Raw genomic sequence first — 54,084 nt, 5'->3', positions numbered from 1 at the left:
TGGGAACGCAGGTCGTGCGCGCCATCGGCAGCTCACCCGAGGAGGCCTACAGCCTGATCTACGCCACGCTGCTGTCGGCCATCGGCAGTGCCGAGACCAGCGTGCGCATCACCAACGCCTACTTCGCGCCCGACCCGCAATTGCTGGCAGCCTTGGTGGCCGCCGCGGCGCGAGGGGTCGAGGTGACGCTGATCCTGCCCGCCCGCACCGATTCGTGGCTGGTCTTCCACGCCGGGCGCAGCCACTACACCCGCCTGCTGCGCGCCGGCGTGAAGATCCACGAACGCCGCGGCGTCGTGCTGCATTCGAAGACGGCACTGGTGGACGGCGTGTGGGCCACGGTGGGATCGACCAACCTGGACTGGCGCAGCTTCCTGCACAACCACGAACTCAACGCTGTCATGCTGGGCACCGACTTCGGACAGCAGGTGCAGACCATGTTCGAGCGCGACCTGGCGGCGTCGGATGCCATCGATCTCGCGGCGTGGGAGCGCCGCAGCCCGGCATTGCACGTGCAGGAATGGTTCGGGCGGCTGTGGGAGTACTGGCTCTGACCCGCAGAGGGATCAGGTCACTCGATCAGGGCGAGGCCATTCGGTGTGGTGCCGACGGCGGCTCACTTCGTGCGGGGCGACTTGACCTGCTTGTCCGGTTGACTCAGTTGCCCGGCGCGCAGCGACTTCACCGCCTGAACCACCGACCGGGCGACATTGCCTGCTTCTTCCTGCACCGCCTTGTCCTTGTCGAGCGCGTCATGGCTGTTGTAGTAAGGCCCGTAGTAGCCGATGTAGCGGTCGAGCTTGGCCGCTGCGCCAGCGTCGATCAGCCCCATCCACTCCAGCCAGTCGGTCAGGTTGCGCCGGTGCACCTCGACGCCGGCCACGTCGCCATGCACCACGACACCATAGGCCCGGCCGGCCAGGTGTTTCGGATAGTCCCAGCCCTGCTGTTCGATGGCCTTCGCCTCGGCCACGTGCTTGCCGTGGGTCGTCGTCGGGTCAGGGTTGCCGCCATCGGCACAGACCATGCGGTCGATCATCAGCTTCAGCGGACTCGGCGACTGGTACCAGTAGGTCGGCGCCAGGATGATCACGGCGTGGGCCGCCACCCAGCGCTCGTAGATCTCGGCCATCCAGTCGTCGGCCTGGTTCAGCGCGTGGTTCGGGTAGCAACTGCAGGGCCAGTGGCACAGCGGCATGGCACTGGACACGCAGCCCTTGCACGGGTGGATGTTGCGGCCGTACTCCGACGTGACGAGGCTCAGATCCAGCACATCGGCCTGCATGCCAGCGCGCTCGACGACGCGCTGGGCCATCTCGGTCAGGCGCCAGGTCTTGGACACCTCGCCCGGACAGGTGCCGTCGTTGCGTGCGCTGCCGCAGACCAGCAGCACGCGTGACGGCGCCGTGCTGTCGCCCCAGAGCGTCTGAGCCGCTTTCAGGCGCTTTCGGGTGTCCAGCCACTGCACCGACAGTGCATGGCCGGGGTCGGCAAAGCCGCGGCCGGCCGGCCGCGTGATCGGCGCCTTGCGACCGTCTTGCACGGCGTCCCATGCAATGGCTTCGAGCCGAGCAATGGCTGCGCGTTCGCCGTCGAAAGCCGGGTCGTAGAAACGCAGGTTGAAGCGATCGTGGAACTGCGCGCGCGTCAACGGGGCCGGCGCTTGTCCAGTGCGGATCTTGGTCATGAGCGGACGGAAGGCATCGCATCTCCAAGTCGCAGGTTCTGGCCCACTGCCGGCACCTTGCCTCGGATGGTCCGGCCTGGCCGCCGGATCGTCCGTGCGCTGCCGCACATCCGCAGCGTCAAGGCAACCACTCTGCAGCGGACTGGGTTGTAATGGGCCGCGCTCCACTCCGTGCCGGCGCACCGACCCGATCCCCTGCCCATGTCCCTGCCTCTCTCCAGCGCACCCCGTTCCAACGAACCAGGCCGCACGCGCATCGTCGGACTCGGTGCGTCCGCAGGCGGACTGGAGGTCCTGGCGCAGTTCCTGGCCCACGTCCCAGTGGCCAGCGGGCTGGCGTATATCGTCGTGCAGCACCTCGATCCGACGCACAAGGCCATGCTCGCCGAGCTGCTGCAGCGCGGCTGCGCCATGCCGGTGCGCGAGGCCACCGAGGCGATGCGGGTCGAGCCCGACGTGGTCTACGTGATTCCGCCGAACACCGAACTCACCGTGGCCGGCGACCTGCTGCACCTCGCCCACCCCGCCCAGCCACGCGGCCTGCGGCTGCCGATCGACGTGCTGTTCGGCTCGCTGGCCCGCGACCAGGGCGAGCGGGCGGTCGGCGTGGTGCTGTCGGGCATGGGCTCGGACGGCACCCTCGGCCTGCAGGCGATCCGCACCCGCGGCGGCCTGACCCTGGCGCAGTCACCCGAGTCGGCACCCTTCGACTCCATGCCCCGCAGCGCCATCGCCGCCGGCGTAGTCGACATCGTGGCGCTGCCGGCCGAGATGCCCGCGCGCATCCTGCGCATCACCACCAGTCAACCGCCTGCACCGCCGCCCTCCGCAGGATCCCCAGCGAACGACAGCCCCGCCCCCCATCCGCTGACCACCATCCTCGCCCTGCTGCGCGAACGCAGCAAACATGACCTCTCCCTCTACAAGCCCAGCACCCTGACGCGCCGCATCGAGCGGCGCGTGGCCGTGCATGGGCTGGCGTCGGTGGCGGACTACGAGGAGTTCCTGCACCGCAATCCGCAGGAGCTGGACCTGCTGTTCAAGGAAATGCTGATCGGCGTCACCAGCTTCTTCCGCGATCCGCCCGTGTGGCAGGCGCTGAAGGACACCGTGCTACCCGCGCTGCTCGCCCGCACCGCGCCGGGCACACGGCTGCGCGCCTGGGTGGTCGGCTGCTCGACCGGGGAAGAAGCGTATTCGCTGGCCGTCGTCTTCCGGGAGGCGATGGACGCCCAGCCTGATCCCGAAGCGTTCACGCTGCAGATCTTCGCCACCGACCTCAGCACGGACGCCATCGCGCTGGCCCGCAAGGGGCACTACCCCAAGAAGATCGCCAGCGACATCGCCCCCGAGCGCCTGGCCCGCTTCTTCAGCGCCCAGGGTGACGGCTACAGCGTGGACAAGTCGCTGCGCGCGGCCGTGCTGTTCGCGCAGCACGACGTGATCCTCGACCCGCCCTTCACGCGGCTCGACCTGCTGTCCTGCCGCAACGTGCTGATCTACTTCAACGCGGCGCTGCAGCGCCGGCTGGTGCCGCTGTTCCACTACAGCCTGCGCCCGCAAGGGGTGCTGCTGCTGGGTGGCTCGGAAACCGTCGGGCGCTCGCTGGCGCTGTTCGCCCCGCTCGATCCCGGCACGCGGCTCTACCAGCGCAGCGACCAGGCCCTCCGCATCAGCACGCTGGATTTCCCGGTGCACCGCCATTTCCCGCCGCGCAACCTTGCGCAGGAGCCGAACGTGTCCCCTTCCTCCCCCCCGCCCCACCTCGCCAACCTCCAGACGCTGGCCGAACAGGTACTGCTGCAGCAGTTCTCGCCCCCGGCGGTGCTGGTCAATGACAGCGGCGACATCGTCTACATCAGCGGGCGCACCGGCCAGTACCTCGAACCCGCGGCGGGCAAGGCAAACTGGAACATCCACGTCATGGCGCGCCCGGGCCTGCGCACGCAGATCGCCGCCGCACTGCACCAGACGCTGCAGGACAAGCGGCCCGTCGCGCTGCACGGGCTGCGGCTGGAGCACGACGCGCGCCGCACGGTGGACGTGACGGTGCAGTGTGTCGACGAGCCGAAGCCGCTCGCCGGCATGGTGATGATCGTGTTCCGCGAGATGGCCGATGCGCCGTCCGGCGGGGTGCGGCGGCGGCGGGCGGCACGGGCGGTTGATCCGTCTGCCAGCGACGAACTCGTGCGCCTGCAGGAAGAGATCCGCGTGCTGCGCCAGGAGATGCGCTCCTCGGAGGAAGAGCTGCAGGCCGCCAACGAAGAGCTGCAGTCCACCAACGAGGAACTGCAGTCGGCCAACGAGGAACTGACCACCTCGAAGGAAGAGGCCCAGTCGATGAACGAGGAGCTGCAGACCATCAACAACGAGCTGAACTCCAAGCTCGACGACCTCGCGCTGGCACAGAGCGACATGCAGAACCTGCTCAACAGCACCGACATCGCCACGCTCTTCCTCGACAGCGCGCTGAACGTGCGCCGCTACACCGAGCGGGTCACGCGCATCATCCACCTGCGCGAAGGCGACATCGGCCGCCCGCTCAGCGACCTCGCCAGCGCCCTGGTCTACCCGGAACTGCACGCCGATGCCCGAGAAACGCTGCGCACGCTGGCGGTCTCCGAAAAGCAGATCACCACGACAGACGGGCGCTGGTTCAGCGTGCGGATCATGCCGTACCGGACGGTGGCCAACGTGATCCAGGGCGTGGTGATCACCCTGGTCGACATCACGGTCGCGAAAGAACTCGAATCCCGGCTGCGTGCGGCGTAGAGTGGTCGCCATGCCCCACCACACCACCGAACTTGACCGGCAACACGCCCTGCGCACGCAGGCCCTGTCCCGCCTGACCGGACACCACAGCCCGGCAGGCACACGGTCCAACGCGTCGACGGCACTCGGCGTGCTGCACCAGCTCGCCTCGTCGCCCTCGACGGCCGCCGACGCACTGGCCCTGCTGCACGAGCTGCAGGTCCACCAGGTGGAGGTCGAGCTGCAGGACGAGGAGCTGCACCGCAGCCGCACCGAGCTGGAAGCCGATCTGCTACGCCTGACCCAGCGTCACGACCATGCGCCGGTCGGCTGTTTCACCATCGACCGCGGCACGGTGCTGTGCGAGGTCAACCTGACCGGCGCGCGCCTGCTCGGTGTCGAGCGCGAGGCGCTGACGGGGTGCACGCTGGACGCCTTTCTGGCCCCGCACAGCGCCGACGCGCTGCAGGCCGTGCTGGCGCAGGTCGATGCCGGCCTCGGCGGTGGCCACAACGGCGAAGACCACGCCACCTGCACGCTGGAGCTGCTCACCCGCGACGGCCGGCGCCGCCACGTCGACGCCTCGGCCGTGGCGGATCCGGCCGGCGGAGGCTACCTGCTGGCCCTGTCCAGCAGCCGCGACCACTCCCGGCGCACCACGCCGTAACACTCGCAGGCGCGGGACTCCAGCCCCGCGCGGTCCAGCACCGCGATGTGCCCGCGGCGGTAGCGGATGCAGCCGGCGTGCTGCAGCTTGCCGGCCGCTTCGGTGATGCTCTCGCGGCGCACACCCAGCAGGCCGGCGATCAGCTCCTGCGTCACGACCAGCTCCCGCTCCGGCACCCGGTCGGCGCTCAGCAGCAGCCAGCGACTGAGCTGCTGGTCAACCGAGTGGTGGCGGTTGCACACCGCCGTCTGGCAGACCTGGGTCATCAGCGCCTGGGTGTAGCGCAGCAGCGGGTCGCGCACCTGCGCCACCTGTTCGAACGCCGCCTTCAGCACGCTGCGCTCCAGCCGGTAAGCGTGCCCGGCGGTCTGCACCATGGCCGAGCTGGGCGTCGTGTCGCCCCCCATGAACAGCGCCAGGCCGACCACCCCTTCGTTGCCCACCCCCGCAGTTTCCGCCGAGGCGCCGGACTGCGTCACATAGTGCAGCGACACGATGGCCGTGGTGGGGAAATACGCGTGTTCCAAGGGCCGGCCCGGCCCGTACAACAACTGCCCGAGCGGCATCGCCACCAGCTCCAGATGTGACACCAGCGGCGCGAACACCGCGGCAGGCAGCCCGGCGAGCAGGTGATTCTGCTCAGGATGGTGGGCCGGGGCGGACGGCGTGACCATGGCGAACCCGCTCAAGCGGTGATCTCAACGCCGATGCCGCGGTAGCCGATGAAACGACAGGCCTCCCCGAACATCGGCTCTCCGCTGACGCGGAAGCGCTGGGTCGAGCCGTCGGGGCGGACGCGGCTGAAGGTGAAGTCCAGGAAGGGCTGGCGCGCGGCGATGGTGGCCTTCAGGGTCTGGCGCTCCAGCGCATTCCATCCATCCATCGGCTTCGGCTCGGCCTCGCCCGCCAGCGGATCGACACACAGCCCGAGCATCTCCAGCACCGGGCCGGACACCCGCGTGAAGTGGCCGTGTTCGTCCTGCTCCCAGTACCAGTCCGAGGCCAGCTCCGCCAGACTGCGGAAGCGGGCCTCGCTCTCGCGCAGTTCGGCGGTGCGCTCCGCGACGGCCGCCTCCAGCACTGCGTTGGCGTGGGCAAGATGGCGGTAAAGCAGCCGCACTTCGAGCATGTTGCGAATGCGGGTGCGGACTTCGAGCAGGTCGAAGGGCTTGCTGATGAAGTCCTTGGCCCCGGCCTGCAGCGCGCGCAGCTTGTGCCCCGGTTGTGCGGTCAGCACGATCACCGGCAGATAGTCGTCCTGCAGACCCGCCTTCAAGCCCTCCATCACCTGGAAGCCGTCCATCTCCGGCATCTGCAGGTCCAGCAGGATCAGGTCGAAGGACTGGTGCCGGTGCAGCGCACAGACCTCGGTCGGTTGCCGGGTCGCGCTGACGCGGGTGTAGCCGCTGTCGGCCAGCAGGCGCTGCAGCAGCAGCACATTAGCCTCCTGGTCATCGACGATGAGGATGCTGGCGGCACGGATTTCATGCTCGGTGACCATCAGGTGCTTTCTGGCGTGAGAACGTGGGGAGTGGCGCGCACCTGCAGGGCCGCGTCCACCGCCGCCATGAAGACATCGACCTTGATCGGCTTGGTGAGGTAGCCGAAGAAGCCCACCTCCAGCCCCTTCTCGATGTCCCGCGGCATGGCATTGGCGCTGAGCGCGATCACCGGAATGCCGGCCGTGGCGGGCTCGCAGGCCAGGATCTTCAGCGCCTGGATGCCATTGATGCCGGGCAGGTTGATGTCCATCAGGATCACGTCCGGCAGCGCCATGCGGGCGATTTCCACGCCACTCTGGCCGTCGCGCGCGCTCAGCAGGCGGAGATCGGGCCGGCGCGCCACGAGCTGCTCGATCAGCATCAGGTTGGCCGGATTGTCCTCGACACACAGCAGCGTGCGGGTGGGCAGACCGTGGGGTACAGGGATGTGCGCAACCGGCGGGGGTGCAATAACGCAGCCCGCCAACTCCGGTGCGGCCGTCGTGTTCAGCTCGACCCAGAACACGCTGCCCACGCCGACCGTGCTTTGCGCGCCGATCTCGCCGCCCATCAGCTCCACCAGCCGCTTGCTCACCACCAAGCCGATGCCGGTGCCTTCGGTCGCGCTGCCCTCCTGCCCGAGGCGGTTGAAGGGCTGGAACAGCTGGGCGAGCTTGTCCGGCGAGAGGCCGGCGCCGGTGTCGCGAAAACTGATGCGCGTGCGCGCGCCGGCACTGCTGCACGACACCTCCACCCCGCCGCCGACGCGGTTGTACTTGATGGCATTGGACAGCAGGTTGATGAACACCTGCTTCACCCGCGTACGGTCGGCCTTGACAAAACAGGGGCAGTCGAACACCGGGAACTGCAGGTGGATGTGTCCCCCCTGCGCCTGCGGCTCGATCATGGCCTCGCAGTCGGCCAGCACCTCGGTCAGCGACATCGCCTCCTGGGACAGCGAGAGCTTGCCGGACTCGATGAGCGCCAGATCAAGGATCTCGTTGATCAGCTCCAGCAGGTACCAGCCGGCCTGCAGGATCTGGTCGATGCTGGCCTTCTGGACGGGCGTGGGCTTGGGTGCGCCGGACTCCATGAGCTGCGCGAAGCCGAGGATCGCGTTCAGCGGCGAGCGCAACTCGTGGCTCATGCTGGACAGGAAGTCGGACTTGGCCAGGTTCGCCTGTTCGGCCGCGAACTTGGCGCTCTCCAGCTCGACGTTGGTTTCCTGCAGGGCCTGGTCGAGGAACTTGCGCTCGGTGACATCGCGCGCCGCGGCGAACACGCCCTGCAGCATCCGGTCGCGGTCATAGAAGGTGGTGGCGTTCAACGAGACCACGGTTTCCTTGCCGTCGCGGGCGCGGGCGATCAGTTCGTAGTTGGTGACCTTGTTCTTGTTGAGCACCAGCTTGATGGCCGCCGCGGCCCGCCCCGGGTCGGTGAAGTAGTTCTTGAACGGCGCGCCGATCAGCTCGTCGCGGGTACAGCCGGTGAGCGCCTCGGTCTGCTTGTTGACGTCGGAGAGGATGCCCGAGGGGTCGGTCGTCATCAGCGCGTCCACGTTCGACTCGATCAGCGAGCGGGTGTAGAACTGCTGGTCGCGCAAGCGCTGGTCCAGCTTCTTCTGTTCGGCCTCGACCTGCTTGCGGGCGCTGTTGTCGGTGCCGATCAGCAGGTAGCCGATGATGAGGTTGCCGGCGTCGCGCAGCGCGGTGACCGACACCACGGCCGGAAACCGGCTGCCGTCCTTGCGGATGTAGCTCAGCTCGTAGATGTCCTCGATGCCACGCGAAGCCTTGAACACCAGCGCCTCGAAGCCAGGGGTGATCGGCGTCGACAGCTCCGCGCTCAGCTCCCGCGCCCGGGCGATCACCTCCAGCGGGTCCGAGATGTCGGCCGGCGTGATCTTGTTCACCACATCGACCGCGGCATAGCCCAGCATGCGCTCGGCGCCCACGTTGAAAATCTGGATCACGCCTCTGGCGTCGGTGGCAATGCTGGAAAAATTCGCGCTGTTGAAGATCGCGTCCTGCAAGGCACCGGTCTTCAGCAAGGACGCTTGGCGCTGCACTTCAGCCAGGGTGAGGCCAATTTCGGTGTCGGACATGCAGATTTCCCATGCAAAGCGTGTGACGATTCGGCGCGAATCGTCCCGGTCACACGGGCGCACGTCTGTGCGCTGCCAGACAGAGCGGGCGATTTAATTCACGAAAAGGGTGCAACTGTGGCGAATGGACTGAAGCGACTGGGGTGGGCCGTGCTGGCGGTGCTGGGGCTGTTGGCGCTGGCCTGGGTCGGCGTGCCACCGCTGCTGAAGTCGCAGGTCGAGCAGCGTGCCAGCGCCGCCATCGGCCGCCCGGTGACGGTCGGCCGGATCGACTTCAAGCCCTGGACGCTGGAGCTGACGGCCGAACAATTCGCCATCGGCGCTGCGCCGGGTGGTGCATCCGCCGAGCCGCTGCTGAAGATCGCCCGGCTCTACGCCAACGCCGATCTGCGCTCGGTGCTGAACCTCGCGCCCGTGCTCACCGCGCTGGAGATCGACCAACCCGAACTCCGCCTGACGCGCACCGCCGAAGGCCACTACGACATCGACGACCTGATCGCCCGCTTCAGCCAGCCCGCGACCACGCCTCCGCCGGAGGAACCGGCCCGCTTCGCGCTGCACAACGTGCAGTTGCGCGGCGGCGCGGTGCAGTTCACCGACCAGCCGCTGCAGCGCGAACACCGGCTCACCCGCCTGACGCTGGCCGTGCCCTTCCTGTCCAACCTGCCCGCGGCGATCGACACCGAGGTGACGCCGCGGCTGGCCTTCCAGCTCGACGGCACCGCCTTCGACTCCGAAGCCAAGGCCCGCCCATTCGCCGTCCAGCGGCCCACCCAGGCGCAATTCAAGCTCAATGGCTTCGATCTGGCGCCGTGGCTCGGGTACTGGCCCGATGCGCTGCCGGTGAAGTTGCAGCGCGGACGGGTGTCGAGCGAGCTGGCGCTGCACTTCGAGGCGCCGCCGAAGCAGCCGCCCGTCGTGCGCCTGAGCGGCCAACTGCATGCGGAAGACCTCGCATTGACCGACCGCGCCGGCGCCGCGCTGCTGTCGTGGGGCGCACTGGACGTGGCGCTGCGCGATGTGCAGCCGCTGGCGCGCCAGAGCACGCTCGGTGCCGTCACGCTCGATGGCCTGACGCTGGACGTGTCGCGCGATGCACAAGGCCGGTTGAGCCTGCAGCAGCTCGCGGGCCCGGCCGACTCCACACCGACACCCGCGGCCGCACCCGCCCCCGCGTGGCAGGTCCAGGTCGACTCCATCGCGCTGCGGAACACCCGTGTCCACTGGCGCGACGCCACCACGCAACCTGCCGCCGCCTTGACGCTGCAGGGGCTGGATCTGGAGACCGGCACCGTGCAATGGCCGCTGGCTGCACCGATCCCGCTCAAGCTGAGCGCCACGCTGCACGGCCCCGGCGCCGACAGCCCCGCCCAAGGCAAGCTGACCGCGCAAGGCGAAGCCAGCGACCGCGGCGCACAGGTGGACCTGCAGATCGAACGCCTGGCCCTGTCCGCCCTGCAGCCTTACCTCAACGCCACCCTCAAACCCCAGCTCGGCGGCGCGCTGTCGGCCAGCGGGCAGCTGCGCTGGGCGGCGGCGGACACGCAGAAACCGGCGCAACTCCAGCTCGACCTGAAGCAGGCCACCGTCGAGGCGCTCCAGCTCGACGACCGCAGCACCACGCTGGCCGCGCTGGGCAAGCTGCAACTCGACGATGCCACCATCGACCTGAACGCCCACACCGTGGCGCTCGCCCGCGTGCAGATCGGTCGCCCCGACACCCGCCTGGCGCGGGACGCCAAGGGCCAGTGGAATGTGCTGCAGTGGCTGGTCCCGCAGCCGCCCAGCCCGCCCGCCTCGCCACCGTGGCAGGTCACGCTGAACGACCTGCAGCTCCAGGACGGCCACCTCCAGTTCACCGATGCGCAGACCGCATCGCCAGTTCAGCTCGACATTGCCCAGCTCAGTGTCGGATTGCAGAACCTCGCGCTCCGCGGTGACCAGCTCGTCACGCCACTGCGCTGGCAGATCGGCGCCACCGTGGCCCCTGCTGCGACGACCACCGCAAAGGGCAAAGGCCCCGTGGTCCGCACGCTCGATGGCCGTGGCGAGCTGGGCCTCGCGCCGCTGCGGGTGCAGAGCAAGCTCAAGGTGCAGAACTTCCCGGTCCACGCGCTGGAGCCGTATTTCGGCGAAGCGCTCGGACTGAGCCTGCTGCGGGCGAACCTGGGCTACGAAGGCGATCTAGCGCTGCAGGACGGCCCGGCCGGGCTGAACGTCACGCTCAAGGGCGACGGCCGCGTCGGCGACGTGCAGCTCCACACCCGCCGCACCGCGCAGCGCACCAGCGACGAGCTGCTGCGCTGGCAGGCGCTGACGCTGCAGGGGCTGGAGGTCGTGCTCAAGCCGCCGCAGAAACCCAAGGTAGGAATCGGCGCGCTCGGCTTGAACGACTTCTACTCGAAGCTCGTCATCACCGAGGATGGCCGCTTCAATCTGCAGGATGTCGGCCCTGCGCCAGCGACCGCCCCCGACGCAGCAGCCAGCGCCCCGGCCACACCCGCCAGCGCGCCCGCCAAGGCCTCCGAGCTGCCGATCGACCTGACCATCACCGCCACCCGCCTGCGCAATGGCCGCGTCGATTTCACCGACCGCTTCATCCGCCCCAGCTACAGCGCCGACCTGAGCGAGCTGCAAGGCACCCTTGGCACGCTGCGTGCCGGCAGCCGCGAGATGGCCGAGATCACGCTGCGCGGCAAGGTCGCGCGCACCGGCACGCTCGACCTCGGCGGCCAGATCAACCCGACCGCGAACCCGCCCGTGATGGACCTGCGCGCCCGCGCCTCCGACCTGGAGCTGACCCCGCTGTCGCCCTACGCCGGCAAGTACGCGGGCTACGGCATCGAGCGCGGCAAGCTGACGATGGAAGTCGCCTACCGCATCACGCCCGAGGGCCAGCTCACCGCCACCAACAAGCTCGTGCTGAACCAGCTCACCTTCGGCGAGCGGGTCGAGAGCCCGACCGCGACGCAGTTGCCGGTGCTGCTGGCCGTGGCGCTGCTGAAAGACCGCAACGGCGTGATCGACCTGGACCTGCCGATCGGTGGCTCGCTCAACGACCCGCAGTTCAGCGTCTTCGGGCTGGTGCTGAAGGTGATCGGCAACGTGCTGACCAAGGCCATCACGGCGCCGTTTTCCTTCCTCTCGGGCGGCGGGAGCGACGACCTCAGCGTGGTCACCTTCGAGCCGGGAACGGCCACGCTGACCTCCGAGGGGCGCGACACGACCGACAAGGTGGCGAAAGCACTGGCGGACCGCCCCACGCTGACGCTGACCCTGCATGGCCAAGCCGACGGCCCCGCCGAACAGGCCGCCTACCGGGCCGCGGCGCTGGAACAACGCCTGCTCGCCACGGCACGCCGGGAGCGCACCGAGGCCGGCACAGCGCCCGACGCCCTCGACGCACCGCTGTCACCGGACGAGCGGACGCGCCTGCTCAAGGCGCTGGTCCGACAACTGCCGAAGGCGGTGCCTGCCAAGCCCGGTGCGTCTGCGTCCGCAGCACCCGCCAAGGTGTCAGCAGAGCCGACCGACGCCGAGATGACCGCGACCCTGGCCGCCGCCATCCCCGTGTCCGCCGACGTCTGGCGCGAACTCGCCGCCCGGCGTGGCGAAGCGGTGCGCGACGCACTGCTGGCGCGGCAGTTGTCGAACGAGCGCATCTTCCTCGGCGCCCCCAAGGCAAGCCGCAGCGACGGCGACGCGGCGGCGTGGAAGCCGTCCGCCGCGATGACGCTGTCCGCGAAGTAAGGCCGGAAGGCGTCCGTGGTTCAGCGCACGGCGCGGCGCTGCGCGCGCCACTGCAGGAACAGCACCGTGGCTACGCAGACACCGCCCACCAGCGCGCTGTCGAGCAGGAAGTACACGGGGCTGACCAGGTACTCGCCGCTGCAGAACGTGGCGAAGCTGCCCAGCGCCACACTGGCCCCAGCCCAGACCGGCCAGCGGGCACGCAGCCCGCCCAGGCGGTGGCTGGTCAGGCCCAGCAGCAGGCCGAACACGAAGGGGAACGATTCGACAAGGACTTCCATGGCGCTTCTCCTGAAAGGTCAGTCAGGCGGGCAGGACGGCAGGGCCGGCAGAGATCGCCTGCCCGGCATCGGCGCTGTCGGGGGAAACAGCACTGGTGTCGGACAGAGCGATCGCTGCAGCGGAGCCGGGGCGGGAAGGCGCCGCACCGGCATTGATTGGGGTCGCGGCGGCGGCCGCGCCGGGCGACTGGCCCGTGTCGCTGGCGGGCGCGGCGTCGCTGGTGGCACGCACCTGCTGGGCGTCGGTGCCGGCTTGGTCGATCTCGATGACGATGCGCATGGCTGGCTCCATCAGCTCAGTTGAGGACGGCAAACCGCCCCTCGAAATTGACGGTCTGGGCGGTCAGGTTGCGGACCGTGATCCAGTAGGTGGTGTGCGTGGCGTCGCCGCGGGCGACCGTCACGGACCACTCGATCTGCGCGCCGCCGCCATAGGGCGAGGTCGGCACCGCGTACCAGACCACGTGCCAGTCCGAAGGCCAGTTGAACGTGAACCAGCTGTTGGTCGCGCTGGGGGCGAGGCTGCCGGTGAATTGGGTTCCAGTCCACATGATCCGTGCTCCTTGGTCAGTGCAGTGCAGTTCGGGTGCCGATCTCAGTACTTGCTCAGGATGGCGTAGCGTCCTTCGAACTGGACGGCCGCCGCGGTGAGGTTGGTGACGTTGATCCAGTAGGTCACGTACTCGGACGAGCCGCGTTCGACCTGCACGGTCCAGCGCAATTGCGGTGTGCCCGAGGTCGGGCTGACAGGCATCACGGTCCAGACGACGTGCCAGGTCGCGGGCCAGTTGAAGGTGAACCAGCGTCCGCTCTGGTTGCCGGCGATCGTGCCGGTGAACTGCGTGCCGCAGATCGGCGCCGTCAGCCAGCCATCGACCGGTACTTCCCAGACGCCACGGTTGCGCGTGCCGGCCCGCAGCACACGGGCGTGCGGGTGAAAGACCAGATCGGCCACCATCACGTTCGGCAACCCGGTGCCCAGCGCCGCCCAGGCCGCGCCGCTGCTGAGCGACTCGTACACGCCGATGTCCGCCGCCACCCAGACCCGCCCGGCGTTGCCCGGGTCGGTGCAGACTGCGTTGATCGGCAGCACAGGCAAGCCGGCGCTGCGGTCGGTCCACGAGGTACCGCCGTTGGTCGAGGCATAGACCCGCCCGCCGCTGGAGGCCCGGTAGGTCACCCAGACGTTGTTGGGCGTGCCGGCTTCGACATGGAGGTCGCTCACCTGGGCGCCACTGCGCGGGACGGTCAGTTCGGTGCGCACCCAGGACGCGCCGTTCCAGTCCAGCCGGAAGACCCGGCCCACGCTGACGCCGACATAGAGCCGGTCCGCGGTCGAGGCGTGCATCGCCGTTGTCAGCAGGCCGGCCGGCAGCGCCACCTCGGTGAACGCCGTGCCGCGGTTGCGCGAGACAAACACGCTCTGCCCGGCCTGCGCCACGGTGTCGCCATTGACCTCGACCGGTGGGTAGAACAGCGCGCTGTACCCGGCGGGCACGGCCGGCCCGATCCAGCCCCAGCTGCCCCAGCCGCCGCCGGTGGTGGAGCGCTCCATGCCCATGCCGTAGAAGGTGTGGAAGCAGACGTTCGGGCTGGGCCGGTTCAGGCCGCAGTCGCCGCCGTCGCCGTCCTGGGCGTGTTCCCAGACGGCCGAACCGGTGTAGCGGATCGTGCCGTTGTCCTGCGTGCCGGCCAACAGCAGGCGGGTGCTGCCCCAGTCCTGCGCGAGGTACTCGATCTCGGTGATCGCCAGCCCGTTGTTCAGCGAGGTCCAGTTCACGCCGCGGTTGGGCGAGCGGTAGAGCCCGCCGTCGCTGCCGGCGAACAGCACGTTCGGATCGGTCGGGTGCAGCGCGAAGGCGTGCTGGTCCGGGTGGATCGAGTCGCCGCTGGTCTTGGCGGACATCGCCATCCAGGTCCAGGTCGCGCCGGACAGCGTGCCTCGGAAGTTGTCGATCGCCCCGACATAGACCTGGTTGACCGTGTCGGGCGCGGCCATCAGGCACCAGTCGTACCAGTCCTGCCCCACCGTCACGCCCGCGGGCAGCGCCACCGCGCTCCAGACGCCGGCCACGTCGCGCCGGTAGAGCCGGGCCGCGCCGCCGGACGAGCCGAACGCGTAAGCGACCCGCGGATCGCCGCGCACCATCGACACCGCCAGCCGGTTCCAGCTCGCCGGGGCGCCGGGCAGCGCCACCGCCGCCCAGGTCGTCCCGCCATTGGTCGAGCGGAACACGCCGTCGCTGCAGGCGGCCAGCACCTCGGCCGCCGCGCCGCCGCTGGTCTGGTAGGCCAGCGACCAGGTGCGCCGGGCGCGCCGCAGCGTCCAGGCCACGCCGCCGTTGGTCGATTCGTACAGCCCGCCGGTGGTGCCCGCCAGCACGTGGTTCACATTGACCGGATCGACGACGAGTTCGTAGAAGCCTTGTCCGACAAACGGTGCGCCCGCGACCAGCGACCAGGTCGTGCCGCCATTGGCCGACTTGAGCACCCCGGCGCCGAGGCCGGCGTAGAAGTTGCCCTCGCCGGTGCCGCAATAGACGGTGGCGGGCGCGGACTTGGCATAGGCGAGTGCGCCCACGGTCAGCGTGGGGGCCGAGTCGGTGCGCGGCCACCAGGTGGTGCCGTTGTCGAACGATTCCCAGACACCGCCCGCGGCCGAGCCGCAGAGCAGGTGGTTGCCGTTCGAGGGATCGACGGCGATGCTGGACACGCGGCCCGAGACGATGGTGCGCCCCGGGTTGCTGCCGTAGGTCTGGCCATTGGGCATGTAGACCGGGCCGAGCGAGCGCCAGGCCGGTGGCACGGCACGCGGGGCGGGCGCCGGGGGGCCGTCGCGCTCGGCCGGGCCGCCGGCCGCGTCGGTTTGCGGTGCGTAGTCAGGGGCGGCGCCAACGGCTTCGGCAGCGCCCAGGGCCACCGCCGCATCGGCGTAGCGCTGGGCGAGTTCCGCCGCCTGGTCCGACGCCGTGGTGGCGGCCTTGCCGACGCCTCGCCGCGCCTTGGTGCCGGCGGTCGGCTCATCGGGCACGGGGTCAGGGTCCATTGCCGCATCGGCGATGACCTGCAGACCACGGGGGTCGCTGAACTCGCGCAACCGGGCCAGCGCCTTGCCGCCTGCGGGCTTGGGCTGGAGCGCACGGGTGCCGGGCGCCGCTGCGGCGGGGCCGGTGTCACTCTCGAGCGGGGTCTTCATGTGTTCTCCTTGGGGGATGAACGTGGCGGTCGAACGGGGTGCGGGGCGGTGGGCGCCGGAGGCTTGGGCGCCTCTGGCGGTGGTGGCAAGGTCGGCGGGAGATCACGGCCCCGCTCGAACTCGTCCAGCCGCTCGCGCGCCGGTCCACCGGGCACGGGGCCGCGCGGATTCAGCGGTACACCGGGAGGAGGTTTGGGCACGGCGAGCCTTTCGATACAGCAAGCCTTCACAGTATTCACATTACGGGGTACTGAACAGCCCCCTTCTGTCGGCACTTCATCAGGGTTGATGACGCCGGCCGAAGCCTGCCGCGCTGTGCCAGACTGACCGCCATGCACCCTGTCGTCGAACTGCTCACCCGCCCGCTGCGCTGGCTGTTCCAGTGGCTGATCGCGCTGATCGTCCTGTTCGAGGAATGGGGCTGGGAGCCGCTGGCCCGGTGGATGGCGCAACTGGCGCAGTTGCCGCTGATCGGCTGGCTGGAGCGCCGCGTGGCCCGGCTGCCGCCCGCGCTGGCGCTGGTGGTGTTCCTGGCGCCGGGGCTGATGCTGCTGCCGATCAAGCTCGCCGCGCTGGCGCTGGTGTCACATGGCCACGTCTTCACGGGCATCTCCGTGATCGTGCTGGCCAAACTGCTCGGCACCGCGCTGGTGGCCCGCATCTTTCAGCTCACGCAACCGGCGCTGATGCAACTGGCATGGTTTGCGCGGGTTCACGGGTGGTGGATCGTGTGGAAAGAAACCGCGGTGGCGCAGGTACGGGCGTCGCGGGCTTGGCGGATTGGACGGTGGATTCGGCGGGGGGTGGTGCGGCGGGTTCGGGGGTGGCGGGCGTAGACCGGGAATGGTGATTTCGCTATGCTGGGGCACCGCGTGGCGGCGTCACGAATCGCTCGTCAAGCGGGTTTATGAACAGACGGGACGTGACAACCGAGGAACCTCAAATGACCGAACGAACCGGCCACTGCCTCTGCGGCGCCGTCCGCTTCCGCCTCTCGGCCGATCCAGTCGCGGCCCGCGTCTGCTGGTGCCGCGACTGCCAGCACCTGTCCGCCAACGGCACGGTCAACATGCTCGTGCCGACAGCGGCGCTCGACGTTGACGGGCAGACGAGCGAGTACACCAGCACCGCCGACAGCGGCAACACCATGCGCCGGCGTTTCTGCCCGACCTGCGGGGCGCATCTGTTTGCCAACTCGTCCGGGCGCCCGCAATTCACCGTCGTCCGCGTGGGCGCGCTGGACGATCCTTCTTCGGTGCAGCCGACGATGAACATCTGGACCAGCCGCGCGCCGACGTGGGCCTGCCTCGATGCAGCGCTGGAGCAGGTCGAGAAGCAGCCGGTGCCGCCGCCAAGCGCCAAGCCAGCCTGACGCTGACGGGCTGGCCGAAGGGGGTCACCCGCCCCGGAACTTGCTGCCCAGCCCCTTCAGCAACGCGATCGGCCCGAGCCGCGATTGCAGGTTCCACACAGACAGCCGCTGCGTCCGGCTGCGCCCGTCGTACCAGTCGAGCACCGAGGCGGTGGCGCCGTCCGGCTCGCGCACGCTGACCAGCGTGGATTCGTCGGCGGTGGTGTCGACGCTGTGCTGCAGCGCCTCGACGGTGAGCAGCAGGCTGGGGGTGATGTCGGCGTGGGCGGGGTCGTAGCAGGCGTGGCGCTCGATCCAGGTGTCGCCGCAGCGCAGGCGGATCAGGCCGGCGATCTCGCCGCCGTCGCCGCCGAGCAGCCACACCGCCGCGTCGCCGCGGGCCGCCAGCCGGGGCAGCCAGTCGCGGTAGAACGCGACGAGGCGCAGGTTGCTGCCGATGGTGACGCCGCTGCCGGCCTGCACCAGCGCCTTTTCCAGCAGGAGGTAGCGCTCCAGCGCCGCGCTGATCTCCTCGGGTGTCTCGGCGACCACGACGCAGGTGCCCGGTTGTTCGGCCTGCAGCCGCTGCTGCATCCGCAGGCGCTGGGCCTGCACGGACGCGCGCCGGGTGGCGACATGCAGCGCCCAGTCGGTGTCGAGCCGCTGGAACGGGGCGTCGATGTCGGGCTGCGTCTCGCTGGAAAATCCCTTGCCGGGGCGCTGCAGCATGCGCAGCGGCCAGCTGCCGGAGACCAGTTCGCGCAGGTCGAGCACCTGCCACTCCGAGCGCCGCGCGACCAGCGCCTCCCAGAGCACGGCCCAGACCCGGTCGGCGTCTTCCAGCGCCAGCAGGCCGGGCCGGTCGCCCTCCCAGATGCCGATGTGGCGCAGCACCTGCAGCGCCATGCCGTAGTGCCGCTCGGTGACCCGCACCAGTGGCAGCACGCCATACAGCCGATCCTGGTCATCACGCACCACCAGCACCCAGAGCTGGTCACCCGCCGCCGCCAGGTGCTGCCAGGCGAGACGCACGTAGCCCCAGGTGACGTACAGCCCGTACACCTCGGCCTGGTCCTCCAGCGATTCCCACGCCGTCCGCAGCGTCACCAGCGCAGACTCGTTGCGCACGACGGTGACGGAGAGTGCAGGCAGGCGGGGCGCAGGCAGGTTCATGGCATCGACGGGCTGGGGACAGGGTCGGGGTTTGGTCCGCCAGTGTGCAACAAGGCGCCGACCGCCGATTGCAGCCGCTCGGGCGTGACCTGCGCCGCGGGCAGCGCGGGGCCGGCGACCACCTCGACCCGGCTGAACAGCCCGCGCCGCAGCGGCCTGGCCATCGCCCGCCCGCCCTCGATGCGCGAAAACGTCGAGCCCCACAGATTGACCAGCGCCACCGGAACGACCGGCGCCGGCTGGCGCTCCAGGATCTTCATGATCCCGCCCTTGAACGGCTGCAGCGTGCCGTCGCGGGTGATGCCGCCTTCCGGGAAGATGCCGAGCAGGTCACCCTCTGCGAGCACCTGGGCGGCCTCGGCGAAGGCACGTTCGTAGACCACCGGGTCTTCCTTCTGCGGAGCGACCGGGATCGCCTTGACGAGCCGGAACAGCGCGCCCAGCACCGGCGTGGCGAAGATGCGGTGGTCCATCATGAAACGGATCGGCCGCGGGCTGGCGGCGGCCAGCACCAGCGCGTCCACGTAGCTGACATGGTTGGCGGCGACGATGGCGGCGCCCTCGGTCGGGATGTGCTGATCGCCGGTCAGTTTCAGGCGGTAGACGAAGCGCGTCAGCACGAAGGCCAGGAAGCGCAGCAGGTACTCCGGCACCAGCAGGAAGATGTAGCCGGCCACCAGCGCGTTGGCCAGTCCGGTCGCCAGGAACACCTGCGGGATGGTCGCGCCCGCCCCGAGCATCGCGCCCGCGATCACCGAGCTGGCGATCATGAACAGCGCGTTGAGGATGTTGTTGGCAGCGATGATGCGGGCGCGGTGGCTCCTGGGTGCCCGCAACTGGATCAGTGCGTACATCGGCACGCTGTAGAGGCCCGCCGACCCCGCCAGCAGCGCCAGATCGGCCATCACGCGCCAGTGCGCCGGCTCGGCCAGGAAAGCGCCGAGCGTGTACGACGCCGCGCCCTGCGGCAGCGGCAGACCGGTCGCGGCGAAGTACAGATCGACCGAGAACACCGTCATCCCGATCGCGCCCAGCGGGACCAGGCCGATCTCGACATGGCGCCTCGACAGCACCTCGCACAGCAGCGAGCCGGTGCCGATGCCCACCGAGAACACCACCAGCAGCAGCGAGGCGACCTGCTCGTTGCCGTGCAGCACCTCCTTGGCGAAGGCCGGGAACTGGCTCAGGAAGACCGCGCCGAAGAACCACATCCACGAGATGCCCAGCAGCGAGCGGAAGACGACGATGTTGCCGTGCGCGAGCTTCAGGTTGCGCCAGGTCTCGGTGAAGGGGTTGGGGTTGATCTGCAGGGCCGGGTCGGTGGCCGGGGTCGGTGGCACGAACTGCACCACGGCGCGCCCGAGCAGCGCCATCGCGATGCAGCCGATCGCCACCGCACGGGCGCCACCCTCGGCCATGCCGATCAGCAGCCCGCCCGCGACGTTGCCGAGCAGGATGGCGACGAAGGTGCCCATCTCGACCATGCCGTTGCCGCCGGTGATCTCGCGCTCGCCGAGGTGCTGCGGCAGGTAAGCGAACTTGACCGGGCCGAACAGCGTGGAGTGCAGCCCCATCAGGAACACGCAGCCCAGCAGCGTCACGACGCGCACGTTCACCGCGTCCTGCACGAACGCCCATGCTGCGAGCCCCATGATCCCGATCTCCAGCGACTTGACGAGGCGCATCAGCAGCGCCTTGTCGAGCTTGTCGGCGAGCTGGCCGCTGGTGGCCGAGAACAGCAGGAAGGGCAGGATGAACAGCGCCCCGATCGCCAGCCCGGCCAGCGACGGCGGCAGCCACGCCACCTGCAACTGGTAGGTCACCAGCACGGTGAAGGCGAACTTGAACAGGTTGTCGTTGGCGGCGCCGAGGAACTGGGTCCAGAAGAACGGCGCGAAGCGGCGCTGGCCGAGCAGCGCGAACTGGCTGGTCTGGTCGGGGTGACTCATCGGGGGAAGTCCTCGTCAGGGGCGGCGCGCCGGGGGTGGCGCCGCCAGAACACTGTAGTGCAAGCCGTGCCGGATCAGCGCACGGTCTGGGGCGCACCGGCCAGCGCGGTGCGTTGCAGGAAAGCGAACACCGAATCGACGGTGACGGTGTCGATGCGGTCGGAGAAGCGCCGGGCGCTGGGATGGTCGTCGAAGGCCACGTTGGCGGTGCCGACGCGGGCACCCAGGCGCTGGCCGGCGCTGAGGTTGAGCGTGGTGGGCTGGTAGCCCTTGAACTGCAGCCACGCCTGGGCGCGGGTGCGGTCGCAGGCACCGGGCTCCACCGCGCAGGCCAGCGTTTCGAGCGCCCACTGGTTGCTCTGCTGGTAACGCTGCGACCACGGGTAGGCGACCATGCTGTACGGCTTGTGGTGCAGCACGGCGGCGCGCTGGTTGTCCTGCAGCAGCGGGCGCAGCGCGGCCTGCACGGCGGGTGTCGGGAGGACCAGCGCGGCTTCGTAGTCGAACAGGTCGTCGCTGAAGAACTCGGCCAGCCCTTGCCGGTACAGCGCCGATTCGGCCGTGCCGCACTGGTTGAGCTTGTGGACCACACGCCATGCCTTGGCCGCCTCGTCGCGGTAGACGTAACCGAAGTGCGAGTAGCGCAGGCCGTAGCGGTCGAGGTTCTGGCCGCGGCGGGCGATGACGGCCAGCGTGGCGCCGCTGTCGTCGAGCCAGCGCACGGTCTTCACGGCGAGGTCAAGGGAGCGGCGGATCTGGTCCGGCGACGGCGGTTTCTCGGCACAGTTCTGGCCGGCCCGGGCCGGTGGCGGCGTCAGCACCACGGCCAGCGCCAGGGTGGCAACGGCAGCGGCAGCGGCGGTGTTCATCGCGTCATCCGTTCGTTGTAGAGCAGCGAGGCGCCGATCTCGTTGGGCACGAAGCACAGCGCCTTGCCCGCCGCCGACAGGATCCAGCCAGTGCTCAATGCCGTCACCACCACGGCGGTGCCGACAGTCGCCGACACGGCTTCGGCGCCGGCTGCGCTCAAGGTCAGCACGACGCTGGCGCCCGTGGACGCCTGCGTCAGCACCCAGACCGTTCCAGCCGCCGCCACCTGCACGCTGGCCACCGTCAGCACGGCACCCGCCGACAGCACGGCCGCAGCCGGCGCTGCCGAGATCGCCAGTGGCACGCCCAGCGACAGGGCGGACAGGGCGCTGGCCTCAGAGCCATCGCGGTGCGCCTGCGCTGCCATCGGGGCCAGGGTGACCGTGGCGGCCAGCAGGAAGCCGAGGAGCTTGTTCGGGGTTTTCATGGGATTCACCTTGTTTTCACGTTTCTTCGCGGGCTTCGCGGCGACCTTGCAGGCGCGCTTCCAGCACATCCGCCTCGTGGGCATCGCGCAGCGTCTTGGCCAGCGTGAACACCGACGAGATCAGGAATAGCCAGCTCACGGCGAGGTAGGCCTTCCACACCGGCTGCACGTCCATGCGCCACAGGCCCCAGCCCGTCAGCGCCATCGCCAGGAAGAAGCCGCCCCACACCACCCACTTCCAGCCGGGCGTGTCGCTGCGGCGCTTGTCGTTGTCGCGGATGAACTTGGACAGCCCGAACGCGGAGGTCAGGCAGAACAGGTAGCCCATCACCATGAACGCGCGGTCCAGGTCCTGCCCTGGCAGCCAGGCCAAGCCGGTGGCGCACAGCGTCACCGCCAGACCGAACGAGATCCAGACCTGGGCGCGCCAGGCGGGGGTATCGCGGCGCACGACCGAGGACGAAGACGGGGAAAAAGCATCGGAGGACATGGTGTGGGGCCTTTCGGCGGCTGGTGCGTTGAACACGGAATGGATGCTCGGGCAGAGCGTCCCGGGGTGCAACGATAAGCAACGAAATATCGGGCAATGCCTCGATGAGTATCATTTGGCGATACCTGATCGACCGAAAACGCCAGAGGACACGCCGTGAGCACCACCGCCGACCTGATCCGGGTCTTGAAGGCCGAGCTGAAGTCGGCCGGCATCACCTACGCCGCGCTGGCCGTGCAGCTCGACATGGCCGAGTCGAGCGTCAAGCGCATGTTCGCGCAGGGCGACATGCCGCTGTCGCGCATCGACGCCATCTGCCGCGTGCTGCGCACCGACTTCGCCGAGCTGGCCCGGCGCGTCGCCGACGACACGCCCGCACGCACCGAGCTGACCCCCGAGCAGGAGCGCGCCGTGGTCGCCGACCGCAAGCTGCTGCTGGCGGCGATCTGCTGCCTGAGCCAGTGGACCTTCGAGCAGGTGCTGGCAGGCTACGGCTACACCGAGGCAGAACTGACCGGCTACTTCGTGCAGCTCGACCGGCTCGGTTTCATCGAACTGAAACCGCAGAACCGCTACCGCATGAAGGTGGCCAAGACCTTCCGCTGGCGCCCGCACGGGCCGGTGATGCAGTTCTTCCGCGCGGAGGTGGTGCCGGACTACTTCCGCGGTGGCTTCGACGGCGAGGGCGAGCAGCTCATGCTGGTCCACGGCGAGATCAACACCCGGCTAGCCCAGGTCTTCAACGAGCGCCTGGCGCGCATCGCCAGCGATTTCGCCCAGCAGCACCTGGCCGACCAGCGCCTGCCCGAGGACCAGAAGCAGCCCTACACGCTGGTGATCGGCATGCGCTCATGGCTGTTCGGGCCATTCCGCGATCTGCGCCGACGGGCAAAGGCCGAGACCTCCTGCGATCGCTGAGCGGCGCCTGAAGTGCCGACCCCGGGATTTCCCGATGGCCCGGGTTTCCCCTCTCCTGACGGCGCGCTGACATGGCGACACTGACAGCGTTTTGGAACCGGTTCCAACACACTGTCAGTCCGGAGCCCTTCTTGTCCGATTCCATCGCGCACCCGCTGTCCGACACCATCGCTCCCCCGACGGATTCCGCGATGGCGCAGCCCGATTTCCTGTGGGGTGTGGCCACGGCTTCGTACCAGATCGAAGGCGCCATCCGTGCCGACGGCCGCCTGCCAAGCATCTGGGACACCTTCTCGACCACCCCGGGCAAGACATTGGGCGGCGACACCGGTGAGCACGCCTGCGAACACTACAGCCGCTGGGCCGATGACGTTGACCTGATCGCCGATCTGGGTGTCGATGCCTACCGCCTTTCCATTGCGTGGCCGCGTGTCATGCACGCCGACGGCACGCCCAACCAGGATGGCCTGTCGTTCTACCGCCGCTTGCTGGCCCGCCTCGGGGCCCACGGTGTGCAGCGCTTCGTCACGCTCTACCACTGGGATCTGCCGCAGCACCTCGAAGACCGCGGCGGCTGGCTCAACCGCGACACGGCCTACCGCTTCGCCGACTACGCCGCGCTGGTCGCCCGCGAGCTGAGCGGGCTGGTCGAGGGCTGGATGACGCTGAACGAGCCGTGGTGCTCGGCCTTCCTCGGCTACGGCAACGGCCACCACGCGCCGGGCCTGGCCGATCCACGCTACGCCACGCAGGCGATGCACCACCTGCTGCTCGGCCACGGGCTGGCGCTGGAAGCCATCCGCAAGAACGACCCTGGTACACCCGCCGGCATTGTCGCCAACATCGGCCGCGGCACCTCGGACAGCACCGACCCGGCCGATCAGGAAGCCGCGCGGCTCTATGAGCTGCAGCACAACGACTGGGTGCTGCAGCCGCTGCTCGCCGGCAGCTATCCCACCGACCTGTGGGACAAGCTCTGGCCCGGCAGCGCACCGCTGGTGCTGCCCGGTGACATGGCCACCATCCGCCAGCCGCTCGATTTTCTCGGCATCAACTACTACTTCCGCAGCAACCTGCGCAGCGACGGCGCGCACGGCTTCCGCGATGTCCCGCTCGACGGCGTCGAGCGCACGCAGATGGGCTGGGAGGTCTACCCGCAGGGGCTGGAAGACCTGCTGCGCCGCTTCAAGTCGGTCTACCCCGATCTGCCGCCCATCTACATCACCGAAAACGGCATGGCCAGCGACGACGCCGTGGTCGATGGCCGGGTGGACGACACCCAGCGCCAGGCTTACCTGAAGGGCCACTTCGCGGCGGTCAGCCGCGCGATGGAGGCGGGCGTTGAAGTCCGTGGGTACTTCGTGTGGTCGCTGATGGACAACTTCGAATGGGCCTTCGGCTACGAGCGCCGTTTCGGGCTGGTCCATGTCGACTACGGCACCCAGGTGCGCACGCTCAAGGACAGTGCGCACGCTTTTCGATCCTTTCTGCAACAGCGTCGGGCAGCCGCTACCCCAGCCGCCCTTACAACCTGAGGAGACACAAGCAATGACGACGATCCTGAACATTCGCATGAAGCAACTGGCCGCCGCCGCGCTGATCAGCGTCGGCGCAGTCGGCGCCGCCCACGCCCAGAAGGCGGAAGTCATCCACTGGTGGACCTCGGGTGGCGAAGCCGCCGCCATCAAGGAATTCGCCACGATGTACACCAAGGCCGGCGGCACCTGGATCGACACCCCCATCGCCGGTGGTGGCGGCGCGCAGGCCCGCACCGTGATGGCCAACCGCACCATGGGCGGCGACGCTCCGACGGCGGCCCAGTACAACTACGGCAAGCAGTACGAGGAAATCATCAAGGAAGGTCTGCTGAACAACCTCGATGACATCGCCGCCAAGGGCAACTGGGACAAGCTGCTGCCGGAGAAGATCCGCAACGCCGTGAAGGTCAACGGCCACTACTACGCTGTGCCGGTCAACCTGCACAACGAAAACTGGGTCTGGTACAACAAGGCCGTTCTGGCCAAGGCCGGCGCCAAGGAGCCGACCAACATGGACGAGATGTTCGCGGCCATGGACAAGGTCAAGGCCGCTGGCGGAGTCACGCCGCTGGCGCTGGGCGGCCAAGGCTGGCAGGAAGGCATCACCTTCCGCGGCGTGCTGCTGGCCACTGGCGGGCAAGACCTGTACCTGAAGACCTTCAAGGACAAGGACGCTTCCACCCCGGGTTTCCGCAAGGCCGTCGAGACCTTCAAGAAGCTCAAGGGCTACGTGGACGCCGGCTCGCCGGGCCGTGACTGGAATCTGGCCACCGGCATGGTCATCGAAGGCAAGGCTGCCTTCCAGATGATGGGCGACTGGGCCAAGGGCGAGTTCGTCAACGCCGGCAAGACCGCAGGCAAGGAATACGGCTGCTTCATGGCCGGCGGCCCGAAGATGCCTTACGCCATCGGCGGTGACGTGTTCGTGTTCCCGAAGCAGAAGGCGCCTGACGCCGCTGCCGCGCAGAAGAAGCTGGCCGAGATGATGATCTCGCCGGAAGGTCAGGTCGCCTTCAACAACAAGAAGGGCTCGATCCCGATCCGCACCGACGTGGACACCAGCAAGATGGACATGTGCGCCCAGATGGGTGTGCAGGCTGTCAAGGAAGGCCGTCTGCTGCAAGGCACCAACGAACTCCTGAGCCCGGATGCCGTCGGTGCTTTCGAGGACGCCATCAGCAAGTACTGGAACTCTGCCCAGTCCGCCGACGACGCCATCAAGGCGATGGCCACGGCCCTGAAGCGCTAAGGCTTCCCCGCGCGGGGTCGGCTGCCCGACCCTGCGCTCTCTTTCTCCCCTTCCGCGCGCAAGCGACGCCGCAGACGCCAGTCGTCCGGGTCGCGCTGCCGCATGACCAGCGAGGTCCGCCATGGCGCGCGCCGCACGACCGAAACGCCTGAACCTGGCCCTGCACGCCGCGCTGCTGCCGCTGGCCATCACTGCCTTGCTGGCCTACGTCGGCTCGGTGATCTGGAGCATCCGGATCTCCCTGTCCTCGTCCAAGCTATTCCCGCGGGACGACTGGGTCGGGCTGATGCAGTTCGAGCGCCTGTTCGAGACCGACCGCTGGACCGTGTCGCTGCAGCACCTGGGTGTGCTGGCGGTGGTCTATGTGCTGGGCGTGCTCGTTCTGGGCACGCTGATGGCGATCTTCATCGACCAGCAGGTCAAGGCCGAGAGCTGGTTCCGCACGATCTTCCTGTATCCCTATGCGATGAGCTTTGTCGTCACGGGCCTGATCTGGCAGTGGCTGTTCAACCCCACGCTGGGCCTGCAGAACGCCTTCCGCCTGATGGGCTGGGAGAGCTTCACGCTCGACTGGACGGTGCGCTCCGACATGGTGCTCTACGCCATCGGCCTGGCCATGGTCTGGCAGGGCAGCGGCACGACGATGGCCATCCTGCTGGCGGCGCTGCGTGGCGTCGATGAGGAGCAGTGGAAGGCCGCCCGCCTGGAGGGTGTCTCCAAGCCGCGCTACTACCTCAGCGTCGTGCTGCCGCAGCTCGGCCCGGCGTATGCCACGGCGTTCGTGCTGCTGGCCGTGGCGCTGGTGCGCACCTTCGACGTGGTGGCCGTGATGACCAGCGGCGGCCCCGGCGACGCCAGCGAAGTGCCCGCCAAATTCATCATCGACCACCTGTTCGGCCGCAACAACATCGGACTGGCCTCGGCCGCTTCGGTGGTGATGCTGGTCACCGTGTTCACCGTGCTCGCGCCGCTGCTGTACTGGCGCTCCAAGGTCCAGGCGCGTCAGAACGCCGGCCACTGAGGGTTTATCGACATGAGCACCACTGCAACTTCCACGGCCCTCCCCGCCGCCCCGGCGACGCCGCGTGGCCAGCGTCCGCGCCGCCCGCTGGTCACCCCTGCCCGCATCGGCATCTACGCCTTCCTGCTGGTCACCTCCGCCTTCTTCCTGCTGCCGTTGTACGTGATGGTGGTGACCTCGCTGAAGTCGGCCGACGAGGTGCGCCAGGCGGTGATGTTCGCCTGGCCGTCCTCGCCGCAATTCGGCAACTGGGCGGAAGCCTGGTCGTCGGCCTGCATCGCCCTGGCCTGCGAGGGCATCCAGGGCGGCTTCTGGAACTCGGTGCGGCTGGTCATCCCGGCCACCCTCCTCTCGGTGTTCCTCGGCGCGCTCAACGGCTACGCGCTGAGCTTCTGGCGCTCGCGCTGGGGCGACATCCTGTTCGGCATCATGCTGCTGGGCGCCTTCGTGCCCTTCCAGGTGATGATTTACCCGCTGGTGGCGTGGTTCCGGCTGGGCGGCTTCTACAACACCTACTGGGCGATCCTGCTGGTCCACTGCATCTTCGGGATGCCGGTGCTGACGCTGCTGTTCCGCAACTACTACATCTCCGTGCCGAACGAGCTGTTCAAGGCGGCGCGCATCGACGGCGGCGGTTTCTGGCGCATTTTCTTCCAGCTCATGCTGCCGATGGGCACGCCCATGCTGATCGTGGCGACCATCCTGCAGGTCACCGGCATCTGGAACGACTACCTCTTCGGCCTGATCTTCGCCGGCAAGGACAACTACCCGATGACGGTGCAGCTCAACAACCTGGTCAACACCACCTTCGGCGTGCGCCGCTACCACATCGACATGGCCGCCACCATCCTCACGTCGCTGGTGCCGCTGGCGGTGTACTTCTTCTCCGGTCGCTGGTTCGTGCGTGGCATTGCCGCCGGCGCGGTCAAGGGCTGATTTCAATTTTTTCGAGACTCCACCATGGCCAGCGTCCACATTGACAACCTCGACATCGTCCTCGGCGGCAACACCATCCTGAAGGGCATGAACCTGGAGGTCGCCGACGGCGAGTTCCTCGTGCTGCTCGGTCCTTCGGGCTGCGGCAAGTCCACGCTGCTGCACACCATCGCCGGCTTCAACGATGTCGCCGAAGGCAGCATCCGCATCGGCGACCGCGACGTCACCTGGGCCGACCCCAAGGACCGCGAGATCGGCATGGTGTTCCAGTCCTACGCGCTCTACCCGACGATGAACGTCGAGCGCAACATGTCCTTCGGGCTGCGGGTGGCGCGGATACCGAAAGCCGAGATCGAGAAGCGCGTGGCCAAGGCCGCCGAGATGCTGCACCTGACGGAGCTGCTCAAGCGCCGCCCGGCGCAGCTCTCCGGTGGCCAGCGCCAGCGGGTCGCCATCGGCCGCGCCGTGGTGCGCGACGCCAAGGTCTACCTGTTCGACGAACCGCTGTCCAACCTCGACGCCAAGCTGCGCGCCGAGCTGCGCCGCGAGCTGAAGCAGCTGCACCTGCAGCTCGGCGCCACCATGGTCTACGTCACCCACGACCAGGTCGAAGCCATGACGCTGGCCGACCGCATCGCGGTGATGAAGCTCGGCGTGATCCAGCAGATCGGCACGCCGGACGAGATCTACACCCGCCCGGTGAACCTGTTCGTCGCCGGCTTCCTCGGCTCGCCGACCATGAACACGCTGCGCGGCAGTCTGGTGGCCCGCAGCGGCGGCACCACCGGTTTTGTCGGCAAGGAGCTGAGCACCGACGTGTCGGCCTACCCCTTCACCGCACCCGCGCTGGATGGCCGGGAAGTGGTGCTGGGCGTGCGACCCGAGCAGGTCCGGCTGGCGCACACGGTCGGCACCGCCACACCCCACACTGGCCGCCTCACGCTGATCGAGCCGCTCGGGCCGCAGAAGATCGTCTGGTTCACGGTGGGTGACGTGCTGTTGAGCGCCATCGCCGACGACCAGTGGCAGGGCACGGTCGGCGAGCCCATCGCCTTCGGCTTCGACCTGCCGCGCGCCTCGGTGTTCGACGCCAAGAGCGAAGCCCGGCTCTGAGCCAGGCCAACCCCAGGACACCCCATGCCCCGCCCCCTGATCCAGCAGCCGTTGCACGACGGCTGGCGGTTTCGTGCGGCCGATCCACGGCTGGGTGACACGGAACAGTTCACCACAACCGACGGCTGGCAGACCGCCAGCGTGCCCGGCACCGTCTACCAGGACCTGATCGCCAGCGGCGCCATCCCGGACCCGCTCGTCGGGCGCCAGGAGGCCGAAGTGCAGTGGGTGGCAGAGCGTGACTGGTGTTACCGGCTGGACTTCGACCTGGGTGCCGATGCCTTGCGCGACCGGATGGCGCTGGTGTTCGACGGGCTGGACACCTTCGCCCGCGTCTGGCTCGACGGCCAGCCGCTGGCCGAGAGCGACAACATGTTCGTGCCGCTGCGCGTGGACATCACCGACCGGTTGCCGCATGCCGGGCCGAGTCGGCACACACTGTGGATCCGCTTCGACAGCGCGCTGCGCCGCGGCCGCGACCTCGAAGCGCACCACGGCGCCCGTCCGCTGTGGAACGGTGATTCCAGCCGGCTCCATGTCCGCAAGGCGCCCTACCACTACGGCTGGGACTGGGGCCCGACGCTGCTGACCTGCGGTCCGTGGAAGGCGGTCCACCTGGAAGCCGCCGATCTGCGCATCGCCGAGCTGGCCAGCCCGGTGACGCTCAGCGGCGACTGGACCCACGCCCGCGTGGACCTGCACACCCGCCTCGGCGGTGACCCGAGCAACAACGTGGCGCTGGAGCATGCGCTGTTCGACCCCGCCGGCACGCTGGTCGCCACGCACCACAGCCGCGCCACCGCGCAGCACACCGCCTCGCTGTCGGTGGACACGCCGCAACTCTGGTGGCCAGCCGGCCACGGGGCACAGCCGCTCTACATCCTCCACACCCGCCTTCTCCGCGCCGATGGCACGGTGATCGCCGCGCAGCAGCGCAGCCTCGGCCTGCGCCGGCTGCGGCTGGTGCAGGCGCCGGTGGCGGGCGAGGCGGGACGCAGCTTCGTGTTCGAGGTCAATGGCCGCGAACTCTTCTGCGGCGGCGCCAACTGGATTCCCGACGACAACCTGCTCAACCGCATCACCCCGGCCCGCTACCGCGAACGCGTGCAGCAGGCGGTGGACGCCAACCTGGTGATGCTTCGAGTCTGGGGCGGCGGCATCTACGAGGACGAGGCGTTCTACGACGCCTGTGACGCCCTCGGCGTGCTGGTCTGGCAGGATTTTGTCTTCGCCTGCGGCCTGTATCCAGCCCATCCGGCGTTTGTCGCCAGCGTCGAAGCCGAGGCCCGCGCCGCGATCACCCGGCTGCGGCATCGGGCGAGTCTGGCGATCTGGTGTGGCAACAACGAGGATTACACGCTGGCGGAGACAGTCGGCGCACTCGGTTCAGCCCCGGGCAGCGACCCGACACGCTTCGAGGCCCGCGTGCTCTACGAGCAGGTGCTGCCCACGCTGTGCCACGCGCTTGATCCGGGTCGCCCGTACTGGCCCGGCAGTCCCTACACCCCGCCGGCCTCCGGCACCGGCCAACCCCGCCTGTCGCAGGACGCCACCGCCGGCGACCGCCACAGCTGGGAGGTCTGGCACCAGCTCATGCTCCCGTACCAGCGGTATGCCGAGGTCGGCGCGCGCTTCGTCAGCGAGTTCGGGATGCAGTCGCACCCGTCGATGGCCGTGCTGGACAAGGCGATCCCGGCGGAGGAGCGCTTTCCCGGCAGCCGCACGCTGCAGTGGCACAACAAGGCCTCGTCCCCGGTCGGCATGGACGGCCACCGCCGGCTCGCCGTCTACCGCGCCGACACGCTGCGCCACCCGGACACGCTGGCCGCCGAGGTCTATGCGACGCAGTTCGTGCAGGCCGAGGCGATGCGCCACGCCTACGAAGCCTTCCGCCGCCGCTGGCAGACCCCAGGCGCGCGGGCCTGCGGCGGGGCGCTGGTCTGGCAGTTGAACGACTGCTGGCCGGTGACAAGCTGGGCGATCATCGACAGCGACGGCCGCCCCAAGCCGGCGTGGTACACGATCCGCCGGGCGATGGCGCCGCTGGCCTGCGCGGTGCGGCGCGGCGATGCCGGCGTGTCGGCCTGGGCCGTGAACGGGACGGACGCCGTGCTGACCGTGCAGGCACGCTGGCAGTTGCTGGCGATCGACGGTGCGCCGATCGACGACACGACCCCCGCGGACGTGTCGCTCGCCGCCAATGCCGTGACCCCGCTGACGCCGCCGCCCGCGTGGTTCGCCGATCAGGCACGACCGCTGATCGCCCGACTCACGCTGACCGGCGCCACCCAGGCGGCACAGGCCCATGCCTGGCCCGAGCCGTTCCGCTGGCACCGCTTCCCCGACCCGCAGGTGCAGGTCGTCGCCGAGCCGGGCAGCGACTTTGTCCAGGTGAGCGCCAGTCGCCCCGCCAAGGGGGTTTGGCTGGAGGCACCGGATGGGCGCTTCGAGGACAACTTCCTCGACCTGCTGCCGGGTGAGGTGCGGCGGCTGCGGGTGAGCGGATCCGTGCATGGGATCCTCGCCAGTTGTCTCAACACTTGGCAGGACGCTCCGTGAGCACCATCAAGGATGTCGCCCGACTGGCAGGCGTGGGGGTAGCCACCGCATCCCGCGCACTGTCGGGCAACGGCTCGGTGTCCGAGGACACGGCCCGGCGCGTGCGCGACGCCGCGGCCCAGCTCGACTACCGCCCCTCCAGCACGGCGCGTGCGCTGTCGCTGCAGCAATCCGGGGCCATCGGCGTCTATGTCCCCGGCTTCGACGGCCATTTCTACTCCGGCATCGTCGCCACCATCGACAGCGTGCTGCGCGCCAATGGCCGGCACATGATCGCCGCCAACGGCTGCGGCATCGGCTCGACCCGCCAGCTCGACCTCGACGGCATCGACTTCCTGATCGGGCGCGACTGCGACGGCCTGATCGTCGCCTCCAACCGCCTGCACGACGATGACCTGGAGCGGTTGATGGAGCGCATGCCGACGCTGGTGGTCATCAACCGCCGCCTGGCCGAGCACCACGACAACGCCTTCTGCGCCGATCACCAGGCCGGAGGACGGCTGGCCGCCCGCGCCTTGCTGGCCCGCGGCCACCGCTGCATCGCCACTGTCCGCGGCCCGCGCAACACCCCCGACAACGAGGCGCGCCTGAACGGCTTCAGCGACGAGCTGGCCCGCCACGGCGTGTCGGTGCGGCCCGCGCACAGCGTCGATGGCGATTTCGACCTCGCCAGCGGGGCAGCAGCCGCCCGACAACTGCTGGCCGGCGCAGCGGGTGGGCGACCGGCCTTCACCGCCGTGTTCGTCGCCAACGACCTCATGGCGCTGGCCGTCATCAGCCATCTCACGCAAGCGGGGTTGCGGGTACCGGAAGACGTGTCGGTGCTCGGCTACGACGACGCCGAATTCGCGCCCTTCACCTCGCCGCCCCTGACCACCATCCGCATCCCCACCGCCGACGTGACCATCAGCGCCAGCCGGCAAGTCCTCAACCTCTGCTATGGCCTGGACTGGCCGGTGGCGCGTGACTTCCCTCCCGAAGTCGTCTGGCGCCAGTCGGTCGGCCCCGGCCCGCACCCTGCCCTCCCGGACCTCCCATGACCACTGCCACCCCTGCCTTGCCGATCGGCATCATCGGCTGCGGCAACATCTTCCCCGCCTACCTGAGAACGCTGGCCCGCTGCCGCCGCGTGCGCATCGTCGCCATCGCGGACGCCAACGCCGAACTCGCCGCCAGCCGCGCCGCCGAACACGGCCTGACCGCGCTGTCCATCGACGCCCTGCTCGCCAGCGAGGCACAGATCATCCTCAACCTCACGCCGCCGCAGGCGCACCACGCGGTCGGCCTGCGCGTGCTGAACGCCGGCAAGCACTTCTTCACCGAGAAGCCGCTGGCCGCCACCTTCGCGCAGGGGCTGGAGCTGGTCGAGCTGGCCCGCGCCAAGGGCCTGCGGGTCGGCTGCGCGCCGGACACCTTCCTCGGCGCGGCGGGGCAGGCGCTGCGGGCGCTGGTGGACGCCGGCACGGTCGGTGCGATCCGCCATGGCACCGCGCAGTTCATGAACCACGGCCCCGACCACTGGCACCCGAACCCGGCCTTCTTCTACCAGCCCGGCGGCGGGCCGCTGCACGATGTCGGCGTCTACTACCTGACGCACCTCGTCAACCACCTCGGCCCGGTCGACCGCCTCACCTCGACCAGCCACACCACGCACAACCCGCGCACCGTTCCGCTGGGCGAGCGGGCCGGCGAGCAACTCCCGGTGGCGGTGCCGACGCACGTCGTGACACAGCTCGCCTTCGAGAGCGGCGCGCACATCGTGCTCACCTCCAGCTTCGATGTCTGGCGCCACACGCACACGCCGATGGAACTCTACGGCGACGACGGCACCCTGCTCGGCGCCGACCCGAACCAGTTCGGCGGCACCGTGCGCCACAACCGCCAGACCGGCGAGTTCGTGCGCGCACCGGGCGGAAGACCCTACACGACCAACAGCCGCGGCATCGGGCTGATTGACATGGCGCTGGCCTTGCAGGAAAACCGCCCTCACCGCTGCAGCGCGGACATGGCGCTGCACGTCCTCGAAATCATGGACCGCGCCCTCGACGCCGGCCGCACCGGCCAGCCCGTCTCCCTCACCACCCGCTGCGAGCGCCCGGCGCCGCTGACGGGCAAGTTGTTCTAGGAGTCTGATGATGAAACTCTCCGTCCAGATCTATTCCCTGCGCGATGCGGGCGACCTCGACACCCAGCTCGCACTGGCCCGCGCCGCCGGCTTCAAGTGGATCGAGTCGGTCGCCAGCCACGGCCTGCCCGCGGACGAATTCGCTGCCAAGGTCGCCGCGCACGGCCTGCGCGTGTCGTCGATGCACGTCAGCCTCGCGCTGGTGGAACACGACCTGCAGACCGTCATCGACACCTGCCACGCCACCGACTGCCGGCTGGCGATCATGCCGTGGCTGCCGATGGGCGAGCGGCCCGCCACCGCCATCGGCTGGCAGGCGCTCGGCGCGCGGCTCGCCAAGGTCGGCGACAAGCTCAATGCCGAAGGGCTGCGGCTGGCGTACCACAACCACGAGTTCGAGTTCCTGCACTACAGCGGCCGCACTGCGCTGGACTGGATCTTCAGCACCGCCAGCGCCAAGCAGCTCGGCTGGGAAGCGGACCTGGGCTGGGTCGCCCGCGCCGGGCTGGATCCGATGGCGGCGATCGCACCCTACGCCGACCGCCTCGTGGCCATCCACACCAAGGACATCGCCGCCCCCGGCACTGCCGCCGACGAGGACGGCTGGTGTGCGCTCGGTCAGGGCATCGTGCCGTGGGCAGCGCTGCTCGCCGACCTGCAGCAGCGGGTCAGCCTGTTCGTGCTGGAACACGACAAGCCGAAAGACCACGCGGTGATGCTGAAGACCAGCTTTGACTTCATGCACCAGCACCTGATCGCCAACTGAGCCACCACGGAGCGAAGATCTGCCATGACCACGACTTCCCCGATCCGAGGCCCCGGCGTCTTCCTGGCGCAGTTCGCGGGAGACGCCGCGCCGTACAACTCGCTCGACGGCCTGGCCGGCTGGGCGGCGGGCCACGGCTATGCGGGCGTGCAGATCCCGAGCTGGGACACGCGGCTGATGGACCTCGCGCTGGCCGCCGAGAGCCAGACCTACTGCGACGAACTGCAGGGGCGGCTGGCGGCGCATGGCGTGCAGATCACCGAGCTGTCCACGCACCTGCAAGGCCAGCTCGTCGCGGTCCATCCGGCCTACGACGCGCCGATGGACGCCTTCGCCCCCGAGGCAGTGCGCGGCAAGTACGCCGAGCGCACGGAATGGGCCAAGCAGCAACTGCACTTCGCCGCCAAAGCCTCGCAACGCCTCGGCCTGACCGCACACGCGACCTTCAGCGGCGCCCTCGCGTGGCCCTACCTCTACCCGTGGCCGCAGCGGCCGGCCGGACTGATCGAAGCGGCGTTCGACGAACTCGCGGCGCGCTGGCGGCCGATCCTCGATGCCTTCGACGCGGCGGGGGTCGATGTCTGCTACGAGGTCCATCCCGGCGAAGACCTGTGCGACGGGGCGAGCGTCGAGATGTTCCTGGAGCGTGTCGGCAACCACCCGCGGGCGAACCTGCTGTACGACCCGAGCCACTTCGTGCTGCAGCAGCTCGACTACCTCGCCTACATCGACTGCTACCACGAGCGCATCAAGGCGTTCCACGTCAAGGACGCCGAGTTCCGCCCAACCGGCCGGCTCGGGGTCTACGGCGGCTTCCAGTCGTGGAAGGACCGCGCCGGCCGCTTCCGCTCGCTCGGCGACGGGCAGGTGGATTTCCGCGCCATCTTCTCGAAGCTGACGCAGCACGGCTACACGGGCTGGGCGGTGCTGGAGTGGGAATGCTGCATCAAGCATCCCGAGCAGGGCGCGGCCGAGGGCGCGCCGTTCATCCGCGATCACCTGATCCGCGTGGCCGAACGGGCCTTCGACGACTTCGCGGCCAGCGCCACCGACGACGCGACCAACCGCCGGATGCTCGGCCTGGAGCCACGGGCATGACCGCGCCGACCTCCGCACCGCGCCGTTTGCGGCTGGGCATGGTCGGCGGGGGGCAAGGTGCGTTCATCGGCGCCGTGCATCGCATCGCGGCGCGGCTCGACGACGACTGGGAGCTGGTGGCAGGCGCGCTGTCGTCCGACCCGGAACGTGCCCGCGCCAGCGGGGCCGAGCTGCGCATCGACCCGGCGCGCTGCTACAGCGATTTCCGCGAGATGGCCCGCACCGAAGCCGCCCGCCGGGCTGACGGCAGCGGCATCGACGCGGTGGCGATCGTCACGCCGAACCACCTGCACTTCCCCGTCGCCTGCGCCTTCATCGAGGCCGGCCTCCACGTCATCTGCGACAAGCCGCTGACCACGAACCTCGCCGACGCGCAGCACCTGCAAGCCCTCGTGCAGCGCCACGGCGTGCGGCTCGCGCTGACGCACAACTACAGCGGCTATCCGCTGATCCGCGCCGCACGGGCGCTGGTCGAGGCGGGCGAGCTGGGCGACGTGCGCATCGTGCAGGTCGAATATGCGCAGGACTGGCTCGCCCAGCCGCTCGAAGCCTCGGGCCAGAAGCAGGCCGCGTGGCGCACCGACCCCGCGCTGGCCGGCCCCGCCGGTTGCCTCGGCGACGTGGGCACGCATGCGGCGCAGCTCGCCGAATTCGTTACCGGCCAGTCACCGCAGCAGCTCAGCGCCGAGCTGATCACCTTCGTTCCCGGCCGGCGCGTCGATGACCACGTGCAGGTGCAACTGCGCTACGCCAGCGGCGCACGCGGGATGCTCTGGGCCAGCCAGGTGGCGACCGGCGAGGAAAACCATCTTCGCCTGCGTGTCTACGGCACCAAGGCCGCGCTGCACTGGGACCAGGAATCACCGAACGAGCTGACCTGGCACCCGGCCGGACAACCGGCGCAGCGACTGACCCGCGGCATGGCGTCGCTGCCGGCCGTCGCTGCGGCGGCGACCCGCACGCCGGGCGGTCACCCCGAGGGCTACCTCGAAGCCTTCGCCCAGCTTTACCGCGACTTCGCCAGCGACCTGCGCGACCTCGCCCGCCCGGCCAGCGTGCCCGGTGTGGACGATGGCGTGCGCAGCCTCGCCTTCGTGGAAACGGTCCTCGCCAGCGCATCGCATGAAGGCGCGTGGACCGACCTTCCTGCTGATCTTTCCTGAGCTTTCCTGATTTGGAACCCCTTTTCATGACCACCCCCAACATCCCCGCCCTGCTCGACGCCCTGACGCTGGAAGAACAGGTCAGCCTGCTCACCGGCGCCGACTTCTGGTGTACCGTCGCCATCCCCCGCCTGGGCATCCCGGCCATCAAGGTCACCGACGGACCGAACGGCGCCCGTGGCGGCATCTTCAACGGTGGCCCGCAGACCGCGTGTTTCCCCGCCGCCATCGCGCTCGGCGCCACCTGGAACCCCGCGCTGATCGCCGAAACCGGCCACGCGCTGGCGGACGAGGCCAAGCTCAAGGGCGCCACCGTGCTGCTGGCGCCGACCGTCAACCTGCACCGCTCGACCCTCAACGGCCGCAACTTCGAGTGCTACTCGGAAGACCCGTTTCTCACCGGCGAGATCGCCTGCGGCTACATCCGCGGGCTGCAGGACAACGGCATCGCCGCCACCATCAAGCACTTCGTCTGCAACGACAGCGAGGTGGAGCGCATGTCGATCGACTCGGTGGTCGATGAGCGGACGATGCGCGAGCTGTACCTGGTGCCGTTCGAGAAGGCGGTCAAGGAAGCGGGCGTGCAGGCGGTGATGACCTCGTACAACCGCATCAACGGCGACTTCGCAGGCGACAACGCGCCGCTGGTGCGCGACATCCTGCGCGGCCAATGGGGATTCGACGGGCTGGTGATGTCGGACTGGTTCGCCGAGCACCGCACCGACCAGTCAACCACGGCCGGCATGGACCTGGAGATGCCCGGCACGACCCGCCACCGGGGCGAGGCGCTGGTGCAGGCGGTGCGTGACGGCCGAGTGTCGGCCGACGATGTGCGGGCGTGCGCCGGGCGGGTGCTGCAACTGGTCGAGCGGGTCGGCGGCTTCGCGTCGCCGGGCATCCCGGACGAGCGTTCGGAGGACTCCGCCGAGCGCCGCGCCCTGATCCGCCGCCTCGGCACGGAAGGCTCGGTGCTGCTGAAGAACGACGGCGCGTTGCTGCCGCTGGGCGACAACGCTGGCACGGCGCGCACGATCGCGCTGATCGGCCCGAACGTGGACACCGCGCAGATCATGGGCGGCGGCAGTGCCAACGTGAACGCGCTGCACCGCATCACGCCGCACGAAGGGCTGGCCGCGCAGACCGACGCCGCGCTGGTCTGTGCGCCCGGCGCGGACAACTACCGCTGGGTGCCGGTGCTGAACCAGCCGATGGCGGTGGCGTTCTACACCTCGATCGACCTGAGCGGCGAGCCGGCAGTGCAAGCGGTCTATCCGAGCAGCGAGAAGCTGTGGGCCGGCGCGGTGGAGGACGGCATCGACCCGATGCATTTCTCCGCACGGGCGACGGTCGAGTTCGTGCCGCCAGCCGATGGCGACTACCAGGTCTCGATCACCAGCGCGGGCCTCAGCCGCGTGCTGTTCGATGGCGTGCAGGTCGTCGAGGCGTGGGAGAGCTGGGCGCAGGGCGACACCTACTTCACCTTTGGCTGCACCGAGCGCGTTGTCAGCCACCGGCTGCAGGCGGGCGTGCCGGTGACGATCACGGTCGAGTATTCGTCGCCGACGGGCGTGCCGGTGTCGTTCAAGGCGCTGCGGCTGGGCGTGCATCTGCCGCGTGGCGAGGCCGATCTGGTAGCGGCCGAAGCGGCGGCGCGTCAAGCCGACGTGGCAGTGGTCTTCATCGGGCTGAACGCCGAGTGGGACTGCGAGGGGCTGGACCGGCCCGACATGGCGCTGCCGCACCAGCAGAACGCGCTGGTCGAGCGTGTCGTCGCCGCGAACCCGAACACCATCGTCGTGCTGCAGACCGGGGCGCCAGTCGAGCTGCCGTGGCTGGACAAGGTGCCGGCGGTGCTGCAGGCGTGGTACCCCGGGCAGGAGTGCGGCCACGCGATCGCGGACGTGCTGACGGGCCGCGCCGCACCGGGCGGGCGGCTGCCGCAGACGTGGCCGAAGCAGCTCGCCGATGTCGTCACCTCGAACGGCGATCCGCTGCGCTATCCCGGCGTGGACGGGCGCGTGGTCTACGACGAAGGCGTGTTCATCGGCTACCGGCACCACGACACGCACGGGGTCGAGCCGATGTTCCCGTTCGGGCACGGGTTGTCGTACACCTCGTTCGCCTGGGGTGACGTGCGCGTCGATCGCAGCGACATTGAGGCGGGCGGGAGTGTCACCTTGTCGGTGGACGTGACCAACACCGGCACGCGGGCGGGCGCCGAGGTCGTGCAGCTCTACGTCAGCGACCCGGTCAGCGGCGCGAGCCGGCCGGCGCAGGAACTCAAGGGCTTCGCCAAGCTCGCGCTGCAGCCCGGCGAGACCGGCACGGCGACGATCACGCTCGGCATGCGCGCCTTCGCGTGGTTCGACACGGCGCGCGGCGGCTGGGTGGCAGAGGCGGGGGCGTTCGGGCTGCGGGTCGGGGCCTCGTCGCGGGACATCCGGGGCGAGGTCGGGGTGACGCTGGCGGGCGAGTGGTTCGCGCCGGCCTGAGCGTCAAGGAGTCACCACCATGCTGATCCACAGCGCCTTGTTCTGGCTGCGCGACGATCTCTCGGCCGAGCAACGGACCTTGTTCGAGGCCGAGCTACAGCGCCTGGCCGCGATCCCTTATCTGGAGCGCGGTTACGCCGGCCCTGCGGCGGCCACCGAGCGCCGCCCGGTGACGGACAACACCTTCGGCTACGCGACCAGCCTGCACTTCAAGTCGATGGAGGACCACGCGTTCTACCAGACCCGGTGCCCGGACCACGCCCGGTTCATCGCGGTCTGCGCGTCGTTCTGGACGCGGGTCGTGGTCCACGACATCGCGCCGCTGCAGCCTGTTTGAGGGCCGACCGATCAGGTCGAGTGGTCGGTGAGCAGCATGGCGGAGACAAAGCCGGGCTGCTGGCGGGCAGCGGGCGTACCTAGCGGGAACCTCCTGCGCAAGTGGTTGTGGGAAGAACACGCTGGCAGCGTCGCGCCGGGGTGTTAACGCCGCGTCAATGGCGCGCAAGACCCTGCCACCGTGGCATGTTCCGCGATCGGATTGCCGGCACCTGACCATCGGCCTACGATGACGCCGTGACCTCGGCCACCGAACGGAGGCTCCTCATGTTCCAGCACATCCTGCTATCCACCGACGGCTCGGCACTGCCGAGCGCGACGGCTGCGACCTGATCGTGATGGCCTCGCACGGCCGGCGCGGCATGGCTGGACTGCTGCTCGGCAGCGAAACGCAGCGGGTGCTGATGCACACGAAGATTCCGGTGATGGTCTGGCGCTGACCATCCGATAAAAAAAGACGGCGACCGATCACCCGGTCGCCGTCCATGCATACGCGGTCCTGCTGAGGTCAGACCGGGATGCGCAGTGTCTGCCCCGGATAGATCTTGTCCGGGTGGCTCAACATCGGCTTGTTGGCCTCGAAGATCTTCATGTAGGCGTTGGCATTGCCGTACTCGGCCTTGGCGATGCCCGACAGCGTGTCGCCACGCACGACGGTGTGCCAGCGCGACTCGTCGGCCGGCTCGTTGACGGTCATCAGGTCGTTGACACCCGTGACGCCCGCGACGTTGCCGCAGCACAGCAGGACTTTTTCCTTCGTCGTCTGGTCATTGGCGCAGCCGGAGACGGTGGCCTGGCAGGTGGTGCCGTCGAAGGCGACCTGCAGGCCATCGACGTTCAGGCCCTGCGCACCGATGTACTTCTCGATGGCAGCGGCAGCGCCCGCATTGGCCGCGTCCAGCTTGGCTTGCGCAGCAGCCGGATCGGCCGCGGACGCAGCTTCCGCAGCGGCCTTTTCAGGGTTGTGGCTGCCGAAGAGCTTCTCGCCGGCTTCCTTGATGAAACTCATCAATCCCATGGTCTCGGTTCCTTCACGCAGTTTGCTTCGGTGGGTAGACAACGTGCCAGCGCGGCACGTCTGGGCAGACAGAGTAGACGCACCGCGATCGCATGGCAAGCGTGACTTGTTTCACCAGAATCGGCCCCATACCGCGGTATAGGGCCGCAGTCACCGCACCGCAGGCAGTTCGATCAGCGGCTCGCCGCGGCCGAACACGTCAGCGATGGGGCGCAGGTTGGCGTGCTCACGCTCGCAGGTCGGCCGGTCTTCGACGCAGGTGGCGAGGAAGTCGCGGCGGAAGCCTTCCAGCAGGCCCTGATCGTGCAACACGGTGGCCAGCACGTTCAGCGCGTCGATGCGTTCCCGGTAGACCCCCGGGCGCACACCGGCACCGTGGAACAGCGTGGCAATGGTGTGGCGGCCGGTGCGGTAGCCATCGCCTTGCGCGGTGTCGGTGGAGCCGTCCTCGTCGAAGGTGACGATGAGCAGGCTGTTGTGCGTGCGCGCCCAGGCGGCATAGGGGCCAATGTGGCGGCGCAGCCAGTCGTCGGCGTCGGCCAGCGGGGCGCTGTGGGCGTCGTGCTGCTCGTTCGGCACGACGAACGAGACCGTCGGCAGCTTCGTGTAGTCGAGCGCGCGACCGTGTTCGTCCTCGGCAAAACCGCGCCAGCGGCGGCCCGTCGGATCTTCGGTGGCGTGGAAACCGAGATTCACGTCCACCGGCAGCAGGAAGCGGCGCTGCGCCTCGGACACCTTGCGCGGGGTGTACGCCAGGCCGAAGTCGATCCAGTTGATGGCGGGGTTGTGCTTGCGGCGGTAGTGGTCGGCGAGCGGGTTGACATCGCCCTCGCCGTCCCAGAGCGGGTGCGGCAGGCTCTCGGAGAAGCTCAGGAAGGTCTTGCCGGACTGGCGCAGGGCGGCGCCGAGGTTGGCGGTGCTGAACGGGCGACGCGCTGCGGGGACCAGCCGGTTGCCGATGCCGGCGGGCTGGTCGTCGAGCTTGGCCGGCAGCGCATCGCCGTGGTTCGCCATGCGCACGTCGCCGCGGTAGGGCGAGGTCGGATCCTGGAACCACGCGGGCAGCACACCCTGGTGGCTCGCGGCGAACAGGTAGAGGTAGTTCGGCTGGCTCGGCCGTGCCGACAGCGGCGTCTTGAAGCCGGCGGGAATGCGGCGGTACGGCGTTTCGGCCGCGTAGGCATTGGTGAAACGTGCGCCGTGCTGCGGATCGTTGGCCAGTCCGTTGAGGAAGGGCATCGCCGGGTTGCCCCAGATGCGCTGTTCGCCGCCGGCATCGGCCGAGCGGTTCTCGAGCACGACCACCACGATGTGGTCATAGGGGGCGGCACTGGCCGGTGCGGCCACTCCGCTCAGTGCGGCGACCAGAACGGTCCACCAGGAAAGATACTTTGCTGCTGTCACAGGCACTCCGGAATCGCATCCATCGCAGAAAACCGCCCCACAAGCGAAAACGCCAACCGGCTGCGGTTGGCGTTTGACAGATTGGGTGGTGCGCCCGGCTGGGATCGAACCAGCAACCCTTGGCTTCGGAGGCCAATACTCTATCCATTGAGCTACGGGCGCAGCGAATGCGATTCTAGCAGTTATCGCAACGCAGCATGCGCGCAACACGGGCGCGCTGCATCCGGCCCTTATAATTCGACGGTTTTGCGCACCCTGCCTGCCCTGCACGCGACCAGTGCCCACACCGCGTTCAACAGCCCTGAGGAATCCATGAGCCAAGCCCACGACGAGCACGAAAGCCCGATCAAGACCCCCAAGCAACTCATCCTGGCGGTGATCTTTGCCTTTGTGGTGCCCATCTTTGCCATCGTCTTGCTGGTGAAGAACGTGGGCAGCGACGCCCGTGAAGGTGCCGGTGCCGACGCCTTGGGTGCCGAAGCCACGGCCGCGCGCATCCAGCCCGTTGGTGCCGTGACCATCAAGCTCGAAGGCGGCCCGCTGAAGAGCGGCGAAGAAGTGTTCAAGGGCCAATGTACGGCCTGTCACACCGCCGGTCTGGCCGGTGCACCGAAGTTTGGTGACGCTGCTGCCTGGGGCCCGCGTGTCGGCAAGGGCTACGAGGCCCTGCTGACCTCGGCCCTCAAGGGCAAAGGCGCCATGGGCGCCCAGGGCGGCGGTGATTTCAGTGATGTCGAAATCGGCCGTGCCGTGGTCTACATGGCCAACGCCGGTGGTGCCAAGTTCGACGAGCCGAAGGCCGCTGCTGCGCCTGCGGACGCTGCCTCGAAGTAAGTCGCTCGGGGTTTTCCGAGCATCAGCAAGAGCCGGTCTGCGCGACCGGCTTTTTCATGCCTGTGTTCAGGCCTGACCGCGCCGCTGCGGGCTGAGGTCATGGCCGTAGCGCACCGGCAGATCGGCAGAGCGCACGTCCTGCGGCACCCATACGCCTGCGACCACCGCATCCGCCGCGGTGTCCATGTCCGCCGAGCGGACCAGCCCGAGGCCCAGCGGCGTGTGCAGGAACAGCCGCCCCTGCTCGTCCACCAGCACCTCGTCCACCGAGGGCACCGGGCGCCCGGTCTGCGTCTCGACCCGGAACGCGCCGTCCAGCCACTGCACGCCGAACACCCAGGGCGCCGCCTCCAGCTCGACAAACACCTTCTGCGGACCGTTCTGGAAGAACCAGCAGCCGTCGGCGTCGGCCTCGTAGTTGCGGCCGATGAACTCCCGCAGCTTGTCGTGCAGGATGCGGCTGCCCTTGACGCGCGGGAACGGGCCGGCCGCCTGCGTGCGGTCGTCGCGCATGTACCAGTCACCGCGGGCGTCCAGCGCGAGCCAGCCGCGGCAGTCGGGCACGTTGGGCCACTTCTTCAGGGCCGCTTTGACGATGTCATCCATGCGGCCGATCTTGCCTCAGCGCGCCGGCGACGGCCAGCGGGAACCGAGTGGCCCCTGCATCCAGCCCATCACGGCCCGCGGCAGCCCGCGCACATCGCCCGGCGGTGGCCCGGACGCAAAACCGACGTGCCCGCCATGCTCGGGTTGCCACAGGGTGACGTGGCGCCCGACCTCGTGCGCAGCGGGCAGGCTCTCGGCGGGCACGAACGGGTCATTGCGCGCATTGACCACCAGCGCCGGGATCCGGATGTCGGCCAGATGGGGCTTGGCGGACGCGCGGTGCCAGTAGTCCTCGGTGTCGCGGTAGCCGTGCAGCGGCGCGGTGAACAGGTTGTCGAAGGCGTAGAGGTCACGGGCCTGCCGCAGCCGTTCCGCATCGAAGAGACCGGGATGCTGCGCGAGCTTGGCCAGTGCCTTGGGCTTCATCGTGCGCAGGAACATGGGCGTGTAGAGGTGGCGGTTCAGACCGCGCCCGATCGCGTGGCCGGCGGCGGTCAGGTCGATCGGCGAACACACCGACGCCACCGCCTGCACCACCCGGCCCGCTTGCTCGCCCGATTCCTGCGCCCAGCGCAGCAGCGCATTGCCGCCCAGCGAGACACCGACGGCGACGACCGGTCCGGTCGGGTGCGACTGGCGGATCTGGTCCAGCATCCAGCCGATCTCGACATGGTCGCCCGAGTGGTAGGCGCGTGGCGCCAGATTCAGCTCGCCTGAGCAGCCGCGGAAATGCGGCACCGCGTAGCGCCAGCCGTTACGGCGCGCCCAGTCGGCGAAGGCCAGCGCGTAATGGCTGCGCGAGGAGCCTTCCAGCCCGTGGAACAGCACCAGCAGGCCGACGCCCTCGCCCGCCGTGCCGTCGTTCACACCGGCCGGGTCGAGCCAGTCGATGTCGATGAAGTCCGCGTCGGGCGTGGTGTGGCGCTCGCGGCGGTAGACGATCGGAACGGCGGGGTCGTGGCTGCGCGAGAACAGCGCCGGCCAGACGGTCTGTGCCTGGCCACCGGGCAGCCAGGCGGGAGCGGGATCGAGGGTCAAGTCAGTGCAGCGTCGAGGGTTCGTCGCTGAATTCCTGCACCTGACGCGGACTGCCCGGGCTGGCATGGTGGGCGAGCAAGCGCCAGCCTTGGGGTGTTTTCACAAAGATGTTGGTGGCCAGCACAAAGGCGCGCTGCGGCCCCTCGGGTGTGGCCACACGGATCTCTTCCAGCACATGGTGCACGGCAAAGCCCCCCGCCACGATGCGGCGTACTTGCGAGACGCGGGCATCGACGCTGCCGTTGGCGAACAGGCTCTCGAACGCCGAACGGATCGCCTGCGCGCCGACCAGCCGCGGTCCGCCCGGGTGAATGCAGGCGATGTCCTCGTCATCGGACCAGACCGACATCACCCGTTCGAGATCCGCATGCTGCAGGGCATCGTAGAACTGGGCTTCGGTTTCGTCAGGAGTCGCCATCAGGGCGGCCTGCAAGGGCTTGGCACGGGGCATGGAGTTCTTTTAGCGGCAGAGAGGGTGGACTGGATTCTACGCAGCCACCCTGCCGACCGTGTGGCCTCTAGAATGCGCCGACATCGACGAGGACCAACGAATGGCGGCAACTTCCCCGGAACGTGCGCAGGAATTGGCAGATCTGCTCGCCAGAACGGGTCTCGGTGACCGCCAGGCCTTTTCCACCCTCTACCAGCGCACCAGCGCGCATCTGCTCGGGGTGATCCTGCGTATCCAGCGGCAGAGAGATCTCGCCGAAGAGCTTCTCCAGGAGGTCTACGTGAACGTCTGGCGCAGTGCAGCGGGTTTCGATGCCAGCCGCGCCCAGGCGCTGACCTGGCTGTCGAGCGTGGCGCGCAACCGCGCCATCGACAGCCTGCGTCGGCGCCAGACCGAACCGGAAACCGTCAGCACCCACCGCCCCGGGAGGGCGGATGAGGAAGACCACGACATGTTGCAGGATTTCGCCTCCGATGACCCCGATCCCCAGACGCTGTTCAGCAACGCCGTCGAGGCCCGCGCCGTGCGGGTCTGCATGGACGCCTTGAGCGCCGACCAGAAACAAAGCCTCGCCCTGGCCTTCTACCAGGGGCTGTCACACGCCGAGGTGGCCGACCAGATGACGCAGCCGCTGGGCAGCGTGAAGAGCTGGGTGCGCCGCGGCCTGCTGGCGCTGCGCACCTGCCTGGAACGCGCCGGCCTGGGCAGCGATGCCGGGCCGACGGTGGCGATCGTCACCGGACCGCGGGGTTGAGCCATGGACTACAGCTGCCGTGAACTGAGCGATCGCCTGGCCGCCGAATATGTGCTGGGCACCTTGCGCGGGGGCGCACGCCGCCGCTTCGAATCCCTGCTGCCGGCGCATCCCGGATTGCGCAAGGCCGTCTGGCGCTGGCAGGACCGGCTGGTACCGCTGACGGCCAGCGTGCCACCGGTGACGCCGTCGTCCGCCGTGTGGAAGGGCATTGAACAACGGCTCTTCGGAGAGGGTGCGCCGGCAGGCGCCTCGGCCTCGGTGCAGCAGCGCATCACCCGCTGGTGGGAGCGCCTCGGACTCTGGCAGGGTCTGGCCGGCGCCACGAGCCTGGCCACACTCGCGCTGGCCGTCGCGCTGACCTTGCCCGGCCCGGTGCAACCGCCGGTCGTCGTGGTGATGGGCACCGAGCAGGGGCCGGCCAGCTTCGTTGCCAGCGTCGGGGCCGATGGCCGCAGCCTGGTGCTCAAGCCGCTGGCGGGCGTGACCGTGACGGCCGCGCAGGCGCTGGAGCTGTGGGCCGTGCCGCCGAAGGGCGCGCCGCGTTCGCTGGGACTGGTGTCGAACAAGGGCGCCACCACGGTGCTGCGCGAGCACCTGCTGCAGGGCACCGCCGCGTTTGCCGTCAGCGTCGAGCCGACTGGCGGGTCACCGACCGGCGCGCCGACCGGGCCGGTGGTCTCGGTGGGTCACCTGGAACTCTGAGGCGCGGCGGCTTCGACCCGCGCCCACAGCGCCCGGCGGACCCGCTCAGGCGCGATTTCCGTCAGGCAACGCGTGTGGCCAAGCGGACAGACCCGCTCGAAACACGGCGCGCAGTCGAGCGGGAGTTCGTCCTTGAGCCAGATCACCTCGGCCCGTGCATTCAGTGGCGGCGTGTGCTCGGGACTGGTCGAACCGAAAACGGCGACCTGCGGCAGGCCGAACGCCGCACCGACGTGCATCAGGCCGGAGTCGTTGCTGACGAGGCCCCGCGCACCGGCAATCAGCGCCATTGCCGCATCCAGCGAGGTCTTGCCGGCCAGCACGACACAGCCGGCACCGGCCTGACGGGCGATGTCCTCGGCCAGCGCCGCTTCCTTGCCCGAGCCAAGCAGGACGACCGGTTGGCCGCTGTCGGCGTACAGACTGCGGGCCAGATCGGCGTAATGCGCTGCGGGCCAGCACTTGGCGGGGCCGTACTCCGCGCCGGGGGCCAGCACCCAGTAAGCGCCGGCCTGCAGCCCATGGGTCTGCAGGACCGCCGCGACCCGCTCGACCGGCAAGTGCATCACCGGATCGGCGGCCGCCTGTGTCGCCGTGGTGTCGTCACCTGCAAGTGCGCGGTAAAACGCCACCATCGGCGGACGCTTCTCGCCTGGGGCCACACGCCGGTCGTTGAGCAGCAGCCAGCGCCCTTCGCCGTGGTAACCCACCCGGCGCGGAATCCGGGCGAACCACGGCAGCAATGCCGACTTGAGGGAATTGGGCAGCACGTAGGCGTTTTCGAAACGCCCGCGCCACGCCTGGCCCAGCGCGCGCCGCGCCTTGAAGTCCAGCCGGCCATGCGCGAACGGCAGGTCGATCACCTCCGCCACCTCGGGCATTGCCCGGTAGACCGGTGACACCCAGGGCAGCGCGGCCACGCCCAGCGTCTCGCCGCGCGCCGAAAGCGCGGCCATCAGCGGCTGGCTCATCACCGCGTCGCCAATCCACTGCGGCGCGACGATCAGCGACCGGGTCATGGGGGAGCCGCGCGACCGCTCAATGGTGCGAGTGGATTTTCTCGCCCGCCTTCAGGCGGTAGACGGTGCCGCAGTAGGCGCACTTGCCTTCGCCGCCGTGGCTCAGGTCGATGTAGACCTTGGGGTGGTTGCTCCCCAGGTCCTGCTTCGGGTTCGGGCAGAACACGACGCCCGGACCTTGCAAATCAGAGGCCAGCACCTCGACGACGGCTGCTGCTTTGTTGTCACTCATGTCTTGGATCTCCTCAGGACCGGGCTCAGACCGGCGTCAGCCACTCGGCGTACTTGGGATTGCGGCCACCGACGATGTCGAAGAAGGCCGCCTGGATCTTCTCGGTGAGCGGACCGCGCGAGCCGCTGCCGAGTTCGATGCGGTCGAGTTCGCGGATCGGGGTGACTTCCGCGGCGGTACCGGTGAAGAAGGCCTCGTCGCAGATGTAGACCTCGTCGCGGGTGATGCGTTTTTCCACCACCTTCAGGCCCAGGTCGGCGCAGATCGAGAAGATCGTGTTGCGCGTGATGCCGTTGAGGGCGCCTGCGGACAGGTCGGGCGTGTAGACGACACCGTTCTTGATGACGAACAGGTTCTCGCCCGCGCCTTCGGAGACGAAGCCGCTGGCGTCTAGCAGCATCGCCTCGTCATAGCCGTCCTCGGTCGCCTCCATGTTGGCCAGGATCGAGTTGGTGTAGTTGCTCACCGCCTTGGCCTGCGTCATCGTGATGTTGACGTGGTGGCGGGTGTAGCTGCTGATCTTGACGCGGATGCCGCGCTTCAGACCTTCCTCGCCCAGGTAGGCGCCCCAGGGCCACGCGGCGACCATCAGGTGCACGGTGTTGCCTTTCGGGCTGACGCCGAGCTTCTCGGAGCCGATCCAGGTCAGCGGACGCAGGTAGCAGCTTTCCAGCTGGTTCTCGCGCACGACGGCCTTCTGCGCTTCCATCACATCCTCGAACGAGAAGGGGATCTTCATGCGCAGGATCTTGGCGCTGTTGAACAGGCGCTCGGTGTGCTCGCGCAGGCGGAAGATCGCCGTGCCGTCGGGTGTCTTGTAGGCGCGCACGCCCTCGAAGGCGCCGCAGCCGTAGTGCAACGTGTGGGACAGGACGTGGATCTTGGCGTCGCGCCAGTCCACCAGCTGTCCGTCCATCCAGATTTTTCCGTCTCGGTCGTGCATCGACATGGTGATTTCTTGCCTACGTGGGCTACAGGTCGGGGTGAGAGATTGTACGGGCCGAGAGCTTGAAGTTCACCATCGCCCGCAGCCGGTTGGGCGCCACCGGCCGGGCGAGCAGGTGGACACCAGGCTCGGTCGCCGCAGCAGCATCGCCCTCCCCGTCACTCAGCAGCACGGCCGGCAGCGCAACGCCGAAGACCAGCCGCAAGGCCCGCACCAGATCGACACCGCCACGCTCGTGCGCGGGTGTGCGGCCGACGACAACCAGATCCGGCAGACGCCCTTGGCTGGTGGACCAGTCCAGCACCGTGGCGGCATTGCTGAACGCACTGACCTGCGCGCCCCAGGCCTGCAACATCGCACCGAGGCCGTCCGCGCCCGCATCCAGGTCAGCGCCGACCACCACCACGTGCCGCCCCGCGAGCGTCGGGCTCGACCAGGTCGGGGTCATGCCCATCGGTACGGTGAGTTCCTCGTCCGTGGGCGGCGTGGTCATGGGCGGCAGCAGCAGGCTGAACACGGTGCCGTGGCCTGGACGCGAGCGTACGCCCAAGGGCGCCTGCAGCAACTCCGACAGGCGCCGCACGATCGCCAGCCCGAGACCCAGCCCCTTGCGCGGCGACTGGTCCGGCCCGCTGGCGGTACTCACCTGGTAGAACTCGTCGAAAATGCTCGGCAACAGGCGCGCGTCGATGCCGACCCCCGTGTCCCAGACCTGAAGCAGCAGCCGGTCACCGCGCGTACGGCAGCTCACCAGGAGACCGCCGTCCGCGGTGTACCGGATCGCGTTGGACACCAGGTTGCGCAGGATGCGCTCGACCAGCAGCGGATCGGTCCGCACCGCGTGGCGCCCGCCCACAAAGTCGAGCCCCAGCCCCTTGTCGAAGGCCTGTGGCTCGAAGTGCAGCTTCAAGCGCGCGTACAACTCGCGCATGTGGAACAGCTTCGGCTCGACCACGATGGCGCTGCTGTCGATGCTGGTCAGGTCGAGCAGCTTGTCGAACAGCGCCTCCAGCGCATCGACCGACTCGCCGATGCTGGCGATGGTCGGCTCCAGCGCGGTGTCCCGGTTGCGCAGGCGCAGCGACTCGGTGAACAGCACCAGCGCGTGCAGCGGCTGGCGCAGGTCGTGGCTGGCAGCGATGAAGAACTGCGTGCGGGCGCGGGTCGCCGCCTCAGCGTCGAGGCGGGCCTCTTCGGCAACGTCCTTCTCGGCGGCCAGCTGGGCGGCGAGCCGCTCGGAGCGCTGCTTGTACAGAAGCAGTCGGGTGTAGCACTGGCGCTGGTGGTGCCCGACCAGCGCGACCCCGAGGAAGGCGCCTGCCAGGCCAAGCGTGTTCGCCCAGGGCGTGGCGGCGGCCGTGGTGAAGAACTGCCAGCTGGTCGCCAGCGCCATCAATGCGATGCCAACCAGCGTGGTGCGATGCCCCGCTGCGGCCGAACCGATGCACAGGCAGGCCAGCAGCGCGATCAGGCCGGCGCGCTGCAGCTCGGTGCCCAACGGGTAAAACCAGAGCATGGCCAGCGACCAGACCCCCGAACACAGCAGCGTCGACAGCTCCCAGCGGCGGCGCCAACCCGTCCAGTCGGCCACCTGAGGCGCGGGCTGGGTCTGGTGCAGGCGGTGCAGTCGCCAGCGCCAGCCCCAGGCGAGCACCGCCAGCAGAAGCCAGCCCGATACAACCCCCAGCACCTGCGGACCCGGCAAGACCAGAAACAGCACACCAATCACCACCACGCCCAGCGCCTGGCCAAGCAGGCTGGCGGGTAATTGCGCATAGAGGCTGCCGACACGGTCGGCCAGCACGTCCGAACCGGATGTCATCGGCACCACGCCCACCCTGTTCAGCGCAGCACCGCGCCGCGCCCGCCAGCCTCACCCGCACCACCGCTGGCGGGCAGGTGCATGCGACCGACCGCCAGCACGGCCTGGGTGCGCGAGTTGACGCCCAGCGTGCGCAACACGGCCGCGACGTGGTCCTTGACCGTCTCGACCGAGATGGCCAGATCGCGCGCAATCATCTTGTTCGACTTGCCGTCCAGCAACAGCGCCAGCACTTCGCGCTGGCGCGGGGTCATGCCCAGACGCTCCAGCGAGGTGTCGCGGTCAGTTTCCTCGGTGCCCCGGCGCGCATCGAAACGTCGGAGGCCGAACGACAGACGATCATCCCCAGCTGCAGCGCTCAGCGGGCCGGGCAGCAGTTGCCTGACACCCGGGCTCGACAAGCCGTTCGGCAAGGCCAGCGGCAGGGCGGAATCCCCGAGGTTGAGCGTCATCGGCGGCACGTAAATGCCGCCGGACATCACGAGGTGCAGCGCCTCGAACAGCAGCTCGTTGCTCGCCCGCTTGGGCACGAAGCCCATGGCCCCCGAGTCGATGGCGCGGATCACGTCGCTGGCCCGGTCGGACGCCGACACCACCACCACCGGAAGTGCCGGATAGCCCATGCGCAACTCGCCGAGCACGTCGAAGCCACTGGCATCGTCCAGGTGCAGATCCAGCAGCACCAGATCGAAATCAGAGTCGTGCCGCAGCAGCTCGCGGCACTCGGCGGCAGTCTCCACGCCAATCGCCTCCACGTTGGCGCCCAGGCCCAGGATCACGCTCTGCATCGCCGACAGGATCAGCGGATGGTCATCGATCAGCAGCACCTTCATCAAACACTCCAGGGAGAACCAAACGCACTGCGCACCCGCACAGTGAATCGATGGTAGCGGTGCTCCATCCCCCCGGACAGCGTATCTGCCTCCCCCACAAGAGGGAGTGCAAAAATTGCAAAATTCACCGTCGATTCAGCATTCGCCACAATCTGCAACGGAATGAAAAAGTTTGCAATACACCAATATTCAGCATGGTACCATCCCACGAATAAGTGTAATTTTGCACAATTTTGCTGAATTTAACCGGTTTTTGCAGATTTATCGCCGATGAACCGTCCGCAATCCGACCATGACTACCACCTGCGTTACCGGTGTTCTCCGCAATGGCGGCCCTTCCTTGGCGCCCTGGCCCAGGAGCTGAACACCCGGATCGAGACGGAGCAGTCGCGCGCGCTCATGCGTCGCCTGGGCGCCTCGATGGCCCGCAACGCCCCGCTGCCTGCGCTGGAGTTGCTGCCCGATCTGGAGGCCGCCATGAACAGCGTCTGGTCGGCGATGAACTGGGGCTGGGTGGAACTCAACGATACCGATGATGCGCTGCGCATTGTCCACCACTGTGCACCGATCGAGGCCGCATTCGGTGCCGGCAGCCGCGCCTGGTCTCCAGCGGTGCTGGAGGGTGCCTACGAGCAGTGGCTGCGGGCAGCCGGCGCCGGCGACCGGCTGCGCGTGCAGCAGCTTGCCACTGACAGCACCAGCGTCGAACCCCTTTACGTGTTTGCCCTGGCCGCCTGATCCGGCGCCTCAGGCCCCAGTTGTCCTGCCGCAGCAAGAGCATTCTCATGAACAACGGTGACGACATCCACAACCTGCTGAAGACACTGGGCCACGACGCCGGTATCTACCAGGATCTGGCCAAGTACAACGCCTCGCGGGCGGCGGTGCGCCGCGCCGCGATGGGGCGGCCGACCGATCCGGCGGCGGCCGCCGTGGTGGCGTCGGTCCCGGCTGTCCCAGCAGTGCCGCCGTCGGCCAGCGAAGTGCCGCGGGTACTTCGTCTGGGCCCGGAGGCGCACACCGGGCCGTCGTCGCTCTCGTCGATCCTGAACCGGCTGGCGAGTCCGAGCGACCCTGCGCCGACGCACGGCTCGGGCCATGGCCCGACGCCCGTCCGTACGCCCTCCGCGGCCCCCACACCGCAACCGACCCGTCTCGATCGCCTGTTCGGCCGCCTCGCCAGTCGCACGCCCGGTCCGCTGGGCCGCTGAGTCACACCACCCCCCTGCCCTGGCCGCGCCTGCCCTGAGCGCGCCGGTGGCGGGATCTGCCTGCCCGTCCGACCTTCCTACCCGCCATGGCCGAATCGCCGGATCTGTCCTCGCCCTCCCATCCGTCCCGCGCGGCCCGCGCACCGCTGTCCCTGGTGGGCGCACGGCGCACCGCCGGCTGGCACTGGGACACCTGGGAATACCGGGCACTGCAACTCGCGATGCTGCTCAGCGGCGCACTGCTGATGGTCACGGTCATCTCCGTGCCGCTCGACCTGTGGGAGCAGGTGGTGTTCGGCGTGCTGTGTTTCCTGTGCGCAGTGCTGCTGAACCGCTCGCCCGGCCGCTTCGTCACGCTGCTGCTGACCTTCATCTCGCTGACCGTCTCCAGCCGCTACCTCTACTGGCGGCTGACCGAGACGCTGCAGATGGACCACGGCCTGGACCTGTTCTTCGGCAGCGGCCTGATCGCCGCCGAGATCTACGCCTGGCTGGTGCTGGTGCTGGGGTTCTTCCAGACCATCTGGCCGCTGGAGCGCCGCCCCGTGGCACTGACCATGCCGGTGGAGGACTGGCCGACGATCGACGTCTTCATCCCGACCTACAACGAGCCGCTCAAGGTGGTGAAGCCGACCGTGCTGGCGGCCATGGCGCTGGACTGGCCGCTCGACAAGCTGCGCATCCATCTGCTCGATGATGGCCGGCGCGAGGAGTTCCGCGATTTCGCCGAAGAGGTCGGGATCGACTGGGTGATCCGCAGCGACAACCGCCACGCCAAGGCCGGCAACATCAATGCCGCGCTCTCGCACACCGATGGCGAGTTCGTCGCCATCTTCGATTGCGACCACATCCCGACACGCTCCTTCCTGCAGATGACGCTGGGCTGGTTCTACAAGGACCCCAAGCTGGCGATGCTGCAGACGCCGCACCACTTCTTCTCGCCCGACCCCTTCGAGCGCAACCTCGATACCTTCGGCAACGTGCCCAACGAGGGCGAGCTGTTCTACGGGCTGGTGCAGGACGGCAACGACCTCTGGAACGCGACCTTCTTCTGCGGTTCGTGCGCGGTGCTGCGCCGGGACATGCTGATGGAGGTCGGCGGCGTGGCCGTGGAGACCGTGACGGAGGACGCCCACACCGCGCTCAAGCTGCACCGCAAGGGCTGGAACACCGCCTACATCGGCGTCCCGCAGGCCGCGGGCCTGGCCACCGAAAGCCTGTCCGCCCACGTCGGTCAGCGCATCCGCTGGGCACGTGGCATGGCGCAGATCTTCCGCACCGACTGCCCGCTGCTGGGCAAGGGCCTGACCTGGGCGCAGCGGCTGTGCTACTCGAACGCGATGCTGCACTTCTTCTACGGCCTGCCGCGGCTGGTGTTCCTGACCGCGCCGCTGGCCTTCCTGTTCTTCGAGGCCCACGTCATCCACGCCTCGGCCGTGATGATCGCGGTGATGGCCCTGCCCCACCTGGTGCACGCCAATCTCGTCAACTCGCGCACGCAGGGCAAGTTCCGGCATTCGTTCTGGGCCGAGGTCTACGAGGCGGTGCTGGCCTGGTACATCTTCCGTCCCACCATGCTCGCGCTGATCGACCCCAAGGCCGGCAGCTTCAACGTCACCGCCAAAGGCGGCTACATCGAGCGCGACTTCTTCGACTGGGGCATCGCGCGGCCCTACGTCGTGCTGCTGTCGCTGAACCTGATCGGCCTCATGGTGGGCAT

General features: G+C 68.9%; 49 protein-coding genes, 1 tRNA gene and 1 pseudogene (1 of these 51 cut by a window edge). 27 read left to right on the top strand and 24 right to left on the bottom strand.

The window, feature by feature from the left end; all coding sequences use genetic code 11:
* Positions 1-554 (top strand): phospholipase D-like domain-containing protein (locus RMP06_RS18135; RefSeq protein ID WP_310463193.1); only part of this gene is annotated, 554 nt, incomplete at its 5' end.
* 62 nt (positions 555-616) lie between these two features.
* On the opposite strand, the gene RMP06_RS18130 is transcribed toward RMP06_RS18135, so the two are convergent.
* Entirely contained in the window at positions 617-1,687 is a 1,071-nt protein-coding gene (locus RMP06_RS18130; protein ID WP_310463192.1) for a flavodoxin family protein, read from the bottom strand.
* A gap of 201 nt (positions 1,688-1,888) precedes the next feature.
* Here RMP06_RS18130 and RMP06_RS18125 point away from each other — a divergent pair, with 201 nt between their 5' ends.
* Entirely contained in the window at positions 1,889-4,459 is a 2,571-nt protein-coding gene (locus tag RMP06_RS18125) for a chemotaxis protein CheB (protein ID WP_310463191.1), read from the top strand.
* A gap of 10 nt (positions 4,460-4,469) precedes the next feature.
* Positions 4,470-5,105, top strand: coding sequence for a PAS domain-containing protein (locus RMP06_RS18120; protein WP_310463190.1), 636 nt, complete (start codon positions 4,470-4,472; stop codon positions 5,103-5,105).
* On the opposite strand, the gene RMP06_RS18115 is transcribed toward RMP06_RS18120, so the two are convergent.
* From RMP06_RS18115 to RMP06_RS18105, 3 genes are read right to left on the bottom strand one after another with little or no spacing between them, the layout of a single operon-like run.
* Positions 5,051-5,779 (bottom strand): Crp/Fnr family transcriptional regulator, encoded by a 729-nt coding sequence (locus RMP06_RS18115; RefSeq protein ID WP_310463189.1) that lies wholly within the window; start codon positions 5,777-5,779, stop codon positions 5,051-5,053. The two genes, RMP06_RS18120 and RMP06_RS18115, sit on opposite strands and share 55 nt — an antisense overlap.
* Before the next feature lie 11 nt (positions 5,780-5,790).
* Positions 5,791-6,606, bottom strand: coding sequence for a response regulator (locus tag RMP06_RS18110; RefSeq protein WP_310463188.1), 816 nt, complete (start codon positions 6,604-6,606; stop codon positions 5,791-5,793).
* Positions 6,606-8,690 carry a hybrid sensor histidine kinase/response regulator gene (locus tag RMP06_RS18105; protein ID WP_310463187.1) on the bottom strand — a complete coding sequence of 695 codons (2,085 nt, stop codon included), beginning with the start codon at positions 8,688-8,690 and terminating at the stop codon, positions 6,606-6,608. Before RMP06_RS18105 ends, RMP06_RS18110 begins: the two co-directional genes overlap by 1 nt.
* A 117-nt stretch (positions 8,691-8,807) precedes the next feature.
* Between RMP06_RS18105 and RMP06_RS18100 the strand changes: the two genes are divergently transcribed.
* A complete protein-coding gene (locus RMP06_RS18100; RefSeq protein ID WP_310463186.1) occupies positions 8,808-12,440 on the top strand; it encodes a DUF748 domain-containing protein in 3,633 nt (1,210 codons plus the stop codon).
* A gap of 20 nt (positions 12,441-12,460) precedes the next feature.
* Here the strand turns inward: RMP06_RS18100 and RMP06_RS18095 are convergent, their stop codons facing one another.
* Genes RMP06_RS18095 through RMP06_RS18080 form a run of 4 tightly spaced genes read right to left on the bottom strand, consistent with a single transcriptional unit; the run spans position 12,461 to position 15,917 of the window.
* Positions 12,461-12,721, bottom strand: coding sequence for a hypothetical protein (locus tag RMP06_RS18095; RefSeq protein WP_310463185.1), 261 nt, complete (start codon positions 12,719-12,721; stop codon positions 12,461-12,463).
* A 22-nt stretch (positions 12,722-12,743) separates the two neighbouring features.
* Complete coding sequence (locus RMP06_RS18090; RefSeq protein WP_310463184.1) at positions 12,744-13,013, bottom strand: RodZ family helix-turn-helix domain-containing protein; 270 nt, start codon at positions 13,011-13,013, stop codon at positions 12,744-12,746.
* A gap of 4 nt (positions 13,014-13,017) precedes the next feature.
* On the bottom strand, positions 13,018-13,272 hold the full coding sequence (locus tag RMP06_RS18085; RefSeq protein ID WP_310463183.1) for a hypothetical protein: 255 nt from the start codon (positions 13,270-13,272) through the stop codon (positions 13,018-13,020).
* A gap of 44 nt (positions 13,273-13,316) precedes the next feature.
* A complete protein-coding gene (locus tag RMP06_RS18080) occupies positions 13,317-15,917 on the bottom strand; it encodes a WD40/YVTN/BNR-like repeat-containing protein (protein ID WP_310463182.1) in 2,601 nt (866 codons plus the stop codon).
* Positions 15,918-16,249: 332 nt separating this feature from the next.
* Here RMP06_RS18080 and RMP06_RS18075 point away from each other — a divergent pair, with 332 nt between their 5' ends.
* Together RMP06_RS18075 and RMP06_RS18070 are read left to right on the top strand one after the other, a co-directional pair.
* Positions 16,250-16,753 (top strand): hypothetical protein, encoded by a 504-nt coding sequence (locus tag RMP06_RS18075; protein WP_310463181.1) that lies wholly within the window; start codon positions 16,250-16,252, stop codon positions 16,751-16,753.
* 107 nt (positions 16,754-16,860) lie between these two features.
* A complete protein-coding gene (locus RMP06_RS18070; protein WP_310463180.1) occupies positions 16,861-17,289 on the top strand; it encodes a GFA family protein in 429 nt (142 codons plus the stop codon).
* A gap of 24 nt (positions 17,290-17,313) precedes the next feature.
* Here the strand turns inward: RMP06_RS18070 and RMP06_RS18065 are convergent, their stop codons facing one another.
* The 5 genes from RMP06_RS18065 to RMP06_RS18045 all read right to left on the bottom strand — a co-directional run bounded on the left by RMP06_RS18065 (position 17,314) and on the right by RMP06_RS18045 (position 22,177).
* The gene (locus RMP06_RS18065; RefSeq protein ID WP_310463179.1) at positions 17,314-18,441 is read right to left on the bottom strand and encodes a GNAT family N-acetyltransferase; all 1,128 of its coding nucleotides are present in this window, start codon (positions 18,439-18,441) and stop codon (positions 17,314-17,316) included.
* On the bottom strand, positions 18,438-20,390 hold the full coding sequence (locus RMP06_RS18060) for an MFS transporter (protein ID WP_310463178.1): 1,953 nt from the start codon (positions 20,388-20,390) through the stop codon (positions 18,438-18,440). Before RMP06_RS18060 ends, RMP06_RS18065 begins: the two co-directional genes overlap by 4 nt.
* 74 nt (positions 20,391-20,464) lie before the next feature.
* Positions 20,465-21,259, bottom strand: a complete 795-nt coding sequence (locus RMP06_RS18055; RefSeq protein WP_310463177.1) for a DUF2145 domain-containing protein — start codon at positions 21,257-21,259, stop codon at positions 20,465-20,467.
* Complete coding sequence (locus RMP06_RS18050; protein ID WP_310463176.1) at positions 21,256-21,687, bottom strand: hypothetical protein; 432 nt, start codon at positions 21,685-21,687, stop codon at positions 21,256-21,258. The genes RMP06_RS18055 and RMP06_RS18050 overlap by 4 nt, the downstream gene beginning before the upstream one ends.
* Positions 21,688-21,703: 16 nt before the next feature.
* A complete protein-coding gene (locus RMP06_RS18045) occupies positions 21,704-22,177 on the bottom strand; it encodes a YiaA/YiaB family inner membrane protein (protein WP_310463175.1) in 474 nt (157 codons plus the stop codon).
* Between the two features lie 156 nt (positions 22,178-22,333).
* Between RMP06_RS18045 and RMP06_RS18040 the strand changes: the two genes are divergently transcribed.
* The 15 genes and pseudogenes from RMP06_RS18040 to RMP06_RS17970 form a co-directional block, all read left to right on the top strand.
* On the top strand, positions 22,334-23,095 hold the full coding sequence (locus RMP06_RS18040; protein WP_310463174.1) for a helix-turn-helix domain-containing protein: 762 nt from the start codon (positions 22,334-22,336) through the stop codon (positions 23,093-23,095).
* Between the two features lie 191 nt (positions 23,096-23,286).
* The gene (locus RMP06_RS18035) at positions 23,287-24,630 is read left to right on the top strand and encodes a GH1 family beta-glucosidase (protein ID WP_310463198.1); all 1,344 of its coding nucleotides are present in this window, start codon (positions 23,287-23,289) and stop codon (positions 24,628-24,630) included.
* Positions 24,631-24,643: 13 nt separating this feature from the next.
* A complete protein-coding gene (locus tag RMP06_RS18030; protein ID WP_310463173.1) occupies positions 24,644-25,882 on the top strand; it encodes an ABC transporter substrate-binding protein in 1,239 nt (412 codons plus the stop codon).
* Positions 25,883-26,003: 121 nt separating this feature from the next.
* Positions 26,004-26,903, top strand: a complete 900-nt coding sequence (locus tag RMP06_RS18025; RefSeq protein WP_310463172.1) for a carbohydrate ABC transporter permease — start codon at positions 26,004-26,006, stop codon at positions 26,901-26,903.
* A 12-nt stretch (positions 26,904-26,915) separates the two neighbouring features.
* On the top strand, positions 26,916-27,839 hold the full coding sequence (locus tag RMP06_RS18020; RefSeq protein WP_310463171.1) for a carbohydrate ABC transporter permease: 924 nt from the start codon (positions 26,916-26,918) through the stop codon (positions 27,837-27,839).
* Between the two features lie 24 nt (positions 27,840-27,863).
* Positions 27,864-28,952, top strand: coding sequence for an ABC transporter ATP-binding protein (locus RMP06_RS18015; protein WP_310463170.1), 1,089 nt, complete (start codon positions 27,864-27,866; stop codon positions 28,950-28,952).
* A 24-nt stretch (positions 28,953-28,976) separates the two neighbouring features.
* Positions 28,977-31,511, top strand: coding sequence for a beta-mannosidase (locus tag RMP06_RS18010; protein WP_310463169.1), 2,535 nt, complete (start codon positions 28,977-28,979; stop codon positions 31,509-31,511).
* Positions 31,508-32,551 (top strand): LacI family DNA-binding transcriptional regulator, encoded by a 1,044-nt coding sequence (locus RMP06_RS18005; RefSeq protein ID WP_310463168.1) that lies wholly within the window; start codon positions 31,508-31,510, stop codon positions 32,549-32,551. Before RMP06_RS18010 ends, RMP06_RS18005 begins: the two co-directional genes overlap by 4 nt.
* Complete coding sequence (locus RMP06_RS18000; RefSeq protein WP_310463167.1) at positions 32,548-33,636, top strand: Gfo/Idh/MocA family protein; 1,089 nt, start codon at positions 32,548-32,550, stop codon at positions 33,634-33,636. The genes RMP06_RS18005 and RMP06_RS18000 overlap by 4 nt, the downstream gene beginning before the upstream one ends.
* A gap of 10 nt (positions 33,637-33,646) precedes the next feature.
* Positions 33,647-34,402, top strand: coding sequence for a sugar phosphate isomerase/epimerase family protein (locus RMP06_RS17995; RefSeq protein ID WP_310463166.1), 756 nt, complete (start codon positions 33,647-33,649; stop codon positions 34,400-34,402).
* Positions 34,403-34,426: 24 nt separating this feature from the next.
* Complete coding sequence (locus tag RMP06_RS17990; RefSeq protein WP_310463165.1) at positions 34,427-35,500, top strand: sugar phosphate isomerase/epimerase family protein; 1,074 nt, start codon at positions 34,427-34,429, stop codon at positions 35,498-35,500.
* Positions 35,497-36,663, top strand: coding sequence for a Gfo/Idh/MocA family protein (locus RMP06_RS17985; RefSeq protein WP_310463164.1), 1,167 nt, complete (start codon positions 35,497-35,499; stop codon positions 36,661-36,663). The genes RMP06_RS17990 and RMP06_RS17985 overlap by 4 nt, the downstream gene beginning before the upstream one ends.
* 26 nt (positions 36,664-36,689) lie before the next feature.
* Positions 36,690-39,155 (top strand): glycoside hydrolase family 3 C-terminal domain-containing protein, encoded by a 2,466-nt coding sequence (locus RMP06_RS17980; protein WP_310463163.1) that lies wholly within the window; start codon positions 36,690-36,692, stop codon positions 39,153-39,155.
* A 19-nt stretch (positions 39,156-39,174) separates the two neighbouring features.
* Positions 39,175-39,492 (top strand): Dabb family protein, encoded by a 318-nt coding sequence (locus RMP06_RS17975; protein WP_310463162.1) that lies wholly within the window; start codon positions 39,175-39,177, stop codon positions 39,490-39,492.
* 307 nt (positions 39,493-39,799) lie between these two features.
* Positions 39,800-39,931: pseudogene (locus tag RMP06_RS17970) on the top strand (universal stress protein); the annotation flags it as partial.
* Positions 39,932-39,999: 68 nt separating this feature from the next.
* Here the strand turns inward: RMP06_RS17970 and lysM are convergent.
* The 3 genes from lysM to RMP06_RS17955 form a co-directional block, all read right to left on the bottom strand.
* Positions 40,000-40,509: a peptidoglycan-binding protein LysM gene (gene lysM / locus RMP06_RS17965; RefSeq protein ID WP_310463161.1), complete on the bottom strand. Its 510-nt coding sequence runs from the start codon at positions 40,507-40,509 to the stop codon at positions 40,000-40,002.
* A 150-nt stretch (positions 40,510-40,659) separates the two neighbouring features.
* Positions 40,660-41,913: an alkaline phosphatase family protein gene (locus tag RMP06_RS17960; protein WP_310463160.1), complete on the bottom strand. Its 1,254-nt coding sequence runs from the start codon at positions 41,911-41,913 to the stop codon at positions 40,660-40,662.
* An 86-nt stretch (positions 41,914-41,999) separates the two neighbouring features.
* Positions 42,000-42,075: transfer RNA gene (locus RMP06_RS17955), tRNA-Arg, on the bottom strand.
* A 150-nt stretch (positions 42,076-42,225) separates the two neighbouring features.
* On the opposite strand from RMP06_RS17955, the gene RMP06_RS17950 reads away from it, so the two are divergent.
* A complete protein-coding gene (locus tag RMP06_RS17950; protein WP_310463159.1) occupies positions 42,226-42,747 on the top strand; it encodes a c-type cytochrome in 522 nt (173 codons plus the stop codon).
* Positions 42,748-42,813: 66 nt separating this feature from the next.
* On the opposite strand, the gene RMP06_RS17945 is transcribed toward RMP06_RS17950, so the two are convergent.
* From RMP06_RS17945 to RMP06_RS17935, 3 genes are read right to left on the bottom strand one after another with little or no spacing between them, the layout of a single operon-like run.
* Positions 42,814-43,353 carry a DUF2946 family protein gene (locus RMP06_RS17945; protein WP_310463158.1) on the bottom strand — a complete coding sequence of 180 codons (540 nt, stop codon included), beginning with the start codon at positions 43,351-43,353 and terminating at the stop codon, positions 42,814-42,816.
* 15 nt (positions 43,354-43,368) lie between these two features.
* The gene (locus RMP06_RS17940; RefSeq protein ID WP_310463157.1) at positions 43,369-44,391 is read right to left on the bottom strand and encodes a YheT family hydrolase; all 1,023 of its coding nucleotides are present in this window, start codon (positions 44,389-44,391) and stop codon (positions 43,369-43,371) included.
* A gap of 1 nt (position 44,392) precedes the next feature.
* Positions 44,393-44,842 (bottom strand): YybH family protein, encoded by a 450-nt coding sequence (locus RMP06_RS17935; RefSeq protein ID WP_310463156.1) that lies wholly within the window; start codon positions 44,840-44,842, stop codon positions 44,393-44,395.
* Between the two features lie 100 nt (positions 44,843-44,942).
* Between RMP06_RS17935 and RMP06_RS17930 the strand changes: the two genes are divergently transcribed.
* Positions 44,943-45,596, top strand: coding sequence for a sigma-70 family RNA polymerase sigma factor (locus tag RMP06_RS17930; protein ID WP_310463155.1), 654 nt, complete (start codon positions 44,943-44,945; stop codon positions 45,594-45,596).
* A gap of 3 nt (positions 45,597-45,599) precedes the next feature.
* The gene (locus tag RMP06_RS17925) at positions 45,600-46,301 is read left to right on the top strand and encodes an anti-sigma factor (RefSeq protein ID WP_310463154.1); all 702 of its coding nucleotides are present in this window, start codon (positions 45,600-45,602) and stop codon (positions 46,299-46,301) included.
* On the opposite strand, the gene waaF is transcribed toward RMP06_RS17925, so the two are convergent.
* From waaF to RMP06_RS17900, 5 genes are read right to left on the bottom strand one after another with little or no spacing between them, the layout of a single operon-like run.
* On the bottom strand, positions 46,286-47,320 hold the full coding sequence (gene waaF / locus RMP06_RS17920) for a lipopolysaccharide heptosyltransferase II (RefSeq protein ID WP_310463153.1): 1,035 nt from the start codon (positions 47,318-47,320) through the stop codon (positions 46,286-46,288). The genes RMP06_RS17925 and waaF overlap by 16 nt on opposite strands.
* Positions 47,321-47,339: 19 nt before the next feature.
* Positions 47,340-47,552, bottom strand: a complete 213-nt coding sequence (locus RMP06_RS17915; protein ID WP_310463152.1) for a zinc-finger domain-containing protein — start codon at positions 47,550-47,552, stop codon at positions 47,340-47,342.
* Between the two features lie 25 nt (positions 47,553-47,577).
* A complete protein-coding gene (locus RMP06_RS17910) occupies positions 47,578-48,501 on the bottom strand; it encodes a branched-chain amino acid transaminase (protein ID WP_310463151.1) in 924 nt (307 codons plus the stop codon).
* A 22-nt stretch (positions 48,502-48,523) separates the two neighbouring features.
* Positions 48,524-50,320: an ATP-binding protein gene (locus RMP06_RS17905; protein WP_310463197.1), complete on the bottom strand. Its 1,797-nt coding sequence runs from the start codon at positions 50,318-50,320 to the stop codon at positions 48,524-48,526.
* A gap of 20 nt (positions 50,321-50,340) precedes the next feature.
* Entirely contained in the window at positions 50,341-51,153 is an 813-nt protein-coding gene (locus tag RMP06_RS17900; RefSeq protein ID WP_310463150.1) for a response regulator, read from the bottom strand.
* A gap of 270 nt (positions 51,154-51,423) precedes the next feature.
* Here RMP06_RS17900 and bcsD point away from each other — a divergent pair, with 270 nt between their 5' ends.
* The 3 genes from bcsD to bcsA form a co-directional block, all read left to right on the top strand.
* The gene (bcsD, locus tag RMP06_RS17895) at positions 51,424-51,891 is read left to right on the top strand and encodes a cellulose biosynthesis protein BcsD (RefSeq protein WP_310463149.1); all 468 of its coding nucleotides are present in this window, start codon (positions 51,424-51,426) and stop codon (positions 51,889-51,891) included.
* 47 nt (positions 51,892-51,938) lie between these two features.
* The gene (locus tag RMP06_RS17890) at positions 51,939-52,364 is read left to right on the top strand and encodes a hypothetical protein (RefSeq protein ID WP_310463148.1); all 426 of its coding nucleotides are present in this window, start codon (positions 51,939-51,941) and stop codon (positions 52,362-52,364) included.
* A gap of 86 nt (positions 52,365-52,450) precedes the next feature.
* Positions 52,451-54,084, top strand: the 5' portion of a protein-coding gene (gene bcsA / locus RMP06_RS17885) for a UDP-forming cellulose synthase catalytic subunit (protein WP_310463147.1). The gene runs 589 nt beyond the window's last position; 1,634 of the gene's 2,223 nt are visible here — the first part of the coding sequence; its start codon is at positions 52,451-52,453; its stop codon lies beyond the right edge, outside the window.

The organism is Sphaerotilus sp., assembly GCF_031429695.1.
Taxonomy (GTDB): domain Bacteria; phylum Pseudomonadota; class Gammaproteobacteria; order Burkholderiales; family Burkholderiaceae_C; genus Sphaerotilus.
This window is presented reverse-complemented; position numbering and strand designations above follow the sequence as displayed.

What these genes read in the sequence shown, in the direction of transcription:
- RMP06_RS18130 (WP_310463192.1), bottom strand. Translation starts at nt 1,687, where the DNA reads ATGACCAAGATCCGCACTGGACAAGCGCCGGCCCCGTTGACGCGCGCG.
- RMP06_RS18125 (WP_310463191.1), top strand. Translation starts at nt 1,889, where the DNA reads ATGTCCCTGCCTCTCTCCAGCGCACCCCGTTCCAACGAACCAGGCCGC.
- RMP06_RS18120 (WP_310463190.1), top strand. Translation starts at nt 4,470, where the DNA reads ATGCCCCACCACACCACCGAACTTGACCGGCAACACGCCCTGCGCACG.
- RMP06_RS18115 (WP_310463189.1), bottom strand. Translation starts at nt 5,779, where the DNA reads ATGGTCACGCCGTCCGCCCCGGCCCACCATCCTGAGCAGAATCACCTG.
- RMP06_RS18110 (WP_310463188.1), bottom strand. Translation starts at nt 6,606, where the DNA reads ATGGTCACCGAGCATGAAATCCGTGCCGCCAGCATCCTCATCGTCGAT.
- RMP06_RS18105 (WP_310463187.1), bottom strand. Translation starts at nt 8,690, where the DNA reads ATGTCCGACACCGAAATTGGCCTCACCCTGGCTGAAGTGCAGCGCCAA.
- RMP06_RS18095 (WP_310463185.1), bottom strand. Translation starts at nt 12,721, where the DNA reads ATGGAAGTCCTTGTCGAATCGTTCCCCTTCGTGTTCGGCCTGCTGCTG.
- RMP06_RS18090 (WP_310463184.1), bottom strand. Translation starts at nt 13,013, where the DNA reads ATGGAGCCAGCCATGCGCATCGTCATCGAGATCGACCAAGCCGGCACC.
- RMP06_RS18085 (WP_310463183.1), bottom strand. Translation starts at nt 13,272, where the DNA reads ATGTGGACTGGAACCCAATTCACCGGCAGCCTCGCCCCCAGCGCGACC.
- RMP06_RS18080 (WP_310463182.1), bottom strand. Translation starts at nt 15,917, where the DNA reads ATGAAGACCCCGCTCGAGAGTGACACCGGCCCCGCCGCAGCGGCGCCC.
- RMP06_RS18075 (WP_310463181.1), top strand. Translation starts at nt 16,250, where the DNA reads ATGCACCCTGTCGTCGAACTGCTCACCCGCCCGCTGCGCTGGCTGTTC.
- RMP06_RS18070 (WP_310463180.1), top strand. Translation starts at nt 16,861, where the DNA reads ATGACCGAACGAACCGGCCACTGCCTCTGCGGCGCCGTCCGCTTCCGC.
- RMP06_RS18065 (WP_310463179.1), bottom strand. Translation starts at nt 18,441, where the DNA reads ATGAACCTGCCTGCGCCCCGCCTGCCTGCACTCTCCGTCACCGTCGTG.
- RMP06_RS18060 (WP_310463178.1), bottom strand. Translation starts at nt 20,390, where the DNA reads ATGAGTCACCCCGACCAGACCAGCCAGTTCGCGCTGCTCGGCCAGCGC.
- RMP06_RS18055 (WP_310463177.1), bottom strand. Translation starts at nt 21,259, where the DNA reads ATGAACACCGCCGCTGCCGCTGCCGTTGCCACCCTGGCGCTGGCCGTG.
- RMP06_RS18050 (WP_310463176.1), bottom strand. Translation starts at nt 21,687, where the DNA reads ATGAAAACCCCGAACAAGCTCCTCGGCTTCCTGCTGGCCGCCACGGTC.
- RMP06_RS18045 (WP_310463175.1), bottom strand. Translation starts at nt 22,177, where the DNA reads ATGTCCTCCGATGCTTTTTCCCCGTCTTCGTCCTCGGTCGTGCGCCGC.
- RMP06_RS18035 (WP_310463198.1), top strand. Translation starts at nt 23,287, where the DNA reads ATGGCGCAGCCCGATTTCCTGTGGGGTGTGGCCACGGCTTCGTACCAG.
- RMP06_RS18030 (WP_310463173.1), top strand. Translation starts at nt 24,644, where the DNA reads ATGACGACGATCCTGAACATTCGCATGAAGCAACTGGCCGCCGCCGCG.
- RMP06_RS18025 (WP_310463172.1), top strand. Translation starts at nt 26,004, where the DNA reads ATGGCGCGCGCCGCACGACCGAAACGCCTGAACCTGGCCCTGCACGCC.
- RMP06_RS18020 (WP_310463171.1), top strand. Translation starts at nt 26,916, where the DNA reads ATGAGCACCACTGCAACTTCCACGGCCCTCCCCGCCGCCCCGGCGACG.
- RMP06_RS18015 (WP_310463170.1), top strand. Translation starts at nt 27,864, where the DNA reads ATGGCCAGCGTCCACATTGACAACCTCGACATCGTCCTCGGCGGCAAC.
- RMP06_RS18010 (WP_310463169.1), top strand. Translation starts at nt 28,977, where the DNA reads ATGCCCCGCCCCCTGATCCAGCAGCCGTTGCACGACGGCTGGCGGTTT.
- RMP06_RS18000 (WP_310463167.1), top strand. Translation starts at nt 32,548, where the DNA reads ATGACCACTGCCACCCCTGCCTTGCCGATCGGCATCATCGGCTGCGGC.
- RMP06_RS17995 (WP_310463166.1), top strand. Translation starts at nt 33,647, where the DNA reads ATGAAACTCTCCGTCCAGATCTATTCCCTGCGCGATGCGGGCGACCTC.
- RMP06_RS17990 (WP_310463165.1), top strand. Translation starts at nt 34,427, where the DNA reads ATGACCACGACTTCCCCGATCCGAGGCCCCGGCGTCTTCCTGGCGCAG.
- RMP06_RS17985 (WP_310463164.1), top strand. Translation starts at nt 35,497, where the DNA reads ATGACCGCGCCGACCTCCGCACCGCGCCGTTTGCGGCTGGGCATGGTC.
- RMP06_RS17980 (WP_310463163.1), top strand. Translation starts at nt 36,690, where the DNA reads ATGACCACCCCCAACATCCCCGCCCTGCTCGACGCCCTGACGCTGGAA.
- RMP06_RS17975 (WP_310463162.1), top strand. Translation starts at nt 39,175, where the DNA reads ATGCTGATCCACAGCGCCTTGTTCTGGCTGCGCGACGATCTCTCGGCC.
- lysM (WP_310463161.1), bottom strand. Translation starts at nt 40,509, where the DNA reads ATGGGATTGATGAGTTTCATCAAGGAAGCCGGCGAGAAGCTCTTCGGC.
- RMP06_RS17950 (WP_310463159.1), top strand. Translation starts at nt 42,226, where the DNA reads ATGAGCCAAGCCCACGACGAGCACGAAAGCCCGATCAAGACCCCCAAG.
- RMP06_RS17945 (WP_310463158.1), bottom strand. Translation starts at nt 43,353, where the DNA reads ATGGATGACATCGTCAAAGCGGCCCTGAAGAAGTGGCCCAACGTGCCC.
- RMP06_RS17935 (WP_310463156.1), bottom strand. Translation starts at nt 44,842, where the DNA reads ATGCCCCGTGCCAAGCCCTTGCAGGCCGCCCTGATGGCGACTCCTGAC.
- RMP06_RS17930 (WP_310463155.1), top strand. Translation starts at nt 44,943, where the DNA reads ATGGCGGCAACTTCCCCGGAACGTGCGCAGGAATTGGCAGATCTGCTC.
- RMP06_RS17925 (WP_310463154.1), top strand. Translation starts at nt 45,600, where the DNA reads ATGGACTACAGCTGCCGTGAACTGAGCGATCGCCTGGCCGCCGAATAT.
- waaF (WP_310463153.1), bottom strand. Translation starts at nt 47,320, where the DNA reads ATGACCCGGTCGCTGATCGTCGCGCCGCAGTGGATTGGCGACGCGGTG.
- RMP06_RS17915 (WP_310463152.1), bottom strand. Translation starts at nt 47,552, where the DNA reads ATGAGTGACAACAAAGCAGCAGCCGTCGTCGAGGTGCTGGCCTCTGAT.
- RMP06_RS17910 (WP_310463151.1), bottom strand. Translation starts at nt 48,501, where the DNA reads ATGTCGATGCACGACCGAGACGGAAAAATCTGGATGGACGGACAGCTG.
- RMP06_RS17905 (WP_310463197.1), bottom strand. Translation starts at nt 50,320, where the DNA reads ATGACATCCGGTTCGGACGTGCTGGCCGACCGTGTCGGCAGCCTCTAT.
- RMP06_RS17900 (WP_310463150.1), bottom strand. Translation starts at nt 51,153, where the DNA reads ATGAAGGTGCTGCTGATCGATGACCATCCGCTGATCCTGTCGGCGATG.
- bcsD (WP_310463149.1), top strand. Translation starts at nt 51,424, where the DNA reads ATGAACCGTCCGCAATCCGACCATGACTACCACCTGCGTTACCGGTGT.
- RMP06_RS17890 (WP_310463148.1), top strand. Translation starts at nt 51,939, where the DNA reads ATGAACAACGGTGACGACATCCACAACCTGCTGAAGACACTGGGCCAC.